Origin of the sequence: Curtobacterium sp. 24E2, assembly GCF_016925595.1 — a bacterium.
Classification (GTDB): Bacteria; Actinomycetota; Actinomycetes; order Actinomycetales; family Microbacteriaceae; genus Curtobacterium.
On the sequence record NZ_CP068987.1, the window covers coordinates 1,588,749 to 1,646,419 of the forward strand.

Sequence of the window (57,671 nt, forward strand, 5' to 3'; positions counted from 1 at the left end):
CCCTGCTCGAGAAGGCACTCGCCCTGGGGTTCGACGCCGTCGCGACGGGGCACTACGCCTCGATCGTCACCGGTCCGGACGGCTCCCGCGAACTCCACCGGTCGGCCGCGTGGGCGAAGGACCAGTCCTACGTGCTCGGGGTCCTGACCGCCGAGCAGCTGCAGCATGCGATGTTCCCGCTCGGGGCGACCCCGTCGAAGGACGAGGTCCGGGCCGAGGCCGCCGAGCGTGGGCTGACGGTCGCGCAGAAGCCCGACTCCTACGACATCTGCTTCATCCCCGACGGTGACACCCGCGGCTGGCTCGCCGACCGCGTCGGCAGCGAGACCGGCGATGTCGTCGAGCGTGACGGCACGGTCGTCGGCTCCCACGACGGCGCGCACGGCTACACGGTCGGGCAGCGCCGCGGACTGTCGCTCGGGCGCCCCGCCGCCGACGGCAAGCCCCGGTTCGTGCTCGAGATCCGCCCGAAGGACAACACCGTCGTGGTCGGCCCGAAGGAGGCCCTGGCCGTGTCGTCGATGTCGGGCTCCCGCTTCACCTGGGCCGGCACGGCACCGGCCGAGCCGCAGACGCCGTTCGCGTGCGACGTGCAGATCCGGGCGCACGCCGACCCGGTGCCGGCGACCGCGCGGGTGCAGGACGACGTGCTCGTGATCGACGTCGACGAGCCACTGCACGGGGTCGCCCCCGGCCAGACGGCCGTGGTCTACGTCGGCACCCGGGTGCTCGGACAGTGCACGATCGACAGCACCGTCAGCGCCGTCCCCGTCGGCGCCTGAGACCGCCGCTCCCGGGCGGTGGGTCCGCTGCACGCGCCGTCGGTGGCACACGGTAGAACTGATGGCATGAGCGAGACCGACGCCACGTTCGAGACCATCGACCCCGACGGGCTCGACGCCGCCCAGGCCGGGCGCGAGGTCGACCGGCTGCGGGCCCGCATCAACGAGCTGCGGCAGGCGTACTACCAGGGCGACAACGGATCACCGGAAGCCGATGCCGACTACGACGTCCTGGTCCGCCGGCTCGATGCGATCGAGCAGCGGTTCCCGGAACTCCTGACCGAGGACAGCCCGACCCAGACCGTCGGCGGGCAGGCGCAGACCACGCAGTTCGCACCGGTCGAGCACGCCGAGCGGATGCTCTCGCTCGACAACGTGTTCAGCCCGGACGAGGCTGACCGAGTGGGCCGTCAAGGTGCAGCGCGACGCCGGTTCCGAGCGCGTCCGGTTCCTGACCGAGCTGAAGATCGACGGCCTCGCGATCAACCTGCGCTACGAGCACGGCCGGTTGGTGTCGGCGGCGACCCGTGGTGACGGTGTCGTGGGCGAGGACGTCACCGGCAACGTCCGGACCATGGGCACGATCCCGGACCGCCTGTCGGGCACCGGCCACCCGCCCCTGGTCGAGGTCCGCGGCGAGATCTTCTTCCCGGTCGCCGAGTTCGACGAGCTCAACGCGAACCAGCGCGAGGCGGGGAGCGCGTGTTCGCCAACCCGCGCAACGCCGCCGCCGGGTCCCTCCGGCAGAAGGAAGAGGGCAAGTCCGAGGCGAAGCGCGCGCTCATGGTGGACCGGCTCCGGCGCTTGCGGATGCTGGTGCACGGCATCGGCGCGTGGCCCGTGCGCGAACTCGAGCAGGAGACCGACGTCCGCTCGCAGTCCGAGGTGTACGAGCTGCTCGAGACCTGGGGCCTGCCGACGAGCAGCCACTACCGGGTCTTCGACACCATCGACGAGGTGAACGCCTTCGTCCGCTCGACGGGTGACCGCCGTGCCTCGGTCGAGCACCAGATCGACGGCGTCGTCGTCAAGGTCGACGACCTCGCCCTGCACGAGGAACTCGGCTCGACGTCACGGGCACCCCGGTGGGCGATCGCGTACAAGTACCCGCCGGAAGAAGTCCACACCAAGCTCGTCGACATCGTCGTCAGCGTCGGGCGGACCGGGCGTGCGACCCCGTTCGCGGTGATGGCCCCTGCCGAGGTCGCCGGGTCGGTCGTCCGCCAGGCCACCCTGCACAACCAACAGGTGGTCAAGGCCAAGGGCGTCCTGATCGGCGACACCGTCGTGCTGCGGAAGGCCGGCGACGTCATCCCCGAGGTCCTGGGGCCGGTCGTCGACCTGCGCGACGGCACGGAGCGCGAGTTCGTGATGCCGACCCACTGCCCGGAGTGCGGCACCGAGCTCGCCCCCGCGAAGGAAGGCGACATCGACCTCCGTTGCCCGAACGCGAAGAGCTGCCCCGCGCAGGTCCGCGGTCGTGTCGAGCACATCGCATCGCGCGGCTCGCTCGACATCGAGGGCCTCGGCGAGGTCGCAGCCGCAGCGCTCACGCAGCCGCTGCACCCGGAGACCCCGCCGCTCGTGACCGAGGCCGGGCTGTTCGACCTGACGATGCAGGACATCGTCCCGATCGAGGTGATCGTCCGCGACGCCGAGACCGGCATGGAGAAGGTCGACGACGCCGGTTCCCCGAAGCGCGTGACCCCGTTCAGTCGCGCGCGCAAGAAGACCGACCCGCCGTTCGACGCCGACGCCCGCGGGGCCGACTACACCGGCGAGCCGAGCCGCTACCCGTCGAAGAACGCGTTCGAGATGCTCGCGAACATCGACGCGGCCAAGACGAAGCCACTCTGGCGCATCATGGTCGGGCTGAGCATCCGCCACGTCGGACCGGTCGCGGCGCGCGCGCTCGCGAACCACTTCGGGTCGCTCGACCGGATCCGCAGCGCCTCGCGCGAGGAACTCGCGGCGGTCGACGGGGTCGGCGGGATCATCGCCGACGCGCTGTTCGCGTGGTTCGAGGTCGACTGGCACCGCGAGATCATCGACCGCTGGACGACGGCGGGCGTGCAGTTCACCACCCCGGACCACCCCGGGCCCGGGGCCGCGGAGGCCGAGGGCGGTGTCCTGACCGGCGTCACGGTCGTGGCGACCGGGTCGCTCGAGGGGTACACGCGCGAGGGTGCGCTCGAGGCCATCATCACCGCCGGCGGCAAGGCTGCGTCGAGCGTGAGCAAGAAGACGGACTTCGTGGCAGCGGGCCCCGGAGCCGGGTCAGAAGCTCACGAAGGCGGAGCAACTGGGGCTCCGGATCATCGACGCCGAGCAGTTCCACCTGCTCGTGACCGAGGGGCCGAGTGCGCTCCCCGAGCCGGAGGTCCCTGCGTCCGAGGGCTGACGCCGGGCGGCAAGCACACCGGCGACGTGGCCGCACACCGCGGCGCGCCGTCCGACGCACCCAGTTCGGGGGACAAGTTGCATCGCGCATGACCGATCCTCGGGCATTCTCCTTACACTCGACAGAGCATCACCCGTCGTCTGCAGGGAGACGGTGGGACGGCCTTCCAGGGGAGACCCGATTGCTGCTCATCGCCGCGGCTCTGCTCACCGCCTCGATGCACTCGCTCGGAGTGGTCGAGGCCCCCGTCGCGCCTCCGACCCATGCCGCCTCGGCCACCGTCACGGTCGCGCTCGTCTCCGAGCGCCACACGGTGCCCCAGCCGGTCATGACCGGGGGACAGATCGACGTCGACACCGTCGCCGACGCACACGGTCGGGCGTTCCTCGACGACCTCGCGGTCCTCGGTGCCGGTGACCTGCGCCGCGCCGCCGCCGACGCGCGGGTCGTGGCGACCGCGCAGGACGACCCGCCCGCGGCGGCCGTCGTCGCGCAGTGGTGGGCGCGACTCGGCGCCGACGAACAGGGCACGCTCCTGGTCCACGCGCCGTCGATCATCGGCAACCTCGAGGGCGTGCCGTACGCCGTGCGCGACCGCGCGAACCGGTCGACCCTGACCACCGGACTCGCCGACCCCGACACCGGTGCCGCGCACGCCGCGATGCTCGGACAGGTGCGGGACTCGCTGCGGCGCGAACCCGGTGACCCGCAGCGGTTCCTCATCACGCTCGACACCCGGGCGGCGGGCCGAGCGGCGATCAGCATCGGTGACCTCGACACCGCGGCTGACGTCACCGTCATCGTTCCCGGGATGTTCTTCACCGTGACCGGGCAGATGGCCGACTTCACGAACACCGCCAACGACCTCGCGAGCGAGCAGGCGACCCTCGCCCCGCTGGCCGCCGGTGGCTCCGGCGACGGGACGGGCGTCGCCGTCGTGGCGTGGATGGGCTACCGCACGCCCGACCTGTCGAACATCATGTCGCTCAGCCTCGCCGACTCCGGGGCGCAGCGACTCGAGCGCACCGTCGACGGCCTGCGGCAGATCCGCGACGGCGACCAGCCCCGGCTGAACATCGTGGCGCACTCCTACGGGTCGACGACGGCGCTCATGGCGCTCGCCTCCGGACGGATGAGCGCCGACACCCTCACCGTGCTCGGGTCTCCGGGCAGTGACGTCCGGTCGGCGGCGGACCTTGACGTCGCCTCGGACGAGGTGTTCGTCGGTGTCGCGCACAGCGATCCGATCGCGGGGTCCGGGTACTACGGCACGGACCCGGGCGGTTCGGCGTTCGGTGCCACCGTGATGAACCTGGCCGGTGGTGCCGACGCACTGGCCGCCGGGGAGCTGTTCCGCCGTCCGGTCGGGCACAACGACTACCTCAAGCCGGGCACCGCATCGTTGCACGACGTCGCCCTGATCGGGATCGGCCGTGGTGACCTCGTGCGCGAGCAGGTCCGACGCGGCAGCACCGGTGACGACGGTGTCGTCGGTGCGTCGGTGGACATGTACCTGGTCCGTCCGCAGGACCTGCAGCCGCGCGACTGACGGGGTGACGCCCTGGGCGTGACCGGATCGTGACCGGCGGCCGACGTGCCGGGGCCGCACCGGGCCTCCCGGCCGGATCCGCGACCCAGCGCGGATCGCGACCAGCGACAGGTGTTGCCTGAACGGCAACCTGAGCGACGGCGCAGCCTCAGTCGGTTCCACGGCAGAACCAGTACAGCCCGCCTCCCTACGGTTCGGGGCATGCGTGTGGTGCGATGGCCTGGTGCTCTCCTGATGTTCGTGGTGATGTCCGTGCTCGCCGGCATGCTCGTCGCCGTCGCGGTGACGCCCGCGGTCGCCGTCGCGGGTGAGGGCACCTCTGGTGCGGTCGCGTTCTTCGAGGACCTGCCGAGCTACCTCGACGTGCAGACGCCGCAGCAGGTGTCGTCGGTGTACGCGACGAAGGGCGGCAAGCAGGTCAAGATCGCGTCGTTCTACGCCGAGAACCGGACGAACGTCACGGCCGACCAGATGGCGGACACGCTCAAGCAGGCCGCCATCGACACCGAGGACCCCGCTACTACGACGAGGGCGGCATCGACGTCCTCGGCACGCTGCGCGGAGTCGCCGCGACCGTCGTCGGCGGCGACGTCCAGGGCGGATCGAGCATCACGCAGCAGTACGTCAAGAACGTCCTCGTGCAGCAGTGCGAGGAGCTCACCGGCAAGGACCAGGCCGCCACGGCGAAGAAGGTGGAGGCCTGCTACGAGGACGCGGCCGGCGTCACCCCGCAGCGGAAGCTGCAGGAGATGCGGTACGCGATCGCCGTGAACAAGAAGTACTCGAAGGACGACGTCCTGACCGGGTACCTGAACATCGTCGGGCTCGGCGGTCGGGTGTACGGCGCCGAGGCCGGTGCCGAGTACTACTTCGGCGTGCACGCGAAGGACCTGTCGCTCGTGCAGTCGGCCACGCTCGTGGCGATCCTCAACAACCCCTCGAACCTGCGCATCGACGTGCCGAGCGACAAGGACAACGGGAAGGCGAACGGCTACGCGCTCACGAAGGAGCGACGTGACTACGTGCTCCGCCGCATGCAGGCGCACGGGTCGATCACCAAGGCCGAGATGACGAAGGCCATCGCGACCCCGGTCACGCCGAAGATCACCGAGACCGCGAACGGCTGCTCGACCGCGGCGACGAACTACGACGCCGGCTACTTCTGCGACTACGTCCGCGACCAGGTGCTGCAGGACCCGGCGTTCGGCAAGACCGCCGCGGCGCGCATCGCGACGCTCGACACCAAGGGCCTGCAGATCCACACCTCGCTCGACCTCGACCTGCAGGGCCAGGCGCAGACCGCACTGTCGACCTACGTGCCGGCCACGATGGCGGGCGTCGACGTCGGCGGCTCCAACGTCACCGTCGAGCCCGGCACCGGGCGCATCATGTCGATGGTGCAGAACACGTCGTACACGCAGGGCGACAACGCCGCAGCCGGGTCGACCGCGGTGGACTACAGCGCGGACTCCGGCTACGGCAACTCCGGAGGGTTCCAGACCGGCTCCACCTACAAGGTGTTCACGCTGGCCGAATGGCTCGCGACCGGCCACACGCTCTCCGAATCGGTGTCGACCACCGAGCACACGTTCCAGAACTCGGAGTTCACGAACTCCTGCCAGAACGTCAGCGGCGGGACGTGGCCGGTCGCGAACGCCGAGTCCGTGCCGGCGTCGATGACCGTGCAGGCCGCCACCGTCGAGTCGATCAACACGGCCTTCGGCGCGATGGGCAAGCAGCTCGACCTCTGCAAGATCGCGCAGCTCGCGCAGTCGATGGGGATCCACCGCGCCGACGGCGGTGCCCTCGGGCAGACCCCTCGTCGATCCTCGGCGTCAACGAGCTGTCGCCGATCGACCTGGCCGAGGCGTACGCGGGCTTCGCGAACGGCGGCGTCGTCTGTACGCCGACCGCGATCGACTCGGTCACCGAGTCGGACGGCACGAAGATCACCCCGACGCCGTCGTCCTGCACGCAGGGTGTCTCGGCGGACGTCGCCGGCACCGTCGACTACGCGTTACAGGGCGTGCTGTCGGGTTCCGGCACGGCGGCCAGCGCGAACCCCGGCGACAGCGTGCCGAAGTTCGCGAAGACCGGCACCACCGACGGCGACGTGCAGAACTGGCTCGTCGCGTCGTCGACGAAGTACACGAACGCCACCTGGATCGGCAACGTGCAGGGGAACGTGAGCCTGGCGAACTGGCCGTTCCTGCAGGGGACCACCGGGTACAGCGCGAAGTTCGGGGTCGGGAAGTCGATGATGGCGTACCTGGACCAGACGGTCGGCGGGGACGCCCTGCCCACGCCGAGCCAGGCGATGATCGGGCAGGCGAGCCACTCGTCGCAGTCGTCGCAGTCGCAGTCCTCGGCGTCGTCGGGATCCGGTGCGTCGCAGGCCGACCAGTCGACGCCGGCCCAGACGGCTGCTCCCTCCGCACCGGCGGCACCGGCGGCTCCCGCCGCCACGGCCGCTCCGGCGGCGGGCGACCAGAACGGGAAGTGACTGCTCGGTCCACGCCGTCCGGAGGCCCGTCACCGGTCCGCCGGACCGGTGACGGGCCTCCGGGCAGCCGTCCACGGCCGCGCCTGCGCGGACGACCGCAGCCAATAGACTGTCGGACGTCCACGAACCGATCGACGGAGCACCATGCCTGACATCACGAGCGAGCAGGTCGCGCACCTGGCGAACCTCGCACGTATCGCACTCACGCCCGACGAGATCGAGAAGCTGACCGGGGAGCTGTCGCACATCGTCGAGAGCGTCGCCAAGGTCGCCGAGGTCGCGACCGACGACGTCCCGCTGACGAGCCACCCCGTGCCGCTCGGCAACGTCACCCGACCCGACGTCGTCGGCCAGACGCTGACGCAGGAGCAGGCGCTCTCCGGAGCGCCGGACTCCGACGGCGAACGGTTCCGAGTGACCGCCATCCTGGGAGAAGAACAGTGACCGACATCACGCGGATGAGCGCCGCGGCGCTCGCCGACGCCCTCGTGGCGCGCGACGTCTCGAGCGTCGAGGCCACGCAGGCCCACCTCGACCGCATCGCCGCCGTCGACGGCGACGTGCACGCCTTCCTGCACGTCAACCAGAACGCCATCGCCGTCGCGAAGTCGATCGACTCGCGTCGCTCGGCAGGCGACGACCTCGGGCCCCTCGCCGGTGTCCCGATCGCGATCAAGGACGTCCTGTGCACGCAGGACATGCCGACCACCTCGGGCTCGAAGATCCTCGAAGGGTGGATGCCGCCGTACGACGCCACCCCGGTCGCGAAGCTCCGCGCCGCTGGTCTCGTGCCGCTCGGCAAGACCAACATGGACGAGTTCGCGATGGGCTCGACCACCGAGTTCTCGGCGTACGGACCGACCCACAACCCGTGGGACCTCGACCGCATCCCCGGCGGGTCCGGCGGTGGCTCGGCCGCTGCCGTCGCCGCGCACGAGGCACCCATCGCCCTCGGCTCCGACACCGGTGGCTCGATCCGTCAGCCCGGCGCCGTCACCGGCACCGTCGGCGTGAAGCCGACCTACGGCGGGGTCAGCCGCTACGGCGCGATCGCCCTGGCGTCCAGCCTCGACCAGATCGGACCGGTCGCCCGCACCGTCCTCGACGCCGCGCTCCTGCACGACGTCATCGGCGGGCACGACCCGCGCGACTCCACCTCGATCCCCGACGCCTGGCCCTCGATGGCCGCCGCCGCCCGCGAAGGACTGCAGGCGGACACGCTGCGCGGCCTGCGCGTCGGCGTGGTCAAGGAACTCGCCGGGGGCGACGGCTTCCAGGCCGGGGTCACCCAGCGCTTCCAGGAGACCGTCGCCCTGCTCGAGTCGGCCGGTGCGGTCGTCGTCGAGATCGACGCCCCGTCCTTCGCCTACGCGATCAGCGCCTACTACCTGATCCTGCCGGCCGAGGCCTCGTCGAACCTGGCGAAGTTCGACTCGGTGCGCTTCGGCCTGCGCGTCACGCCGGAGAACGGTGCGACGGTCGAGGACGTCATGGCCGCCACGCGCGAAGCCGGGTTCGGTCCCGAGGTGAAGCGTCGCGTCATCCTCGGCACCTACGCCCTGAGCGCCGGCTACTACGACGCCTACTACGGCTCGGCGCAGAAGGTCCGCACGCTCGTGCAGCGCGACTTCCAGGCCGCGTTCGACCAGGTCGACCTGCTCATCAGCCCGTCGGCCCCGACGACCGCGTTCCCGATCGGTGAGCGCATCGACGACCCGCTCGCGATGTACCTCAACGACCTCACCACGATCCCGGCGAACCTGGCGGGCGTGCCCGGCATGAGCATCCCGAACGGCCTCGCACCCGAGGACGGCCTGCCCGTCGGCGTCCAGCTGATGGCCCCGCAGCGCGAGGACGCCCGCCTGTACCGCTACGGTGCGGCGCTCGAGCGTCTGCTCGAACAGCAGTGGGGAGCCCCGCTCATCGACCGGATCCCGGACCTCGACCAGAGTCAGCAGTCGGCTGCGCAGGAAGGTGTGATCTGATGGCGCAGAAGGACGCGCTGATGGACTTCGACGAAGCACTGGAGCGCTACGAGCCGGTGCTCGGCTTCGAGGTGCACGTCGAACTCGCGACGAAGACCAAGATGTTCTCGGACGCGCCGAACTTCTTCGGTGGCGAGCCGAACACGAACGTGACGCCGGTCGACCTCGGGCTGCCCGGGTCGCTGCCCGTCGTCAACGCGCAGGCCGTCCGGTACTCGATCCAGCTCGGGCTCGCGCTCGGCTGCTCGATCGCCGAGTCGTCGCGGTTCGCCCGGAAGAACTACTTCTACCCGGACAACCCCAAGAACTACCAGGTCTCGCAGTTCGACGAGCCCATCGCGTTCGAGGGCGAGGTCGAGGTCGAACTGGCCGACGGCACGATCTTCAACGTCCCGATCGAGCGCGCCCACATGGAAGAGGACGCCGGCAAGCTGACGCACGTCGGTGGTGCCACCGGCCGCATCCAGGGTGCCGAGTACTCGCTCGTCGACTACAACCGCGCCGGTGTGCCGCTCGTCGAGATCGTCACGAAGCCGATCTTCGGTGCCGAGCACCGTGCCCCCGAGCTCGGTGCCGCGTACGTGCAGGTCATCCGCGACCTCGTGCGTGCACTCGGTGTCTCCGAAGCCCGCATGGAGCGCGGCAACCTGCGGTGCGACGCCAACATCTCCCTCCGCCCCCGCGGCCAGGAGAAGCTCGGCACCCGCACCGAGACGAAGAACGTCAACTCGTTCCGTGCCGTCGAGCGTGCGATCCGCTACGAGATCCAGCGTCAGGCCGCGATCCTGGCCGACGGCGGCTCGATCACGCAGGAGACCCGTCACTGGCACGAGGACACCGGCCGCACTTCGGCCGGCCGTCCGAAGTCGGACGCCGACGACTACCGCTACTTCCCCGAGCCCGACCTGCTGCCGGTCGTGCCGGACCCCGCGGTCGTCGAGGAGCTCCGTGCGTCCCTGCCCGAGGCCCCGGTGGCTCGCCGCCGTCGCCTCAAGGGCGAGTGGGGCTTCGCCGACCTGGAGTTCCAGGACGTCGTGAACGGCGGGCTGCTCGACCAGGTCGAGGGCACCGTCGCCGCCGGAGCCGCGCCGCAGGCAGCCCGCAAGTGGTGGACCGGCGAGATCAGCCGTGTCGCGAACGCGCAGGACGCCGAGCCCGGGGACCTCGTGTCGCCGCAGCACGTCGCCGAGGTCATCGCCCTCGTCGAGTCCGGGGACCTGACCGATCGCCTGGCCCGCCAGGTGCTCGAGGGCGTCATCGCCGGCGAGGGCTCGCCGGCCCAGGTCGTCGAGGCCCGTGGGCTCAAGGTCGTGTCCGACGACTCGGCGCTCACCGCCGCGGTCGACGAGGCACTCGCGGCGCAGCCGGACGTGCTCGCGAAGATCAAGGACGGCAAGGTCCAGGCCGCCGGCGCCATCATCGGTGCCGTCATGAAGGCCATGAAGGGCCAGGCGGACGCCGCCCGCGTCCGCGAGCTGGTCCTGGAGCGCGCGCAGCAGGCGTAGACGAGTTCCGACGACGGACGGGAGGCGCGGTGCCAGCTGGCACCGCGCCTCCCGTGGTCGCGTTCGAGATCGTCGAATCTGGGGACGCGTCAGCGACCCGGTGACAGGATGAGTCGTGTCCGCAACGATCCGCGCCATCGGAACCGCCGTCCCGGAGACGACGCTCGAGCAGGCTGCCGTGCGAGACCTCTTCGCTGCGCAGCCCGAGCTCGGTCGTCTCGGCCGGCGGCTCGTCCCCGCAGCCTTCGACGCCTCGGCGGTCGAGCACCGGCACACGGTGCTGGCCGAACTCGACCGGAGCCGTCCAGCGGGCGCGTTCCGCGACACGGACGGCGCACTGCACTCGCCCTCGACGGGCACCCGCAACGACCGCTACCGCGAGCTCGCACCGACGCTGTTCGTCGAGGCCGCCCGAGACGCGCTCGTCCGCGCAGAGGTGGACGCGGCCTCGGTCACGCACGTCGTCACGGTGTCGTGCACCGGGTTCACACAGCCCGGGCCGGACCTGGACATCGTGACCGCGCTCGGGTTGCCACGCTCCGTGTTCCGGCACCACATCGGGTTCATGGGGTGCTGCGCGGCGTTCCCGGCGCTCCGGATCGCGGCCGCGTTCGCCGAGGCCGACCCGGACGCCGTCGTGTTGGTCGTCTGCGCTGAGCTCTGCACCCTGCACGTCCGCGCGAGCGACGACCCCGACCAGATCGTCGCGAACAGCGTCTTCGGGGACGGCGCCGCCGCCGTCGTGGTCACCGCCGACGGCCCCGGTCTGCGCCTCGACGCGTTCGCCACCGCCGTCGTGCCCGAGAGCGCCGGCGAGATGGCGTGGAACATCGGCGACGAGGGCTTCGAGATGGTCCTGAGCACCGCGGTCCCCAAGCTCGTCGGCAGCAGCGTCGCCGAGGCCGTCGCGTCGCTGCTCGACGGACCTGCCGCCGACGTGCCGGTGTGGGCCGTGCACCCCGGTGGGCGTGCGATCCTCGACCGCACGCAGCAGGCGCTCGACCTGCCGGACGCGGCGATCGCGGCGAGCCGGACGGTGCTGCGCGACCACGGGAACATGTCGAGCGCGACCGTGCTGTTCGTGCTCCGCGAGGCCCTCGACGCCGGGATCCCGGACGGTGCTGCCGTCATGGCGCTCGCCTTCGGCCCCGGTCTCACGGTCGAGAGTGCGCGACTGACCGTGGTGCGCACGTGAGCCGTCCCGACGGCGGCTCCACGGGCCTCCCGGTCCTCGACCTGCGCACGCGCGCAGTCGACCTGACCGAACTCATGGACGACCCGGACTGCGACCCGCACGCGCTCGCGCGGACCTTCCGGCGCTTCGCGCTCGTCAACGCCCTGGTGAGCGGCTGGCGTTCGGCGTGGCGGACCCACGTCGTGCCGGCCCTGCCGGTGAACGGCCGTGCCCGGGTCCTCGACCTCGGGTGCGGCGGCGGCGACCTGGCCCGGGCCGTCGTGCGGTGGGCGGCGAGCGACGGGTTCGACGTCGAGGTCGTCGGGGTCGACCCGGACCCGCGGGCGATCGACGCGGCGAACCGACGGGCGCCGCGGGGTGTCACCTTCCGGCAGCAGTCGAGCGGTGACCTGGTGACGGCGGGCGAGCGCTTCGACGTCGTGGTGTCGAACCACGTCCTGCACCACCTGGGCGACGACGAGCGGAACGGGTTCCTGGCGGACTCGGAGGCGCTCGCGTCGGGCCGCAGCGTGCACTCGGACATCCGTCGGTCACGCGAGGCCTACCGGGCCTACGCGCTGGCGTCGCCGCTGGTGTCCGCGGGGACCTTCGTCCGAGTCGACGGCCTGCGGTCGATCCGCCGGGCCTTCACCCTGGCGGAGCTGCGGGACACGCTGCCGATCGGGTGGCGAGCGGAACGGGCATCGCCGCACCGGGTGCTCGCCGTCCGCGACGCCTGACGGTCAGGGCACTCCGCGAGCCGGGCGGTCGCGTCCGCTAGCGTCGTCGGCATGGCTGCGTCCCCATTGCACCGCGTCGCAGTCCTGGTGCTCGACGGTGCGAAACCGCTCGACGTCGGGATCCCAGCGCAGGTGTTCTCGAACCGGCCGAGCATGCCCTACGAGGTGCGGGTGTGCGGCCCCCGGGTCGGTCGGATCACCGGCGGCGACGGCTTGGCCTACGCGGTCGACCACGGGCTGGAGGCACTGGACTGGGCGGAGACCGTCTTCGTGCCCGGCTACCGCCGCCCGTCGGACTCGGCGCCGCCCGCCGACGTCGTCGCGGCACTCGCGCGGGCGCACGACCGCGGCGTCCGCATCGCGGCGATCTCCACCGGTGCGTTCGCGCTCGCGGCAGCCGGGCTGCTCGACGGCCGCCGCGCGACGACGCACTGGCACTACACGCGGGTGCTCCGCGAGCGGTACCCCGACGTGGACGTCGACGAGGACGTGCTGTTCGTCGACGCCGGCTCGGTGCTGACCAGCGCCGGTGCTGCGAGCGGGATCGACCTCTGCCTGCACATCGTCCGACAGGACCACGGCGTGGCGCTTTCGAACCACGTCGCCCGACGGCTCGTCAGCGCCCCGTACCGCAGCGGCGGCCAGGCGCAGTACGTGCCGCGGAGCGTGCCGGAACCGCTCGGCGACGTGTTCTCCGACACCCGGGAGTGGGCGCTCCGGCACCTCGCCGAGCCGCTCACACTCGAAGCGCTCGCGCGGAACGCCACGGTGTCGACCCGGACGTTCTCACGCCGGTTCGTGGAGGACACCGGGTACACGCCGATGCAGTGGGTGCTGCGGGCGCGCGTCGACCTCGCCCGGGAGCTCCTGGAGCAGTCGGACCTCGGCGTCGACCAGGTGGCCGAGCGAGCGGGCCTCGGTTCCGACGCGAACCTGCGGACGCACTTCCGGCGGATCCTCGGGACCTCGCCCACCGAGTACCGCCGGACGTTCCAGGACTGACCGCGCCGTCGAGGCGGTGGTGGCGACATCCTTTCGGACGCTGGCTTCCCTGCCACTGGAGCCGTGCCTCCCGGCCCGTGAGCATGGACCACGGAACGAAAGGAACCCCACATGACCCGCATCGCCATCAACGGCTTCGGCCGCATCGGCCGCAACACGCTCCGTGCCCTGCTCGCACGGGGCGGTGACGACCTCGAGGTCGTCGCCGTGAACGACCTGACCGCACCTGACACGCTCGCGCACCTGTTCCGCTACGACTCGGCGCTCGGCCCGTTCGACGGCACCGTCGAGGTCGACGGCGACACGCTCGTGATCGACGGGCGCCGCGTCCGCGTGCTCGCGTCGACGTCGCCGGCGGACCTGCCCTGGGCTGAACTCGGCGTCGAGGTCGTCCTCGAGTCCACCGGACGCTTCACCGCACGCGACGCGGCAGCCGGCCACCTGACCGCAGGCGCCCGACGGGTCCTGATCAGTGCGCCGGCCACCGGAGCGGACGCCACCATCGCGTACGGCGTGAACTCGGACACGTTCGACCCGAACGTGCACACGGTGATCTCGAACGCGTCGTGCACGACCAACGCGCTCGCACCCCTGGCGTCGGTGCTCGACGACCTGGCGGGGATCGAGCACGGGTTCATGACCACCGTGCACGCGTACACGCAGGAGCAGAACCTGCAGGACGGGCCGCACCGCGACCTGCGTCGGGCCCGCGCTGCCGGCGTGAACATCGTGCCGACGACGACCGGGGCGGCCAAGGCCATCGGGCTGGTGCTGCCCCGCCTGGAGGGCAAGCTGTCCGGCGACGCCATCCGCGTGCCGGTGCCCGTCGGGTCGATCGTCGAGCTGAACACCGTCGTCTCGCGGGACGTGACCGTGGACGAGGTGAACGAGGCCTACCGCGCCGCGGCTGCCGGCCGGCTCGCCGGGGTCCTGGCGTTCACGGTGGACCCGCTCGTGTCGACGGACATCACCGGGCGGCCGGAGTCGAGCATCTTCGACTCGCTGCTCACCCGCGTCGACGAGGGCCGGCACGTGAAGGTCGTCGCCTGGTACGACAACGAGTGGGGCTTCTCGAACCGCGTGGTCGACACGCTCGGGATGCTGGCGCGCGCGTAGGGGCGCGGGCGCCGGCGGGGCGGTCGGGCCGCGCGCGGTCCGTGCGCGGTTCGTGCGCGGTTCGTACCGCGAGAGCGACAGTCTGCCGCGAATGTTCGGCGGCAGACTGTCGCTTTCGCGAGGGGGACGCGCGGACGCGCGGGCGCGCGGCGCGCGCGCGGGCGGGCGGGCGGACGTCAGCGGATCAGCGCCGTCGTGCTCGCGAAGGCCCGGGAGCGCACGGCCTCGCGGTACCGCTCGAGCGCCGCATCGTCGGCACCGACCGACTCCAGCGCCGCGAGCCCCGCGCCGAGCACCGGGGGATCGGTGACCCAGGTCGGCACCGCTCCGGGGACCCGGGCAGCGAGCCCGTCGACGACACCGTCCACGAGCAACGGGTGCCGAGCAGCGAGCACCCCGCCGCCGAGCACGACGGGCACCGGCTCGGCCGCCGAACCTCCGAGCCCCAACCGCTCGAGCGCGACCGCGGCGAGCAGGACGATCTCCTCCGCCTGCCGCTCCACGACGCTCCGGGCCACCACGTCGCCGGCTCCGGCCACGTCGAACAGCACGGGGCAGAGCCGGTTGAACACGCGCTGGTCGAGGCGGCCGAAGTGGATGGCCTCGGTGACCTCGCGGACGCTGCGGAGACCGACCGCCGCCGGCACCGCGTCGACCAGCGACGTCGCCGGACCGCGACCGTCGTCGGCCCGCGCCGCGTGCCAGAGCGCCCGGTTGCCGAGCCACGCGCCGCCACCCCAGTCGCCGGAGACGTCCCCGATGGCCGGGAACCGTGCGGTCGTGCCGTCGGCCCGCACCGCGAGGGCGTTGATCCCGGTGCCGCACACCACGGCCGCGGCGTCGGGGACAGGGTGCCGGCCCGCAGCAGCGCGAACAGGTCGTTGTCCAGGACGTGCGGTTCGCCGCCGTCCTCGGCCCAGTGCGCGAGGGCCGCGGTCGCCGCGACGAGCTCGTCGTGCAGGTCGAGCCCGGCCAGGTACACGTGCGTGGTGCGGATGCGGCGGTCGCCCAGCTCGCCCACCACCCGCGCACGGACGTCGTCGAGGATCGGGCCGGCGAGGTCCCAGCCCCGCGTCTGCGGGTTCGACCCCGGACCGCGCGCGTGGCCGACGATGGTCCCGTCGAGCGCGATCGCGACGACGTCGGTCTTGCTCCCGCCCCCGTCGACGGCGAGCACGACGTCGGTCGCGTCCGGTGGGACCGGCGCGGGCGGACGGGAGGCTCGGGCCGGGCCCGCCTCGCCGGTCCGGCTCAGCCCGCCCACGTCACGTGCTCCGATCGCGCCCACGGGATGTGTTCCGCGTTCGCGGCCAGGAGCAGGTCGGTGAGCTGCTCCGCCTTGTCGACCTGCCCCACGAGCGGGTGTGCCCACATCGCACGGAGCACCCGGTCGCGGCCGCCGTGCACCGCGGCGTCGAGCGCGAGCCGCTCGTACCCGGCGACGTGCGACACGAGACCGACCATGTCCGGGTCGAGCGGGGAGACCGGCAACGGCGTGATCGCCTGGCGGGTGACGCGCGACGGCACCTCGATGACGTGGTCGTCCGGCAGGAACGGGAACGTGCCGTCGTTCCGCACGTTGAGGACCTGCACGTCGCCGCGGTCGCCGAGGATCGAGGACAGCACGTCGATCGCCGCCTCGGAGTAGTAGGCGCCGCCGCGCTGCTCGAGTTCGGCGGGCTTCGTCACGACGGACTCGTCGGCGTACTTCGCGAGCAGGGCCCGCTCGGTCTCCATGACGGCCTCGGCACGGGTGGGTTCGTGCAGCTGCTCCTGCAGCACGATGTCGTGCGAGTAGAAGTACCGCAGGTAGTACGAGGGGATCGCGTGCTGCAGACGGAGGAGGTCCGGGTGCATGTGCACGCTCTCCGCCGTCCGGCCGAGGGCACCGTCCGACTCGGCGAGCAGGTCCGCCATCACGTCGCGCTCGACGCCGTCCGCGCCCGTGACGTGCACGCCGCGCTCCCACGTCAGGTGGTTCAGGCCGACGTGGTCGAGCCGGACGTGGTCGGGGGCGACGCCGAACTCCTTCGCGAAGCGGCGCTGGAAACCGATCGCGACGTTGCACAGGCCGACGGCGCGGTGCCCGGCTTCGAGCAGGGCGCGGGTGACGATGCCGACGGGGTTCGTGAAGTCGACGATCCAGGCGTCCGGCTTGGCGTGCTTCCGGACGAGTTCGGCGTACTCCAGGACCACGGGCACGGTGCGGAGCGCCTTCGCGAACCCGCCCGGACCGGTGGTCTCCTGCCCGATGCAGCATGCTTCGTGCGGCCACGTCTCGTCCTGCTGCCGTGCGGCCTGCCCGCCGATGCGGAGCTGGAACATGACGGCATCGGCGTCGGTGACCCCGACGACGACGTCGTCGGTGACGTGGATCGTGCCGGGGTGTCCGGCGTGCGCGAACATCCGCTTGGCGACGCCGCCGACGAGTTCGCGGCGCACCGGGTCGGGGTCGACGAGCCAGAGCTCGTCGATGGGGAGCTGGTCGCGGAGCCGGGCGAAGCCGTCCACGAGTTCGGGGGTGTAGGTGGATCCGCCACCGACGACTGTGAGTTTCACTGGAGCTGCTATCCCTTCACGCCGGTGAGCGCGATGCCCTCGACGAATGCCTTCTGTGCGAAGAAGAAGATGATGACGACGGGGACCATGACGACGACGGTCATCGCCATCGTCATCGACCAGTCGGTGCCGTGCTGTCCGCGGAACGTGGCGAGCCCGTACGCCACCGGCCAGGCGGCCTGGTTCTCGGACGCGTACAGGAGCGGGCCGTAGTAGTCGTTCCACGAGTGGAAGAACATGAAGATCGCCGCCGACGCGATGCCCGGGCGGGCCATCGGGACGACCACCCGCCAGAGCACGCCCCACTCGCTGCAGCCGTCCATGCGGGCGGCGTCGCCGTACTCCTTCGGGATGGTCATGAAGAACTGGCGGAGCAGGAAGATGCTGAAGGCGTCGCCGAGCAGGTTCGGCAGGATGAGCGGCCACAGGGTGCCGGTCAGGTGCAGGTGCGACCACATCACGTAGACCGGCACCGCGGTGACCTGCGGGGGCAGGAGCATCGCGACGATGATCACCGTGAAGATCAGGTTCGCTCCCCGGAACTTGATCTGGGCGAGCGCGTAGGCCGCCGGCACCGAGCTGAGGAGCATGAACGCGGTGGCGAGGACGGCGTACATCGACGAGTTGCCGAACCACTGCGTGAGCGGCAGCTCGGTGAACACCCGCGCGTAGTTCGAGAAGTCGAACGGCCGGGGCACGATCGATGCCGTGAGTGCCTGGTTGCTCGACATCAGCGACGTCAGGACCACGAACACGATCGGGGCGATGGTGAGGACGCCGAGGGCCACCAGGGCGGCGTGCTCGGCGATCCACACGAGCGTGCGCCCGCGCGGCCTGCCGGTGCGGGGAGCGGAACCCCGGGGCGCCCGGGTGAGCGGGGACTGGGACACAGCGGTCATCAGGACTCCTCCGGCCGGAACACACTGATCCGGCGCATCGTGAAGACGAGCACCACCGCGGTGATCACGAACAGGACCACGGCCATGGCGGACGCGTAGCCGAACTGGAAGTTCGCGAACCCGTGCTGGTAGAGCAGCTCGGTGTACGTGAGCAGCGAGGTGCCCGGGTAGCCGAGCTGGGCGGCGGTCCCGCCGCCGATCGTCGCCTTGCCGCTCGCGACGCCCGAGGCGACGGCCGCCTCGGTGAAGTACTGCAGCGCGGCGATCACCCCCGTCACGGCGGCGAACCCGATCACCGGGGCGATCGTCGGCAGGGTGATGTGCCGGACCTGCTGGACGCCGTTCGCACCGTCGAGCGACGCGGCCTCGTACAGGTCGCGCGGCACGTCGAGCAGCGACGCCAGGAAGATGATCATGATGTCGCCCATCACCCAGACGCCCAGGATCACGAGCGACGGTTTCGACCACGCCGGGTCGTTGAACCACAGCGGGCCGTCGATGCCGAAGACCCGGAGGATCTGGTTCACCGGCCCGGTGCCCGGGTTGAAGAGGAACACGAACGCCACGACGCTCGCGACCGGCGGGACGAGGGCGGGCAGGTAGAACAGCGTCCGCCAGAAGCCGGTGGCCGTCTTGGCCCGGCTGAGCAGCCCGGCGACCAGGAGTCCGCACACGATCCGCACCGGCACCAGGATGACGACGAACCACAGCGTGTTCACGACCGCCGGCCCGATCTGCGGGTCCTGGGTGAACAGGAACTTGTAGTTCAGGAGCCCGACGAACTCGGGCTCCTGCAGCTGGTTGTAGCGCGTGAACGAGTAGAAGATCGACGCGACGAGCGGGTAGGCGAAGAAGACCACGAGGCCCGCCAGGGCCGGCGCGAGCATCGTCAGGGCGACGAGGCGGCGCCGGGACTCTGCGGAGCGGGGCCGACGTTGCGGAGCCGTCGGGGGCACCGGACCGGACCCCGTCGGGTCCGTGGGCCGGGCGGCGCGGGCGAGCCGCGCCTCCCGGCCGGTCGTCTTGGTGGTGACGCTCATCACGGACCAGCCAGCTGGTTCGCGTTGTCGATGTCGGAGTCCAGCTTCTTCAGCTTGGCGTCGAGGTCGCCGCCGTTCTGCTGGTAGGCCTGCCAGAACTTCGTGAAGGTGCCGATGTAGGCAGCACCGTCCGCGGTGCCGGGCGAGGTCATCGTGTCCTTGTCGCCCGCGACGTCGACGAAGGTCTTGTAGTTCTCGTCGACCTCGAGGTCGGGGGACTCCAGCGCCGAGGTGAGCGTCGGGATGTTCTTCAGGCCGTTGCCCATCGTGACCTGCGCGTCGGTGTTCGTCGACAGGTACTTCAGCAGCGCCCACGACAGCTCGGGGTTCTTGGACCCCTTCGCGATGCCCGCGACGTTGCCCGCGATGTACGTCGAGCCGTAGTTGCCGAGACCGTCCATCACCGGGGTCGGGGAGGTGCCGTAGTCCAGGTCCGGCTTCTGGTCCTTGAGGAACGCCGTCCGGTACTCGCCGTCGATCTGCATCGCGACCTGACCGGTCTGGAACGCGTTGTCGGCCGCGAACTCCTGCCCGAGGCCGGACGTGAAGGCCTTGAGCTTGTCGTAGCCGATCTCGTCGACGAAGCCCTTCTGCCAGGTGATGAGCTTCTTCCACGCGTCGGACGTGCCGATCACGCTGTTGCCGTCCTTGTCGAGCCATGAACCGTCGACCATCGGCGCCCAGTGCTCGGGGAGTTCTCGTAGAAGTCGATGAGCGGGTTGAAGCCGAGCTGCTTGATGGAGCCGTCGGCGTTGTACGTCGTCAGCTTCAGCGCGTCGGTCTTCAGCTCGTCCAGGGTCTTCGGCGGGGTCGTGATGCCCGCCTTCTCGAGCAGCGGCTTGTTGTACATGAGCGCGCTGACGTCGGCGAGGGCCGGCAGGGTGCAGCGCGTGCCCTTGTACTGCGTGTACGACTGCACGGCCTTCGGGATGTCGGACAGGTCGACCTTGTCGCGCTCGATGTACGGCGACAGGTCGCGGAACGCCCCCGAGGAGCAGAAGCTGCCGACGATCGCGGTCGAGTACGACAGGCCCACGTCGATGTTCTGGCCGGACGAGATCGCCTTCTGCAGCTTCTCGTCGTCCTGACCGGCGTGGATGTCGACGGTGACGTCGGGGTTGGCCTTCTCGAAGCCCTCGACGGCGGTCTTCACGACGCCGGCTTCACGGCCGGTGAAGAAGTGCCACAGGGACACGGTGCCCTTGAGCTCCTTCGGGGCGGTCTTCTCGATCGAGTCGGCGCTGCTGCCGGAGCTGCAGCCGGCGACGACGAGGGCTCCGACGGCGGCGACGGCCGTGGCGGAGGCGATGCGGCGGAACACCCGGCGGCGCGGGGCGTTCGGTTCGGGGAGGGACAAGGCGGTACTCGCTCTCTGGTCTCGCTCCGGCGCGCCGAGGATTCCGGGCGTTGCCCGTTTCCGGGCGTTGCCCGTTTCCGGGCGCGACGAAGAGCCCTGTGACAGGGCTGGGTGATGGTGCCTCGAGTGGTGCGGGTGGAACGTTCAGGGGCGCTCGACGGGGTCCGGCGTCGGGGCATCGTCGCTGATGCGCTCGAGCCGGTCCGCGAGCGCGGTGCGGACGACGTCGATGAGGACGTGCCGCGCACCGTGCAGGACGGGGGTGTCGGGGACGCCGGGCGCGACCACGGCGGTGGACCAGCGTGAGCGGGTCCGGAGCCAGGCGGTCACGGCGGCGGCCAGGGCGGGGCCACCGGCGATCCCGGTCGGGCCGTGCAGGACGACCGTCTCGGGATCGGCCACCGCGAGGGCGGGGAGCACGTTGTGCCCGACGCGCTCGCCGAGGGCGACGGTGAAGGGGTGCTGCTCGGGCAGGCCGGGCAGTTGCGGGAGCACCTGGCGCCAGTCGGCTGCGGTGCCGTCCGGGCCCGTGATCCCGTGCTCGGCGGCCAGGGCGATGATCGCGGGCTCGGAGATGAGGTCCGCGACGATCGTGGCCGTCGGGTCGATGGAGCGTGCGTCGGCGGGCACGCTGAGGTAGCCGATCTCACCCGCGGCACCGGAGGCGCCCGTGTGCAGGTGACCGTGCAGGTCGAGGGCCATGCCGAGGCCCTCGGCCATCCAGAAGAGCGCGAACGATCCGGGTGCTCGACCGGCCCCCATGTTGCGTTCGGCGATGGCGGCGAGGTTGGCGTCGTTCTCGACGACGACGTGGACGCCGAGCTCGGCGGAGAGGGTCGTGCTGACCTGCTCGCGCGGCCAGCCGGGTAGCCCGTCGGTGAAGATGAGGGTGTCGGTGGCGTGGTCGACACTCGCCTGCACGCCCACCGCGACGGCGGTGACGAGCTCGGGGTCCACACCGGCCGCGGCGGCTGCGCGGGAGATCGCTGCGGCCACGATGTCCGACCCGGGTGAGCGCACCTCGGCCTCGGACATCCGGTGCGTGGCGACCGGGAACGTGCGACCGGCGGCGTCCACCACGGTCGACCGGACGTCGACGAGCTGGACGTCCACCGCGACACCGAGGTCGCGGTCGGTGATCGCTTCGTACACGACGGCGCTCGGCCCGCGGCGCCCGGCCTGTGTGTCCGTGCCGGCCTGGCGGATGAGGTCCGCCGACTCGAGCCGGCGGATGATCTCGGCCGCGGTGGGCTTGCTGAGACCGGTGCGCTGCGCGATCTCGTTGCGGGTGAGCGGGCCGTCGTCGAGCAGGAGCTCGAGCGCCGCGCGGTCGTTCAGGACGCGCAGCAGACCGGGCTGGCCGGGGGTGCGTCCTCGTGTGGTCATGTCGAGGACTGTAACGGACAACCTTCTTTACTGAAAGGTTTGTTTACCGATTGGAAACACGCGTTCTGCTGCGCGAAACGCGCCGGCCCGACGGAGGCCCGGCGGACGCGGGTCGGGCGCCGGTGCGCGACCGGCGCCTACGGTCGCAGCAGCACCTTGATCGCACGACGCTCGTCCATCGCCCGGTACGCCTCGGCGGCGTCGTCGAGCGGCAGCTCCAGGTCGAACACGCGCCCCGGGTCGATCGCTCCGGACAGCACGTCGGGCAGCAGCTCCGGGATGTACTTCCGTGCCGGCGCCATGCCGCCCGCGACCGCGATGTTCGTGTCGAAGAGGTAGCGCGTGCCGATCGTCGGCACGCCGTGCGGGACCCCGACGAAGCCGAGGTTGCCGCCTGCGCGCACCGAGTGCAGCGCCTGGTCCATGCTCTCCTCGGTGCCCACGGCCTCCACCGCGCAGTCGGCCAGGTCGCCGCCGAGCAGCCCGCGGATCGCCGCGACACCGTCCGCACCGCGCTCGGACACGATGTCCGTCGCGCCGAACTCGCGCGCCAGCGCCTGGCGATCGGCGTGCCGGCTCATGGCGATGATGCGCTCGGCGCCGAGTCGCTTCGACGCGAGCACGGCGGACAGGCCGACCGCGCCGTCGCCGACCACCACGACCGTCTTGCCCGGACCGACCGCCGCCGACACCGCGGCGTGGTGTCCGGTGGAGAACACGTCGGACAGGGTCAGCAGCGACGGCACGAGTGCCGGGTCGACGGGGCCGGGCACCGCGACGAGGGTCGCCGACGCGTCCGGGATGCGGACGTACTCGGCCTGCGCGCCGCCGACCGGGTCGCCGTACGCGTCCTTCCCGCCGAAGCCGGACAGGTGGTCGCAGCCGCTGGTCATCCCGTGGCGGCAGGCCTGGCAGGTGCCGTCGTTCATGGTGAAGGGGAGATGACGAAGTCGCCCTCGTGCAGGTCGGTGACCGCGTCGCCGACCGCGACGACCTCGCCGACGAGTTCGTGCCCGATCGGCCGGGGCTCCTTCGTCTTCGTGACGCCGCGGTAGGGCCACAGGTCCGAGCCGCACACGCACGCGGCGACGACCTTGACGACGACGTCCTTCGGAGTGAGGACCGAGGGGCGGTCGCGCTCCTCGACGCGGATGTCGTTCGGGGCGTGGATGATCGCTGCGCGCACGGGAGGCCTTCCGTCGAGATGGTGGGTGTCGGCGCGGTCGACGTCGTCCGGGCCGACGTCGACAGTACCCTCGTGCGGGTGGACGACGACCGGTACGGCGGGGACGTGCTCTCGGGAGACTGGCGCTCCCGCGGGGTGAAGAAGGTGCGGCAGGTGCCGCTCGAACGCGACATGGTGCTCGAGGACCCGGACTCCGGGTGGGCCGGCGCCGTCGTCGGGCTCGAGGCGGGCAACATCGCGCTCGAGGACTGGAAGGGCCGCACCCGTTCCTTCCCCTTCACCGGGCAGTTCCTGCTCGAGGGCGAGCTCGTGACGCTGGGGCGGCCGCAGGCGCCGGTCGGGCGGTCTGGTGGTTCGTCGGGTTCCGCTGGGTCGTCGGGTTCCGCTGGTTCGTCGGGTTCCGTCCACGCTGACTGGAGGCCCGGTGCCGGTCCGGCGGTCCGGCATGCTTCCGACGGTGGTCGCCTCCGCACCGCGTCCGGATCGTTCGCGGTGGAGTCGCAGCGTGCTCGGGTGGCCCTGCCCTCGCGCATCATGGTCGAGGGCAAGCACGACGCCGAGCTCGTCGAGAAGGTCTGGGGAACCGACCTGCGCGTCGAGGGCGTCGTCGTCGAGGAGCTCTCCGGCGTCGACAACCTCGCTTCGGTGCTCGATGAGTTCCAGCCCTCGCGAGACCGTCGCGTCGGCGTGCTCGTCGACCACCTGGTGCCCGGGTCGAAGGAGTCCCGTTTCGCCGAGGCTGTGATGCGTGGCAAGTGGGGCGCGCACGTGCTCGTCGTCGGGCACCCGTTCGTCGACGTCTGGCAGTCCGTGAAGCCGGCACGCGTCGGACTGCAGGCCTGGCCGACGATCCCGCGGTCGATCGAGTGGAAGAAGGGGATCTGCCAGGCGCTCGGGTGGCCGAACGCCGAGCAGGCCGACATCGCGCGGGCGTGGCAACGGATTCTCGGGCAGGTGCGCACCTTCGCCGACCTCGAGCCGCAGCTGCTCGGCCGTGTCGAGGAGCTCATCGACTTCGTGACGGAACCCAAGGCCTGAGAACCCGGCCGTTCTGGGGCGGCGAGCGGAATGAGCGGGTGATCCGCGCCTCCGCTCCGTATCGTTGGGGCATGGACGGCATCGACGGACGCGTGCGCAGTGCTGTCGACGTCTGGCTGCGCTGGCTGCCGCGCTGGCAGATCGGGACCGCGCGCCCGCGCACCCGCATCTGCCGGAAGTGCACCGGGTCCCCGATCGCGAGTGCCGCCGGCTTCGGGCAGGACGTCCCGCACGCCGTCCAGCACGCGCTGATCGGCCGGATCTCGACCATCGTCGAGGACGCCGTCGACGACTACACCGCCAAGAACCTGCCGCTGCTGCAGCGCGAGCTCGAGCGGGCCGCGGCGCGCAAGCGGCACGCCGGGTACCAGCCGGCGGAGGGGTTGTCGCCCGAGTTCCAGGGCCTCGACGTCGACCCCGAGCCCTCGCCCGGTTCGCCGTTCCTCTTCACGCTCGGGGAGCTGGCGGGGACGGGCGCGGGGAGCAGACCCCGAGGGAGCCGCTGTCCGACGAGGCCAAGGCGGCGCTCCGGCACGAGATCGAGCTGTCCGACGAGTGTGCTCGTTCGACCGGTACGGCGGTGTGCCTGGCGCTCATCGACCACCGGCCGCGCATCGCCGAGGCGGTGGAGCGCCTGGTCGAACCGCAGATCGAGGCACTCGTGTCCGACATGTTCCGCGGGTTCGATGGTCCGGACGAGGGGCCGCGCTCGGGCTTGTTCTGACGGGCTTCGCTCGGTGCGAGGTTGATCACTCCGTGCGCGCTTGTTGCGCTGCACCGAGTGATCAACCTCGCACCGAGAAGGTCCCGGTCAGCGGGGGAGCAGCGTGCGACCGGGCACGACGGTGCCCCGGAGTGAGCGGTGCTCGACGGCACGGGTCGGGTCGTCGATCCGGCCGATGACGAGGTCGATCGCCTCGCGGCCGATCCGCTCGATCGGCTGCTCGAGTGTCGTGAACCCGATCCAGTCGCTCGCGAGGGGTACACGCCGTCGAACCCGGTGACCGACAGATCGTGCGGGACCCGGACACCACGGCGGGAGAGTGCCTCGCACACGTCGAGCATGAGTCGGTCGGTCGGGCACATCACCGCGGTCACCTCCGACTCGTGCATCGCGTCGACCAGGTCGGCAGCGAGGTCGTCCGGTGGCCGCACGAAGCTGGCGTCGATGTCGATGACCCGGACACCACGCGCTCGGAGCCGTTCGACCATCGCCGTCGAGCGGGCGTGCTGTGTGATCGCGTTGTCGAGCGGGACGGTGAGCACCACGACCGCGCGGTGACCGGCATCGGCGACGGCGTCGGCGATCGTCGCGCCACCGTCCACCTCGTCGCAGTACACGCTGGACAATGCCGGGTGGAGTTCGGGCCGACCTGCGACCACGGTGGCGATGCGCGGGGCGAACTCAGCGATGTCGGCCGACGGCATCAGGCCGCTGCAGACCACGAGGCCGTCCACCCGCATCGACACGAGTGCGGCGAGCGCGGACTTCTCGTCCTCGACACGGCCGACACCCGTGGTGGTGACGACTCGGTAGCCGAGCTCGGACGCGCGGCGCTCCATCACGGCGTGCAGTGCGGTGTAGACCATCGACGACGCGTCGCGCACGAGCATGCCGATGGTGTGCGTCCGACCGCTGACGAGCCCGCGTGCCATGGCGTTGGCGACGTACCCGAGTTCGGCTGCTGCGCGTTCGACGCGCTCCCGGGTCTCGTCCGAGAACCGCCCCGTGCCCGAGAGGACCCGGCTCACCGCCGACTTCGAGACGCCCGCACGTGCGGCGACGTCGAGGATGGTCGGCTGGGACCCGCGGCCACCGCTCACGCGTCGGACGCTGCGGTGTCTCGTCCGGACCGCGACGCGGTGAAGCGCAGCACCCCGCGGGCGATCGCGCGCCAGCCGAGCAGGAACACCCCGAGCACGATCGTGGCGACGATGACGAAGGAGATCGGCAGCGGGTTGCCGTCGACGTCGCCCTGGCCGGTGGCGACCCGGATCGCCAGACCGACGAAGACCGTGAGGATCCAGACCACGACGCCGGTCGGCCAGAAGCGCAGCGGCCGGGCCCAGGCTCCGCTTGTCACGTACCCGATCGCCCAGCCCGCCAGGAACGGGTACGCGGTGATCCAGAGTGCCAGCGCCGTGTTGGCTTCACCGTGCGACGAACGCCCGATAAGTGCGAAGACGACGATGAGCACGACGTCGATGACCGCTGCGAGCCAACCCCAGGTGCGTGTGTTCACCCGGACAGTCTCGCAGCCCGGACGGCTCCGGCCTCTCCACAGGCGGGCGTCGCCCTCGTCTTGTCCACAGGACCGCTGCCGCCCCAACCGCTCTCGTCCCCCGACGATCACCATCGTCGGGGTGAACCGTCAGATCGCCCTCGCGTCGCTCCCCGCCGTCACCGTCCTCCGGACCTCGGCGCACCATCCAGCCGAGTCCGAGGTGATCAGGAGGCGGGCGGACGCGCAGGAGCTCGTCCGCATCGGGCGAGGGAGGTTCGTCGACGCTGCCGCTTGGGCAGCCCTCCGGCCGGCGGAACAGCACCTGGTCCGTATCGGTGCGTCTGCCGATCGCATCGGACCCGACCAGGTCGTCTCACACGTCTCGGCGGCAGTCGTGCTCGGCGTGCCGACGGTGTCGCCGCCGCCCGATCGAGTCCACCTGACCTCGGTCGGGAGTGATCGGCGGACCACGAATGCTTCCTTCGTCGTCCACGCCGACCTCGACCCGGTACCGGACCCGAACAGGATCAGCACGCCGGAAGGCCTGCAGCTGAGCGGACCTGTTCGGATAGCCGCAGACGTGGCCCTCACGGTGCCGTTCATCGACGCCGTCGTGGCGCTCGACGACCTGCTCCGTCGGGGTGTTCCCCGAGCAGCCGTGCGCGACACGATCGCGCGGCGTGGCCCCAAGAGTCGCCGTCGGGCGCTCCGTGCGGTGGACTTCGCCGACTCCGCGTCGGACTCGCCGGGTGAGTCGATCGCGCGCACCCGGTTCGATCAGTTCGGAACGGAGGAGCCCGTGCTGCAGCACCGTTTCAGGTCGTCCGGGCAACCGGACATCGTGGTGGACTTCTGGTTCCCCTCGGCCGGCGTCGTGGTCGAGTTCGACGGCGAGGCGAAGTACCGCGACCCGACGATGCGGAACGGGCGTTCGGCGGAGGACGTGGTCGTCGCTGAGAAGTACCGGGAGGACCGGCTGCGGTCCATGCCAGGCGTTCGGCACGTCGTGCGGTTGCGATGGGCTGATCTCTGGGACGAGGCGACGTTGCGCGCGAAGCTGCGGCGGGCAGGTGTCCGGATGCGACGCTGAGTGCCGAGCCCCCGTGCGAGGTTCGCCACTCGGTGCGAGGTTGTTGCGGCGCACGGGGTGATCAACCTCGCACCAGCGCGGGCGCAGCGAAGCCCGCCCCCGGAGTTCACCCAGCGGCGACGCCCGCGGCACCCGGCGTTCACCCGGTAGCGCCACACTCGACCTCGGCGCGGGAACGTTCCCACACGGCCCACGCCACCCCACCCCGCACGACCCCCGCACCACCCCCACCCCACGGAACAGGGAGAACCCACGTGAAGACCCGAGTCCTCGCCGGCCTCGCCATCGCGGCGGCCGCGACCGTCGCACTGTCCGGCTGCGTCCAGAGCGCCAACGCCTCGAACGCCGCAGACACGAGCGGTGGCACCACGAACCTCACGGTGTTCATCAGCGGCGACACGAACGTCCAGGACCTCTGGGACAAGTCGCTCATCCCCGCCTTCGAGAAGGCGAACCCGAAGATCCACGTGACCACGAGCATCGACTTACACGGCGAGCACGATGCGCAGACCCAGGCGAACCTGGCCACCGCGGTCAAGGCCGGCAAGTCCGTCGCGTACGACCTGGTCGACGCCGGCTTCGTCTCCACCGCCGGCAAGGCCGGCCTGATGGCGAAGGTCAGCGACAGCACGATCCCGAACCTGAAGGACGTCCCCGAGGCCACGAGGCAGCAGGGTGGCGACAGCGCGATCCCGTACCGCGCCTCGAGCGTCCTGCTCGCGTACGACTCGAGCAAGGTGACGGACCCGCCGGAGACCCTCGACGAGCTCCTCGCCTGGATCAAGGCCAACCCCGGTCAGTTCGCGTACAACTCCCCGTCGTCCGGCGGTTCCGGCGGCTCGTTCGTCGCCACGGTGCTCGCGAAGTACCTGACCGCGGATGAGCAGCAGACCATGCAGACGACGTACGACAAGTCGCTCGAGTCCAAGTGGGACAAGGGCTTCGCAGCGCTCGAGGACCTCGGCCCCTCGACGTACCAGAAGGGCGTCTACCCGAACGGCAACGACCAGGTCGTGCAGCTGCTCGGGAGCGGCCAGATCGCGATGGCGCCGGTGTGGAGCGACCAGTTCATCACCTCGCAGAAGACCGGCGTGATCCCGAAGACCGTCAAGGCGATCCAGATCTCCGACCCGTCGTTCACCGGCAGCGCGAGCTTCCTCGGCATTCCGAAGACCGAGCCGAAGGCCAAGAAGGCGGCCGCCGAGCAGCCTCGCCGACTTCGTCCTCAGCTCGAAGGGGCAGCAGCTCGTCGCGAGCGCCGTGTCCGGCTACCCTGTCATCCCGCTCGACAGCCTGCCGGCGTCGGTCGCGGAGCAGTTCGCCGACGCAAACCCCTCGCAGCTGCGCCTCGGGTTCCAGAGCGACTTCGCCGCGGACATGAACGCGGCGTGGGACGCGAAGGTCCCGCAGTGACCCAGACCGTCCAGGACGGCCCGGCGCTCGACCGGGAGGCCCGTGGCGACTCCGCCAAGGGCCTCCCGCCCGTCCCGTCGCCCGCCCACGGCACGGCGGACGCCGCAGGTCGGCTGTCCGTCCAGGAGCGGCTCGACCGCCGTCGGCGGTGGCAGGGCCTCGCCCTCGTCGCGGCGCCCGTCCTCGTCGTGGTCCTGTTCGTCGGTGTCCCCGTCGTCAACGCCGCCCTGTTCAGCCTCGGGTTCACCGGCGGCTTGAACCAGGCACTCGCGGACATCGGCGGCGACACCGTGCGCGGCTTCTCGTTCGCGGTGTACGGCACCCTGCTCGGCAACGCCACGTTCCTGCGCGACCTCGTCGCGACGCTCGGGGTCACCGCACTGTCGACCGGCCTGACCGTGGCGCTCGCCGTGGCGGTGGCCGTGATCCTCCGGCTCCGGGGCGGTTTCCTCGGCAAGAGCCTCAGCGTCCTCGCCGTGGTCCCGCTCTTCGTGCCGGTGGTCATCGCGAGCTGGTCGGTCCTGACGTTCACCGATGCGCAGGGCTTCCTCCGCAGCCTCGGTGCCCAGTTCGGCCTGGACGTCCCGGTGTGGGGCTACACCCTCGTCGCCGTGGTGTTCGGCAGCGTCTGGACGAGCCTGCCGTTCGCCGTGCTGATGATCGCCGGCGCGCTGCAGGGCACCCCGGACGCCCTGGTCGAGGCCGCGAAGGACGCCGGAGCGAGCACGTGGCGGGTGGTCTGGCAGGTGCTCCTGCCGATGGCGGCGACCCCGCTCGTCATCGCGACGACGTTCACCGTGATCGGCGTGCTCGGCTCGTTCACGGTGCCGTACTTCACCGGCCCGAACGCCCCGACGATGCTCGGCGTCGACATCTCGAAGTACTTCCAGGCCTACAACCGTCCGCAGCAGTCGACGGCGATGGCGTTCATCGTGTTCGCGTTCGCCGCGGCCGCGAGCGTGTTCTACCTCCGCTCGACGGTCCGGGCGAACGCCGGCGAGCTGCGGAAGCAGCAGCAGAAGCAGGAGCAGCCGTGACCAAGCGACTCACCGGGAACACCCTCGTCTGGGCCACCGCCGTCGTGCTGGCGGTCTTCGTGCTCGGTCCGCTCCTCTGGCTGGCGGCTCGGGCCTTCGCCACGACGTGGACCTACCCGAACCTGTTGCCCGACGGGTGGACGCTGCAGTGGTGGGGCACCGTGTTCGAGGACCGGAGCCTGGCGGTCGCCGTCCAGAACTCGCTCGTCCTCGCCCCGCTGACGGTCCTCATCGCCGCGGTGGTCTGCCTGCCGGCCGCGTGGGCGATCAGCCGCATCGAGTTCCCCGGGCGCCGGCTCGTCCTGGTCGGGCTGTTCGCCACGAACGCGTTCCCGAAGATGGGCCTCTTCGTCACGATGTCGGCCATGTTCACCGCGCTGAACCTCATGAACACGGTCACCGGCATCCTCATCGTGCACGTCCTCGGGTGCGTGGTGTTCATGACGTGGCTGCCCGCCGCCGCGTTCTCGGCCGTGCCCAGGTCCCTCGAGGAAGCCGCACGCGATGCCGGAGCGAGCCGCTGGCGGACCTTCTGGCGTGTGACCTTCCCGATCGCGTGGCCGGGGATCCTCGTCGCGATGGTGATGTCGTTCCTCGCGTCGTTCGACGAGGCGCAGGGCACGTACCTGGTCGGCGCGCCGACCTACATGACGATGCCGACGGCGATGTACTCGCTCGTCCTCAACTCCCCACGCCAGGTCTCCGCGGTGTTCGCGATCGCGCTCAGCATCCCGTCCGTGGTCCTGCTGCTGCTCGCCCGGAAGCACATCATGGGCGGCCGCCTGGCGGACGGCTTCCAGATCCGATGAAGCGTCGGACACCGATGACCACCACCAGCACGAAAGGCGACCAGATGACGGACACGACCCTCGTCGCGGAACGCACCACGGGCCTCCCGACCGACGGCAGCACGACCGACCGGGCCCGCACCGGCGGACTCACCATCCGCGGACTGCGCAAGACGCTCGGCGGACGCGACGTGGTCGCGGGCATCGACCTCGACGTCGCGAAGGGCGAGCCTCGTCTCGCTGCTCGGCCCGTCCGGGTGCGGCAAGACGACCACGCTCCGGATGGTGGCGGGGTTCCTGCCCGCCGACGGCGGCGTCGTGACGATGGGGGACCGTGACGTCACGTCGATCGGTCCGGAGCGTCGGCCGAGCGCGATGGTGTTCCAGAACTACGCGCTGTGGCCGCACATGACGGTGACGCAGAACGTGGCGTTCCCGCTGCGGACCCGACGCGTGCCGAAGCAGCGGGTGGCGGAGCGGGTGCGCGAGGCGCTCGAACTCGTCGGCCTGAGCCACCACGCCGGATCGAAGCCGACGGCGATCTCGGGCGGTGAGCAGCAGCGGGTCGCCCTGGCGCGGGCGATCGTGCAGGAGCCCGACGTGCTGCTCCTCGACGAGCCGCTCTCGAACCTCGACGCGAAGCTCCGGGTGAGCGTCCGCGACGAGATCCGGCGCATCCAGCAGCGCCTCGGCATCACGACCGTGATCGTCACGCACGACCAGGATGAAGCGCTCAGCATCTCGGACCGGATCGCCGTCATGCACGACGGCCGCATCGAGCAGATCGCGACCCCCACCGAGCTGTACGCCCGCCCCGCCACCGGGTTCGTCGCGTCGTTCATCGGGTCGACGAGCCCCGTCACCGGCCGGTTCCTGGCCGGCACGTCGGTCAGCCCCACCGTGGCGGACACGGTCCTCATCCGACCCGAGCAGGTCGTGCTCACCGACGACTCGCCGATCCGTGCGACCGTCGCCCGCGTGCTGATGCGCGGGCACTTCGCCGAGGTGGTGCTGGCCGCCGACGGCGCCGAGCTCCGCGCGTTCGTCACCGGAGCACCCCCGATGGTCGGCACCGAGACCGGGGTCCGCCTCGGCGAGGTGCTCGTGTACCGCGACGGCGCGCTGCTCGAGGGCACCCGATGAGTGCCCCGGTGTCGGCGCCCGCCGACCAGGTGGTCGCCACCAGCCCGACCGGGAGGCCCGGCGTGCGTCCGCCACGGCTCGTCGCCCACTGCGGTGCGCCGCGCGTCCGGCGCGAGAACACCCTGCCCGCCATCGCGGTCGCCGAGGCGCTCGGCGCCGAGGTGATCGAGGTCGACGTCCGTCGCACGGCCGACGACGTGGCCGTCCTGCTGCACGACGAGACCCTCGGCCGGATGTGGGGCGACGCCCGACGGGTGTCCGACGTCGCCTGGTGCGACGTCGCCCGGCTCGGCAACGGCCTCGACCGGATCCCGCGGCTCGACGCCGCCCTCGAACGGCTCGACGGCTGCCACTCGGTGCTGCTGGTCGACCTGACGGACGCGGCCGACGGACTCGTCGCCGCCCGGACCGTCGCAGGGTCCACCGCGTCCACCACCGTGGCGTGGTGCGGTGCGCCGGACGCCATGGCCGCGGTCCGCTCGGTGCTGCCCGACGCCGACGTCTGGCTCGCGTGGGAGTCGCTCGACCCACCCGCTCCGGCCGACCTCGAGGCGTTGACCCCGTCCACCCTGAACCTCGACATCGCGTTCCTCACCCCGCGCACGATCGAGGTCGCGCACGCCCTGGGGCTGCGGGTCGCCGTCTGGACCGTCGACGAGGCCGAACCGGCGCTCTGGGCGGCACGGCTCGGCGTCGACTCGATCACCACGAACGACGTCGGCGCGATCGGCGCCGCGCTGTCGTCGGCGGACCGGGACGGCTGGCCCGAACGGGACCGCGAACCGACCGAGACCGAGGTCGCCTCGCGCGCCCAGGCCCTGGCGCACCGCATCGCGCACGAGGTCATCGCCTTCACCCGCGAGCACCCCGTCAGCGAGGTGCGGACCAAGGCGAACCCCGCCGACCTCGTCACCGATGTGGACCGTCTGGTCGAACAGCACGTCCGGTCCCGCGTCCGGATGGCGTTCCCGACCCACGGCTTCACCGGCGAGGAGTACGGCGACGCACCCGGCGACCGGCACCGCTGGTACCTGGACCCCGTCGACGGCACCACGAACCTGGCGAACGGCGTGCCCTGGACGTCGATGTCGCTCTGCCTGACCCGCGGTGGCCGTCCGCTCGTCGGGGTCGTCGCCGACCCGTGGCGGGGCGAGGTCCTCGAGGCGCGGCGCGGACGCGGTGCCACCCTGCGCGATCGTCCGCTGCAGCTGGACGACACCCCGCGGCCGCTCGCCGGGGCGGTCGTCGGCACGGAGCTCGACGGGCACCGGCCGTGGCCCGGGTTCGGCGCGTTCCTCGACGCCCTGGCCGACCGGTCGTGCACGCTGCGCGTGCAGGGCTCCGGCACGTTGACCATCGCGCAGGTCGCGGCAGGCCGGGGGATCGGCGGGTGCGTGTCGGCGTTCAACCCGGTCGACCACGGTGCCGCCGTGCTGCTCGTGCACGAGGCCGGCGGGATCGTGCTGACCCGCTCCGGCCCGGTCGAGGGCTTCCCGCCCGCGGGCGAACCGTTCCTGGTGGCGCACCCCGGGGCCGCCGACGAGCTGCACGCGGTGTGGACGGCCGCGCTCGCCGCGGGCGCGGGCGTGCGCTGAGCCGGCGCTGCGCGCTGGCGCTGGCGTGCGCGGTGCGCGGCCGGCGCACGGTGCGGGGCCTGCGCACGGTGCGGGGCTTGCGTTCTGGTGCGGGGTTGGCCGCTGGGTGCTGTGCTGTAGGCGCGCACGGTGCTGCCAACCCGGCACGGGTCGTGCAGGTGCGCACGGTGCGGACTGGAGGCGCGGGTCGGGTCGGGTACGGGCCTCCCGTCGGGTGGGTGGTGCGCACGGTGCGGGGCCTGCGTTCCGGTGCGGGGTTGGCCGCTGGGTGCGGCGCTGCAAGCGCGCACGGTGCTGCCGACCCGGCACGGGTCGTGCAGGTGCGCACGATGCGGACTGGAGGCGAGGCGGTGCACGGCTGACTCTGAGCGGGCGCTCAGTCAGCGGCCGACCCCGCTCCATAGGGTGGCAGACCACGGCCGGTCCGACCGGATCGCCCGTGCACCCGAAGGAGCATCGACCATGGGATTCCTCGACCGCCTGCTCGGACGTCCGGACCGCGACCGCACCGGTGACGCGCAGCAGTACGACGCGCAGCAGAACCAGTGGGGGCAGCCGCAGCAACCGCAGCAGCAGGGCTACCGGTACGGCCAGCAGTCGTACCACCAGCCCGCCCCGACGGGGGTGCCAGCCGGGCAGCAGCAGGGCGGCCAGTACGGCGTGCCGCAGTGGGGCGGTGCACCCGCGCAGCAGCAGGGCGCGACGACCGACGACGAGCGCGCGGTGGAGCGGTACCGCTACCTGCTCCGCACGGCGCCGCCCGAGCGCATCGAAGAGGTGCACGCCGAGGCGTTCGCCAAGCTGACCGACGAGCAGCGCCGGATGGTCTACGACGAGTTCACCCGCACGGCGCCTCCCGGCGAGGCCCCTCGTGGCGACGACCCCCGCTCGCTCGCGCAGTCGGCGACGCGGTCCGAGATCCGCCAGCCGGGCTTCATGGAGCGCTCGCTCGGTGGCGTCGGCGGTGGTGGCCGCCTCGGCGGGCAGCGCGGCGGACCGTCGTTCGGCAGCATGATCGGCGCCTCGATCCTCGGTACCGTGGCCGGCTACGTCATCGGTTCGGCGATCATGAGCGCCTTCCTGCCGGACCCCGGATCGTTCGATGGCGGTACTGACGCTGCGGGCGACGGTGGTTCGGAGGACACTGGAGCCGACTCCGGTGACGGCGGTGCGTCCGACGGTGGCGCATCCGACGGCGGCGGGTTCGAGAGCGCGGGCTGGGACGACGGCGGATCCGACTTCGGCGGTGGCTCCAGTGACTTCGGTGGTGACTTCGGCATCTGAGTGACGTCCGTCGCGCCACCGGACCCCGGTACACACCGTGTCCGACGAAGGAGCGACATGGCCATCATCGAAGCCTCCGGGCTGACCAAGACCTACCGGTCGAAGTCCGGACCGGTGCACGCACTGGCCGGACTCGACCTGTCCGTGCCCCAGGGCACCGTGAAGGCGCTGCTCGGGCCGAACGGTGCGGGCAAGACCACGACCGTGAAGGTGCTCACCACCCTCATCACCCCGGACTCCGGGACGGCCACGATCGACGGCATCGACGTGATCGCCGATCCGCAGGCCACCCGGCGGTCCATCGGGGTGTCCGGGCAGTACGCCGCGGTCGACGAGAACCTGACCGGCTTCGAGAACCTCGAGATGATCGGGCGGCTCTACCACCTGGGCCGGAAGACGTCGCGGGAGCGTGCCCGTGAGCTCATCGACGTGTTCGACCTGGCCGAGGCGGGGGACCGCCCGGTGAAGGGCTTCTCCGGCGGCATGCGGCGACGGATCGACCTCGCCGGTGCCCTCGTGATGAACCCGCGCGTGCTGTTCCTCGACGAGCCGACCACGGGCCTCGACCCCCGCAGCCGGCTCGCGCTCTGGGGCATCATCGAGGACCTGGTGGCCCAGGGCGCCACGGTCCTGCTCACCACGCAGTACCTCGAAGAGGCCGACCGGCTCGCCGACGACATCGCGGTCATCGACGACGGCCGGGTGATCGCCGAGGGCACAGCCGACCACCTCAAGGCGCAGGTCGGCGGCCACCGGGTCGTCGTGACCCTGGTGGACGAGACCGACGGTGACGCCGTGACGACCGTCCTGCGGCGCTACGGCGTCGGCGACGTCGAGGCCTCGGGCGACGGCCGCACCCACGCCATCGCGGTCGAGGCCGGCCCCACCGCGCTGCAACGGGTGCTCGCCGACCTCGGCGACGCCGGCATCGAGCTGCACGACGCAGGCATGCGACGACCGACCCTCGACGACGTGTTCCTGCGGCTCACCGGCCACGCCGCGACGGAGGACGAGGCCGACGGAGCCGCCCCCAAGCAGAAGGAGACGACCCGATGACCGCCACCACCATCGCGCCGGGTCGGCAGCTGCCCGTCGTCGTCACCTCGCCGGTCGCCATCTGGTTCGAGGACGGCTGGACCGTCACCAAACGGAACCTCATCAAGATCAAGCGGTCGCCGGACATGCTCGTGTTCGCGGTGCTGCAGCCCATCATGTTCGTCCTGCTCTTCAGCCAGGTCTACGGCGGCGCGATCGCGGTCGAGGGCACCGACTACACGCAGTTCCTGATGGCGGGGATCTTCGCGCAGACCGTCGTCTTCGGGGCGACCTTCTCGGGGTCGGCGATGGCGCAGGACCTGAAGGAAGGCCTGATCGACCGGTTCCGCACGCTGCCGATGTCGGCGTCCGCGGTGCTCGTCGGCCGGACCAACTCCGACCTCGTGCTCAACTCGATCTCGATGGCGATCATGATGCTCACCGGGCTGGCCGTCGGGTGGCGGGTGAACTCGTCGCCGCTCGAGTTCCTGGCCGGAATCGCCCTGCTGCTGCTGTTCAGCTACGCGTTCAGCTGGGTGATGGCGCTGCTCGGGATGAGCGTCAAGACGCCGGAGGTCATCAACAACGCCTCGTTCATGATCCTGTTCCCGCTGACGTTCATCTCGAACGCGTTCGTGCCGAGCGACACGCTGCCCCTGGTGCTGCGGGTGTTCGCGGAGTGGAACCCGGTGTCGTCGCTCGTGCAGGCGGCCCGCGAGCTGTTCGGCAACGTCGGGTCGGCGCCGGTGCCGGACATCTGGACGATGCAGCACCCGATCGTGACGGTGCTGATCGGGATCGCCGTGATGCTCGTCGTGTTCGTGCCGTGGGCGGTCAACAAGTACACCCGCATCAGCGCGAAGTGAGACCGTCGGGGCGGTGAACAAGACTGCACCATCCACAGCCAGGATCAGCGCGAAGTAGCTTTCGTCCACAGGGGCCGTCCCGGTGCGCACGTGCGTCACCCGGACGGCTTAGCATCGTCCACGTGACCGCGACAGACGCCGAGCGGGCCGCCCAGCGCGACGCCACGGAGCCACCCCTCGACCGCAGCACCCGACTGCGTCGCTGGATGCTGCAGGGCGCCCACCAAGGGGCATCCCACCAGGGTCCGCACCAGGTCGAGGTCGAGAAGACCCACCCGTGGTGGCGGGTCATGTGCCTGACCGGCGTCGACTACTTCTCGACGCTCGGGTACCAGCCGGCGATCGCGGCGCTCGCCGCCGGTCTGCTGTCGCCGATCGCCACGATCGTGCTCGTGCTCGTCACGCTGTTCGGGGCGCTGCCGGTGTACCGCCGGGTCGCGAGCGACAGCTTCCGCGGTGCCGGGTCGATCATGATGCTCGAGAAGCTGCTGCCGTGGTGGGCCGGCAAGCTCCTGGTGCTCGTCCTGCTCGGCTTCGCCGTCACCGACTTCATGATCACGATGACGCTGTCGGCGGCGGACGCCACGGCGCACATCGCCGAGAACCCGTACACGCCGCACTGGTTCACCGAGATCCCCGTCCCGCTCACCCTCGCGCTGCTGCTCTTGCTCGGCGTGGTGTTCCTCCGTGGGTTCAAGGAGGCGATCGGCATCGCGGTCGGACTCGTCGCGGTGTTCCTCGCCCTGAACGCCGTCGTCGTGGTGGTCGCGCTCTGGCACGTCTTCGAGCACCCGATGGTCGCCAGCGACTGGTGGTCGGGGCTCACCGCGCAGCACAGCAACCCCCTCGTCATGGTCGGCATCGCGCTCGTCGTGTTCCCGAAGCTGGCGCTCGGCCTGTCCGGGTTCGAGACCGGCGTCGCGGTGATGCCGCAGGTGCGCGGTGACGCGTCCGACGACACGAGCGCCCGGCCCGAGGGACGGATCCGCGGCACGAAGCGGCTCCTGACCGTCGCGGCCGTGATCATGAGCTCGTTCCTCATCACCTCGTCGATCGCGACGACGTTCCTCATCCCGCAGCACGAGTTCCAGCCCGGCGGCGGTGCGAACGGGCGGGCCCTGGCCTTCCTGGCGCACCAGTACCTCGGCGGGGTGTTCGGGTCGATCTACGACTTCTCGACCGTCGCGATCCTGTGGTTCGCCGGCGCGAGCGCGATGGCCGGCCTGCTCAACCTGGTGCCGCGGTTCCTGCCCCGCTACGGCATGGCGCCGCAGTGGGCGCGGGCGACCCGGCCGCTCGTCATCATCTTCACGCTCATCGCCTTCCTGATCACGATCGTGTTCCGCGCGAACGTCGACGCCCAGGGTGGGGCGTACGCCACCGGCGTGCTCGTCCTGATCACGAGCGCCGCGGTCGCGGTCACCCTGTCGGCCCGTCGCCGACAGCAGAAGAAGCGCACCATAGCGTTCGGCGTCATCTCGGTCGTGTTCGTCTACACCACGGTCGCGAACGTCATCGAGCGGCCCGACGGCGTCCGGATCGCGGCGATCTTCATCGTCGCCATCGTCGTGGTGTCGCTCATCTCGCGGGTGCGCCGGTCGTTCGAGCTCCGCGCGTCGTCGATCGAGCTGGACGCCACGGCCCGGCAGTTCGTCGAGGCCGACGCCGACCAGTTCAGCTCGGTCTGCATCATCGCGAACGAGCCGGGTGCCGGCACCGCCGAGGCGTACCGGGCGAAGGGGCGCGAGGAACGACGCGACTCCGGCATCCCGGCGCGCGTCCCGACGATGTTCCTCGAGGTACTGCCCGCCGACTCGTCCGACTTCGAAGAGGACCTGCTGGTCGAGGGGCACGTCGTGCACGGACACCGTGTGCTCCGGGTCCGGTCCGGCAACGTGCCGAACACCATCGCCTCGACCCTGCTCGCGATCCGTGACACCGCCGGGGTCGTCCCGAGCATCTACTTCGAGTGGAACGAGGGCAGCCCGATCCGGAACGCACTGCGGTTCGTGTTCACCGGCGCCGGTGACGTCGCGCCCGTCACGCGCGAGGTCCTGCGCGAGGCCGAGCCGGACGTCCACCGCCGCCCGTCCATCCACGTCTCGTGACGGGTCCGGCCAGCGCGCGCCGGGTCCCGACGCCCGCCGGCGGGCTCGCTGCGGTGGTCGTCGCCGCCGTGGTCTGGGGGACCACCGGCACCGCGACCCACTTCGCCCCGGGCGTCCCCGCCTTCGTCTTCGGCGCCGTCACGTTCGGGATCGGTGGCCTCGTGCTCGCCGCCGTCGCCGGACGCGGCACCGTCCGCGCCGTCGCCGAGCGCCGAACACGGGGGTGGGCACTGCTCGGCGCGGCGGCGCTCGTCGTCTACGCGGTCGCCTTCTACGCAGCCCTCGCCGACGCGGGCGTCGCCCTCGGCACCACCATCGCCATCGGGTCGTCACCCGTGTTCGCGGGGCTCGTCGAGTGGGTGTCGGACAGGAGGCCCGTCACCGGCAGGTGGATCGTCGCCACCCTGGTGAGCGTGGCCGGCATGGTCGTCGTGACCCTGGCGCGGTCAGAGCATGACGGCGGCGGCGGTGGTGCGCTCGCGCTCGGGATCGCCAGTGCCCTGCTCGCCGGACTCACCTACGCGCTGTACTCGTGGGCGGTGGCGCGGGGGCTGCACGCGGCGGCCGGGGCGGTGTCGGTGCCCGGCGGGCCCGGGGTCGAAGCCGTCGCGGCGGGGCTGCCGAACGGCCGGGGGCTCGTCGGCGCCGTGTTCGGCATCGCTGCCGTGCCGCTCGTCGTCCTCGTGGTCGTCGTCGGCGCACCGTCCCTCGCCGAGGGCGGCAACTGGCCGGTGTTCCTGTACCTGGCCCTGGTGCCCACGGTCCTCGGGCACTCGCTGTACGCCGTGGGGTTGCGGTCCGTCGGTGCCTCGGTCGCGACCCTGGTGTCGTTGCTCGAGCCCGTGGTCGCGGCGGTGCTCGCCGTGCTCGTCGTCGGGGAGCACCTCGGCACGACGGGGTGGGTCGGCATCGCGCTCGTGGTGGCCGGGCTCGCCGTGCTCGCGGTGCCGGGGCGACGCCTGCGCTGACGCGCGTCATCGGCCGCCGCGGGCGCCGACGCGCGTCAGTCGTCGGCGAGGATCTGGTCCCGCACCTTCCGCCGCAGCACCTTGCCGATCATCGAGCGCGGCAGGTCCTCGACCACGACGACCCGACGCGGCACCTTGTACGCCGCCAGCTGGTCACGCGCCCACGCCCGCAGCGCCGCTGCGTCGAACGAGGACGGGTCCTTCGGCACGACGGCGGCGACGACCTGCTCGTTGCCGCCCTGCGTGATGCCGACGACCGCGACCTCCTTGACGCTCGGGTGCTTGAGCAGGGCGTCCTCGACCTCGGAAGGCGACACGTTGAAGCCGCCCGTGATGATGAGCTCCTTGAGCCGGTCGACGATCCGGACGTACCCGTCGGCGCCGATCGCCACGATGTCGCCGGTGCGGAACCAGCCGTCGGGGGTGAAGACCTCGTCCGTGGCCTCGGCCTTGCCCCAGTAGCCGCGGAACACCTGCGGCCCGCGGACCTGCAGCTCGCCGGGTTCGTCGACGCCGAGCACCTTCGTGCTGTCGTCGGGGTCGACCACGCGGGCCTCGGTGGAGGACAACGGCAGACCGATGGAGCCGAGGCGACGCTCCGGGGACACCGGGTTGGCCATCAGCACGGGGAGCACTCGGACAGCCCGTAGCCCTCGACCAGGTACCCGCCGGTCCGTGCCTCCCACGGTTCGACGATGTCCTGCGACAGCGGCATGGCGCCCGAGATGCCGATCTCGATGCCCTCGAGCGAGACCTTCGCCGAGTCGGCGGCGTGCTGCAGTCGGGCGTAGATCGGCGGGACGGCCGGCAGGAACGTCGGCGGGTGCTTCTTGATCGCGGTGAGCACGAGCGCCGGGTCGAACGTCGGGAACAGCACGAGCCGCGAGGCCATGCTCATCGCGAAGGTCAGGCACAGCGTGAGGCCGTAGGCGTGGAACATCGGCAGCACCGCGTACACGACGTTGTCGCCCCGACGGATCTGCGGCACCCAGGCGCGGGCCTGTGCGGCGTTCGCCAGCAGGTTCCGGTGCGTCAGCACGGCACCCTTCGGCGTGCCGGTGGTGCCCGAGGTGTACTGGATCAGGGCGACGTCGTCCGTCGACGGTCGCGGGTGCCGCTTCGACAGCTTGCGGGTGTGGACCAGGTCGTCCCACTTCGTCGTGCCGCGCACCGAGGTGGTGAGCTTCGCGCGGGACTCGCGGGCCTTCGCCACCGGCAGGGCCAGGGCGAGCCGGGTGCTGCGGGGCATCGCTCGGGTCAGGTCGACCGACACGATCGCGTCGAGCGCCACGTCGGCGGGGAAGTCCTGCAGCGTCGCGACGGACTTGTCCCAGGCGATCGCGACCTTGGCGCCGTGGTCCTCGAACTGGTGGCGGAGCTCGCGCGGCGTGTACAGCGGGTTGTGCTCGACCACGATCGCGCCGAGGCGCAGGACCGCGTAGAACGCCACGATGTGCTGCGGGCAGTTCGGTAGCACGATCGCGACCCGGTCGCCGGCGCCGACGCCGAGCTTGCGGAGCCCGTTCGCCGCGCGGAGGATCTGCTCCTGCAGGTCGGCGTAGCTGGTCGTCCGCTTGAAGAACTCGAGCGCGACCCTGCCCGGGAACCGTCGTGCTGATTCCTCGACCAGGTCGATCAGGGAACCGTGCTGTTCCTCGATGTCGTGCGGGACCCCCGGGGCGTACGAGGCAAGCCAGGGACGAGGCGTGTCGATGCTCACGCGTCCCAACCTAGCGGGCCACCCCCGCGCCCGCTGGGAGGCATCGGGGTGCACGAAGCCGAGCGCGCTCCCAGGGGGCGGACGGACGATGACGCCATGCCCTCCGTCTCCGATGCCTTCCGCTCCCGCCTCAACGACACGTTCACCGGTGGGGCGACGAGCAAGCCGGAGTGGATCGACGAACTCGAGGACGGCACCGACGCCGGCTTCTTCGGCCCCGGTTCCGCGACGTGGGCGGTGCACGGCGGCAAGCAGACGATCGTCGCCGGAGTCCGCGCACTCCTCGTCCAGGCCCTGCACCCGGGAGCCCTCGCCGGCGTCGCCGACCACTCCGCTACCGCGAGGACCCGTTCGGCCGACTCGCCGGCACCATCCGGTGGATCTACACGGTCTCGCACGGCGACACCGCGACCGCCCGCGGTGCGAGCGAGTGGGTGCTGCGCCTGCACGAGCGAGTTCGTGGCCAGTACGTCGACGGCCACGGCATCGCACGCGACTACGCGGCGAACGACCCCGACCTGGCCCGCTGGGTGCACCTCGCCTTCACCGACGCGTTCCTCCGGGCCGCGCAGCGCTGGGGTGGCCCGATCCCCGGCGGTGCCGACGCCTACGTCCGCGAGTGGGCGACCGCCGGCCGGCTCATGCGCGTCGAGGACGCCCCGGAGTCCGAGGCCGAGCTCCGCGCCCAGATGGACGGGTACCTCGACCGCGGCGAACTCGCGGTCACGGCCCGCACCCGCGACGTCGTCAAGTTCATCAAGAGCCCGCCGCTCGCGCTGATGCTGCGACCCGGCTACCAGGCGCTGTTCCAGGGGGCCGTCTCCACGCTCGACCCCCGCCACCGCTCGATGCTCGGCCTGCGGGCCCCCGCGATCGGGCCCGTCGAACTGCCCGTCGGCCGGGCGACCGGACTCGTGCTCGACGGGATCGGTGGGGTGCTCGGCAACCAGACGGGCACCGAGCGCGCTGCGCTCGTGCGCATCGCCCGCCTCGAACGCGAGCGCGGCGCTGTCGCCTGACCGACCAGGCCCGTCAGGAGACGGAAGACGCCGTCGTCACGTCGAGACGCCGCCGGATCCGGCGGCGTCTCGACGCCGGAGCGGCGTCGCGCGGGCACGGCGGCGTGTGCTGAGCCGACGGCGTGCGACGTGTCGTGGACGTGACCGGAGACGGACGGGAGGCCCGTGGCCAGCTGGCCACGGGCCTCCCGTCTGCTCGTCGTACGTCAGAAACCGGACGGCACCCGGGGCGTGTACGCGGACTCGAGTCGCGTCACCTCGTCGTCGGTGAGCGTGATCGCGGCGGCCGCGACCGCGTCGTCGATGTGGTGCTCCTTCGTCGCACCGACGATCGGCGCGCTCACCGCGGGCTTGCCCGCGACCCAGGCGAGGGCGATCTGCGCCATGCTCACGCCGCGGTCGTTCGCGATCGCCTCGACGGCTCCCACGATCGCGCGGTTCGCGTCCTCGTCCTGGCGGTAGAGCGTCTTGCCGAACTCGTCGGTGCTCGCGCGCGACCCGGAGCCGTCGGCGTCCCACGGCCGGGTGACCTTGCCGCGGGCGAGGGGCTCCACGGGATCACGCCGACGCCGGTCGCGTGCGCGAAGGGGTGCATCTCGCGTTCTTCCTCGCGTTCGAGCAGGTTGTACTGGTCCTGCATGCTGACGAAGCGGGTCCAACCGTGCAGATCGGCGACGTGCTGCATCTGCGCGAACTGCCACGTCCACATGCTGCTCGCGCCGAGGTAGCGGGCCTTGCCGGCCTTGACGACGTCGTGCAGCGCCTCCATCGTCTCCTCGATCGGCGTCACCGGGTCGAAGCGGTGGATCTGGTACAGGTCGACGTAGTCGGTGCCGAGCCGGGTCAGCGAGGCGTCGATCTCGTGCATGATCGCGGCGCGGGAGAGCCCTGCGCCGTTCCGACCGGGGCGCATCCGGTTGAACACCTTGGTGAGGACCTGGACGTCCTCGCGCGGGGCGAGCTCCTTGAGGAGCGTGCCGGTGATCTCCTCGCTGGAGCCGTCGGAGTACACGTTCGCCGTGTCGAAGGTGGTGATGCCGGCGTCGAACGCGCGACGGACGAAGGGGCGGGCCTCGTCGATGCCGACGCTCCACGCGTGCGAGCCGCGGTCCGGGGCGCCGTAGGACATCATGCCGAGGATCACGGTGCTGATCTCGAGGCCCGAGGCGCCGAGGCGGGTGGTGTCCGTCGTCGCTGCGTTGCTCGGTGCGGCGTTGCTCGGTACTGCGTTGCTCGGTGCGGCGTTCGTCATGCGCTCACCTTGGCATCGCGGCCTGTGACGGCGAGCAGGCGGACCTGGAGTGGGGCGTCCTCGTCGACGTCGACCGGGGCGGCGTACAGACCGGTGGCGGCGAGGTCCTCGATCTGCGGTTCGAAGTACTCCCACACCGCCTGCACGAGCTCGTCCGGCAGGGACTCGTCCGTGCCGGTCGCCCGCGCCAGGTCCCACGTGTGGATGGTGATGTCGCTGGTCTGCTCGGTGAGGTACTGCCCAGCCGGCACGACGTCGGTGCTGAGGTGCACGGGGGTGTCCTGCGGGGCGTTCCGCCAGGCATCGGTCGCCGCGGTCGCGAAGCGCTGCCACTCGGACACGAGGTCGTCGCCGATGGACTCGAGGTCGGCCTCGGCCTGGGCGTAGTCGCACCCGGTGAGGAGCTTCGGGATCCAGCGCTGCTCGTCCACCACGTGGGTGACGAGGTCGCGGGTGGTCCACTCGGAGTCGGGCGTGGCGGCGTCCCAGTCCGTCACGGCGGCGACGCGGCGGCCGAACTCGGCTGCCGCGAGGGCCTGCATCGCGATCCAGTCGGTGGCCATGGTGGTGCTCCTGTTCGTCGGGCTGGCGTGCGGTGCTTCGCGTGTGGTGCGTGTCGTGCGTGTGGTGCGTGTCGTGCGTGTGGTGCGTGTCGTGCGTGTGGTGCGTGTCGTGCGTGTGATGCGTGTCGTTGTAACTCGGAGGCTGATGCGCGGATTCCCGTGCCTTGCGGGCGTGCCCCCGTCCGCTGCCCAACGCTACGCCGAGGAGCCCTGCCGAGCGGGCGAAATGCCGCGGTCGTGCGCGTGCCCACCCGACGTTTCCGCCCGTTCACGCCCGCGCGGGGATCGGTGCGCACTGCGCTCGCTGGGACCGGAGGGGCGTGCCAGCGCGTGGTCCCTGAGCGAGCGGGCGAAATGCCGGGGTCGAGTACGAGATGAGGCCGGTATTTCGCCCGTTCGCCCGGTTGCGCTCGCGATGGAGCACCCGCTCGAGTTACAGCGGCGGGCAGTGGGCACGCGCGCACCACCGAAGCCCGGCGGGGACGACGAACGCCCCGGCTCCGTGGGGAGCCGGGGCGAGTGTCTCGGGTTCGGGTGGTGCTGTTCGGTGCCCTCAGTCAGGCAGCGAGACTGAAGGGACTCAGGCCGCCTGGAGGACGAACTGGACGTCGAGGTTGATCGTCACGTCGTTGCCGAGGGTGAAGCCACCGGCCTCGAGCGCTGCGTTCCAGTTCACGCCGAACTCGGTGCGGTCGATCTTCGTGGACGCCTCGGCGCCGAACTTGACCTGGCCGTAGCCGTCGGTCGTGAAGCCACCGAGCTCGGCCTTGAGGACGACGGGCTTGGTGACGCCGCGCAGGGTCAGGTCGCCAGCGATGTGCAGGTCGTCGCCCTTGGCCTCGATGCTCGTCGAGCGGAAGGTGAGCTGCGGGTGCTCCTCGGTGAGGAAGAAGTCGCTCGTCTTCAGGTGCTGGTCGCGCTGCTCCTGGCCGGTGTTGATCGATGCGACGTCGATGTTCGCCTCGACGGTCGACTCGAGGGGTTCTCGGCGGTGACGACGGTTGCGTCGAACGTCTCGAACTTGCCCTTGACCTTGCTGATGGCGAGGTGGCGGACCGAGAAGGTGACCTCGGAGTGGGTGGGGTCGATCTTCCAGGTGCCGGTCTGGTAGCCGGGGATGGTGGTGGCGGTGAGCGTCATGGTGGTCCTTCTTCCGAACGAGAGTCTGTGGTGCGACGCGATCCATGCGCCTGCATCAACCTGATACTACGCCAGTGTGCACCCTTTTGGTTGAAGCGTCAACCATTGTTCACTGAAGCGTCGCGAAGCGGTGGTCGTGCGGTGCGCGGAACCCGGCATGCAGGAGGCGTCTCACACGCTGTACGAACCGATCGACACCTCGGCCCACGTCGTCCGCAGTGGCCCGGACCAACCACCAGTCCACGTCCTTCAAGTGCTCACCGCGGGTGAGGTCCTTCCGGAAGGTGGCCGGGTCGGTGCGGTGGAGATCACTCTCGTACTCGATCGCCACCCGTGCTGCGGGGTAGGCGAGGTCCACGCATGCGATCCACCTGCCGTCCACGATCACGTCGTGGTTCAGGGTGGGTTCCGGGAGTCCACGGCGGACGAGTGCCAGCCGTGCCCTGGTCTCACCTGGGGAGCGTGAGCCCGGTCTGATCTCCACGAGAGCGTGGCGCAGCTTCACGACGCCCCGGAGCCCGCGCCGCCGGCCGACGGCCTGGATGAGCTCGTCGAGCGTCGCCCATCCGAGCCACCCGACGAGGGCGTCACCCGCGATGATCAGTTCGTCGAGCGTCAACATCGTGCTCAGGGTGACGAACGTGTCCGCCGGGGCCGTCAGACGCACACCTCGGCTGTTGGTCGCACTGACCCTGCCGTGGTGGGCGCGGTGTCCGACGGCGCCGCGGACACGGAGCGCCTGATCCGCCCCGATCGTCGTGACGTGGAGCCGCGGTGTGCCCTCGAACCGGCGGGGGAGCGGGATGCCGAGGATCGCGGCGGCCGTGACGTGGCTGAACACCTGGTCGGGGCGCAGTCGAGGAGCCAGTGACCGGGCGCGTTCTTCGACGGTTCGTGGCGAAACCGCGGATCGGATGCCGTGGAACGGGCGGACGAGGTCACGTGCCTCGAGGCGGCCGCGGGACACCCCTCGATGCAGTGCGTCACGGACGCGGAACGAGGCGTCCCGGAGCGTCAACGGGAGTCGGCGTCTGGCGGTCATCTCCACATCGTGGAGCCGAGCGGGCGCGACGGTGGTGCCTCGCGCCTCCAGTGTGGACGGCCTGCGATCCTGGAGCCATTGTGGAGGAGTCGCGCCGCGGCCGAGCGGGCGAAACACCGGCGTCCTGCTGCGTGGCGACCGCGGCATTTCGCCCGCTCGCGGGGGCGCCCGCCTCCGCGGACGCCCGTCAGCGGGGGCGGGCCCCGCCCGTCAGTGCAGCGGGCGGGACCGCGAGGGCGGCGTCAGCTCGTCGGGCTCCGCGAGTTACCCGCGGTCCCGACATCGACGACGACTCGAGCGGGCGTATTGCCAGGGTGCCGCCGTCGGGCACGCCGGCATTTCGCCCGCTCGCGGGACCCCGGCTCGCGGGACCCACGCTCGCGGGACCCCGGCGCGCGGGACCCGGCGCGCGGGACCCCGGCGCGCGGGACCCGGCGCGCGGGACCCCGGCTCGCGGGACCCCGGCGCGCGGCACCCCTGCCCGCGGCGGCCGACCGCACCGCACACCGCACGCCCACCCCCACCGCGCCACGCGGCGGGCGGCAGGCACTCGGGGGCCCCTCACGTGTCGGCGGGCTCCAGTAGCGTCGGGACCATGGAATTCAGGTACCTGGGCAACTCCGGACTCAAGATCTCCGAGATCACCTACGGCAACTGGCTGACGCACGGCTCGCAGGTCGAGAACGACGTCGCCTCCCAGTGCGTGCGGGCAGCGCTCGACGCCGGCATCACCACGTTCGACACCGCGGACACGTACGCCAACACCGCCGCCGAGACCGTCCTCGGCGAAGCACTCAAGGGCGAGCGGCGTGCTGGGCTCGAGGTCTTCACGAAGGTCTACTGGCCCACCGGCCCCAAGCAGCACAACGACGTCGGCCTCAGCCGCAAGCACATCACGGAGTCGATCAACGGCTCGCTGACCCGCCTGCAGACCGACTACGTCGACCTCTACCAGGCGCACCGCTACGACCACGAGACCCCCTCGAAGAGACCATGCAGGCCTTCGCGGACGTCGTCCGCCAGGGCAAGGCGCTCTACATCGGCGTCAGCGAGTGGAACGCCGAGCAGATCCGCGCCGGCGCAGCGCTCGCGAAGGAGCTCGGCTTCCAGCTCATCTCGAACCAGCCGCAGTACTCGATGCTGTGGCGGGTCATCGAGGGCGAGGTCGTCCCCGCCTCGAAGCAGCTCGGCCTGTCGCAGATCGTCTGGTCGCCCATCGCGCAGGGCGTGCTGACCGGCAAGTACAAGCCGGGTCAGCCGCTGCCCGAGGGCTCGCGTGCCACGGACGAGAAGGGCGGTGCCGACATGATCAAGCGGTTCATGCGCGACGAGGTCCTCGAAGCCGTGCAGCGCCTCCAGCCCGTCGCCGACCAGGCCGGCCTCACCCTCGCGCAGCTCGCGATCGCGTGGACCCTGCAGAACGACAACGTCGCCAGCGCCATCGTCGGTGCCTCGCGTCCGGAGCAGGTCACGGACAACGTCAAGGCAGCGGGCGTCACGCTCGACGCCGACGCGCTCGCCGCCATCGACGAGGCATTGGGTGACCTCCCGGAGCGCGACGCGGCCAAGACCGTGTCCCCGGCGCAGCGTCCCGCCTGAGACGCGACCCACCATCGGACGGGAGGCCCGTGGCGACGCCGCCACGGGCCTCCCGTCCGCTCTGCTGGCTGCCTGCACAGACCGGTCCGGTCTGCACAGACCGGCCGTTGGTACCCCGTATGAACAGCACGTGTCGTGGAACTGGCAGACGCCTGGGTAAGCCCGTACCCCACCCAAACCATAATCCAGTTACCCCCGAATCGGGGGCATGACCCGAACTGATACCCCCGTTCTGGTGTCACCCGACACCGGAACGGTGCCGCCCGTGCGACCCGGCACGGTCGCCCGCCTGCTCGCCACCGCGAGGCAACTCGCGTCGTTCGGCACGATCGGTGCCGTCTGCTTCGTCATCGACTTCGGGCTCTACAACCTGCTGCGCGCCACCGTCATGCCCGACGGTCCCATCGCCGCGAAGATCGTGTCGGCCGTCGTGTCGACCGCCGTGGCTTGGATCGGCAACCGCTTCATCACGTTCCGCGCCGAGCGCCAGACCGGCCGCCGCGAGACCGTGCGCGAGGGGCTGCTCTTCGCTGCCACGAACCTGATCGGGCTCGGCATCGCCGCTGCCTGCCTGTTCGTCTCGCACTACGTCCTCGGGTTCACCTCGACCCTCGCCGACAACGTCGCCGGCAACGGCGTCGGCCTCGTGCTCGGAACCGCCTTCCGGTTCGCCGCGTACAAGGCCCTCGTCTTCCGTTCCACCGATGCTCGTCGCACGAAGGGGTTCGCCGCATGACCATCTCCGCCACGCTGCTGACGGCCGCAGGGCCGCTGCTCCAGCCGAACGAGGGAACGGCTCCGTCGAGCGTCCCGAACCGAGGGACCACCGACGTCCCGACCGGAGGCTCCGGTGCCGTCCAGCAGGCCGCGTGGTCGCTGGGCGAGTGGATCGGCTACTCCGCCCTCATCGCGATCTCCGTACTGCTCACGATCGTCGCGTTGACGACGCTCTGGTGGATGCTGCACGCGTGGCGCTCGCGGGACGCGCTGAAGTCGACGAGCTTCAGCCAGACCCCGCGCCCGGCCGCGCACCGCTTCACCCTGCTGGTGCCCGGACGGCACGAGCAAGAGGTCATGGGCCAGACGCTCGACATGCTCGCGAAGCAGGACCACCCCGACTTCGAGATCATCGCGATCGTCGGCGAGGACGACCCGGAGACGGACGCCGTCGTCCGCGCCGCCGCAGCCCGCCACCCCGAGCTGATCCGGGTGGTCGTCGACGACACCCTGCCGAAGAACAAGCCGAAGGCGATGAACCTGGCGCTGCAGTACGCGACCGGTGACGTCGTCGGCGTGTTCGACGCCGAGGACGAGGTCTACCCGCACCTGCTCACCCTGGTGGACTCGCGGTTCCAGGAGACCGGCGCCGACGTCGTGCAGGGCGGCGTGCAGCTGATGAACTTCAAGTCCAGCTGGTGGTCGCTCCGGAACGTCCTGGAGTACTACTTCTGGTTCCGCTCGCGCCTGCACTTCCACGCCGGTTCGAAGTTCATCCCGCTCGGCGGCAACACCGTCTTCGTGACGAAGGAACGCCTCGACTGGTCGAACGGCTGGGACGCGCACTGCCTCGCCGAGGACTGCGAGCTCGGTGTCCGCTTGTCCGCCGACGGCGCGAAGGTCGTCGTCGCCTACAGCCCCGAGGCCGTCACCCGCGAGGAGACCCCGCCGACCTTCGCCTCGCTGCTCAAGCAGCGGACGCGGTGGAACCAGGGCTTCCTGCAGGTGCTCGGCAAGGGGAGTGGAAGAAGCTGCCGTCGTTCCGTCAGCGCTTCTTCGCCCGGTACATGCTGACCATGCCGTTCATCCAGGCGGCCACCGGTCTGCTCATCCCGCTCAGCGTCCTGATGATCCTGTTCGTCAAGGTGCCGACGGCGATCGCCCTGGTGTCGTTCATCCCGGTGGCACCGACGCTCATGCTGCTGGCCGTCGAGGTCGTCGGCCTCAACGAGTTCGGTCGCATCTACAAGGAGAAGGTGCGCTTCCGCGACTACGTGGAAGCTCGTGCTCGGTCTCGTGCCGTACCAGGTCTTCCTCGCCGCAGCAGCCGTCCGAGCGGTGGTCCGCCACGCCAAGGGGCAGAACGGCTGGGAGAAGACGGAGCACACGGGCCAGCACCGGAACGCCGAGCAGCCCGCCGAGGTCGTCGGCTTCGCGTCGGAGTTGACCGGGTCCGCGGGCGCGACGTCTTCGTCTTCGTCTTCGTCTTCCGAGCGTGAGCTCGCCGGCACGACCACAGGAGGGACCCGATGACCGCCAGCATCACCAACACCACCGGTATCCCCATCCGCGGGGCCGTCGCCGGCGACCGCACCGGCATCGGCGCCTGGTTCCGCCGGCACGCCGCGAGCCTGACGTGGCTGCTGCCCGTCGTCGCCGTCACCGTCATCGTGCAGGCCTGGAACATGTCCGGCACCCCGCAGCGGATCGACGACGAGGGTACGTACACGGCGCAGGCCTGGGCGATCATGCACCTCGGTGAGATCACGCACTACACGTACTGGTACGACCACCCGCCGCTCGGCTGGATCCAGATCGCCGGCTACACCGGTCTGACCGGCGCGTTCGCGCGCTACCCGTTCGCCGTCGAGGCCGGCCGCGAGGCGATGGTCTTCTTCTCCGCCGTCTCGAGCATCCTGCTGTTCGTCCTGGCCCGCCGCCTCGGTGCCGGCCGGATCACCGCTGCCGCAGCCGGACTCGTCTTCGCGCTGTCACCGCTCGCCCTGCAGTACCACCGCACGGTCTACATCGACAACGTCGCGACGCCGTGGCTGCTCGCCGCGTTCGTCCTCGTGCTGAGCCGTCGTCAGCAGCTCGCCGGGTTCGCCGGAGCCGCTGCGTTCCTCGGCATCGCGGTGCTCTCCAAGGAGACGTACCTGCTCGCCCTGCCGTTCCTCATCTGGATGGCGGTCCGTCGAGCCGACAAGAGCACCCGCCGGTACACGCTGAGCGTCGCCGGGGCCGTCCTGGTCATCATCGGCGGCGGGTACCTGCTGCTCGCCGCGGTCAAGGGCGAGCTGCTGCCGAGCAGCGGTCGGGTCAGCCTGTTCGAGGGCATCACCTACCAGCTCGGCTCGCGCTCGGCATCGGGTTCGCTGTTCGACCCGGGCAGCCTCGCCAACGCCGCCGCGTCGCAGTGGTGGGCGCTCGACCCGGTGTTCATCGTGCTCGGCTCGGCCGCTGCGGTCGTCGGGCTCTTCCTGCGCCGGGTCCGTCCGATCGCCGCGATGCTCGTCTTCCTGCTCGCGATGATGTTCCGCCCGAACGGGTACCTGCCGGTGCCGTACGTCATCATGCTCATCCCGTTCGCCGCCCTGCTGGTCGCCTACACGGCCGAGCGTGCCGTCCTGGCGATCGCCGGTCGGGTCCGCACCCGTACCCGCCTCGGCGCCGGGACCCGTCGAGGTCTCGGCATCACCTGGGCCGTCACCACCGCGGTCGCACTCGTCGTGGCGGTGCCGCTCTGGGGAACACAGCTGCGCGGCTTCGTCCTGGGCAACCTCGACCTGCCGATGCAGCAGGCCGAGCAGTGGGTCGGGGACAACGTCTCGAAGTCCTCCCGACTGCTGGTGGACGACGCCATGTGGGTCGACCTCGTCGAGGACGGCTTCGCCCGGAACAACGTGGTCTGGTACTACAAGCTCGACACCGACGGAGCCGTGGAGCGCCAGTCGCCCAACGGGTGGAAGGACTCGGACTACGTCATCACGACGGACTCCATGCGGACCGGCGGCAACTCGTCGTCCGACGTCCGCCAGGCGATCGAGAACTCGACGGCCGTCGCGACCTTCGGGTCCGGTGACCAGCAGGTCGAGGTCCGACGCATCCACGCCGAGGGATCGACGGCCGCACAGGCCGCGATCACCCGGGCCAGCGACCTGCGGAAGACCATGGGCACCGAGCTGGCGTCGAACCCGGCGCTCCGGGCCGACGACGGCACCAAGTCGCAGTTCCGTGCGGGTCAGGTCGACTCGCGAGCGATGATCGCGCTCGGCCAGGTGCTCGCCGACCAGGACGTCCGCGTCGACCGGTTCACTCCGCTCACGGGCGAGACCGGGCAGCCGTTCCGCACCGCCGTCCTGCACACGAGTGACGCTGCCTCGGCGGAGCGCGTGGCCGCCACCCTCGAGGCGATGTCCGATTCGTTCCGGCCGGCGTCGGTCGAGCGTGAGGGCGAACGCCTCACCGTCACCTACACCCCGGCGGACCCGACCACGACCGCGACGAGCGCCTCGTGACCCGCCGCCCCGCCGCCCCGTCCGCCGAGCGGATCGCCGAGCGGGCGAAATGCCCAGGTGCTCCGGGCGCCGACCCCGGCATTTCGCCCGCTCGCGGGGCGGCCCGCACCACCCGCACACGCGGGATCGCCGAGCGGGCGAAATGCCCGGGTGCTCCGGACGCCGACCCCGGCATCTCGCCCGCTCGCGGGGCCGCTCGCGGGGCGGCTCGCGGGAACGCCCGCAGCGACGCCCCCGGGAACGCCCGCAGCACCACCGCACAGGACCCGACCAGCACCACGACCCGAAGGAGCACGACCATGACCGCACACACCCAGCGACGCCGCACCGTCGTCGTCGGCGCACTCGCAGCGACCCTCGTCGCAGCGACCGTCGGACTCGCAGCACCCCAGACCGCCTCCGCTGCCACCTCCGACGAGGGCTGGCTCCGCGTCGGCCACCTCTCGCCCGACACCAAGGGCGTCGACGTCGAACTGTCCAGCCTGTCCGGCGGCAAGACGGTCTTCGAGCTCGACGACGTCACGTACGGCCAGGTCAGCAAGTACCAGGAGCTCCCGGTCGGCACCTACGTGCTGTCGATGCGTGCCTCGGACGCCCCGGACTCCACGCCGGTGATCTCCACCGACGTGACGGTCGACAAGGGCGACGCGAGCACGGTCGTCGCGTACGGCAAGAACACCGACCTCAAGACGACGGCGTTCACCGACGACCTGCAGCAGCCCGGCGACGGCAAGGCGAAGCTCCGGCTGGTCCAGGCCGCCACCACGGCGAAGCAGGTCGACGTGAGCACCTCCGAGGGCACCGCCATCGCCGAGGGAGCGAAGTTCGGCACCGCCACCAAGTACGCCACCGTCGACTCCGGCAAGTGGACGCTCGACGTCTCCGGCAGCGGCCAGCAGGGCACCGCCAGTGTCGATCTCGCGGGCAACACCGTCTCCACCCTGTTCGTCCTCGACGACAGCAAGGGCGACCTGACGGTCGTGCCGGTCACGGACGCCGCGGCCACCGCCGCGACGCCGACCGGCGGCGTGCAGACGGGTGGCGGCGGCGCAGCTGCCGACCGCCCGATGACGGAGGCCGTCCACGCGGCCATCGCAGCGCTCCGCTCGCTGTACCGCTGACGCCCTGGCCGGGAGGCACGGATCACGTGCGCCGACAAGCTCGCTCGATCCGGTCCTCCCGTCCAGTGCCGTCGTCACCATCCACGGAAAGGCAGGCCAGCATGACCCGCAGGACCTGGATACCCGTCACCGCCGCGGCGGCGGTGGTCGTCGCCGTCGGCGTCGCGCTCATCGCCGTGCGCCCGTGGGGGCAGGACACCGAAGCCGGAAGCGGCTCGGTCGCCACCCCGACCTCGACCAGCGCGCCCGAGGCGGCACGCTCCCCGAAGGAGCTCCGCACGGAGTTCCTCGACCGCTACGTGCAGGACGGCCGCGTCGTCCGCACCGACCAGGGTGACGACACCGTCAGCGAAGGACAGGCCTACGGGCTGCTCATCGCCTTCGCGAACGGTGACCGCGACCGGTTCGACGACATCTGGAAGTGGACGAAGACGCACATGCTGACCGACGACGACCTGCTCGCCTGGCGTTGGACGCCCGACGACGGTGTCGCCGACGAGCAGCCCGCGAGCGACGCCGACCTCGACGCCGCGCGGGCCCTGGTGCTCGCCGGTGATGCCTGGGGCGAGGACCGCTACACGGCAGCCGGCAAGCGCATCGCCTCGGCGATCCTGGAGCACGAGACCGCGACTACGGAACTCGGCACGATCCTGCTGCCCGGGCCGTGGGCGGACTCCGAGCCGTACCGGTACAACGCCTCGTACGCGTCGCCGGCAGCCTTCGCGGTGCTGGCGAAGGCCACGGGCGACGACCGCTGGACCGCGCTGAACCGTGGTTCCCGCGCGGCGACGGCGGCGGTGCTCGACGAGTCGCAGCTGCCGAGCGACTGGTCGCAGGTGCACGCCGACGGCACCGTCGACCCGATGCCCGCCACCGGTGGGGACCAGCGCGTGCTGTACGGCTACGACGCGATGCGGACGCCCGTCCGCTACGCCGAGGCGTGCTCCGCCGCCGACCGTGCCCTCGCCGGGTCGCTCGCCCCGACCCTGCGTCGGACGACGCAGCTCGCGGCCCAGCTCGACCTGGGCGGCACCGCCGTGACCGGGGACACGAACGCCCTGGCGTACACCGCCCGTGCCGCCGCCGAGTACGCGGCCGGTTCCTCCGGTGCTGCCGCCGACGACCTGGAGCGGGCCGACCGGACGGCTGCCACTACGCCGACCTACTACGGGGACGCCTGGGCGGCACTCGGTTCGACCATGCTCACGTCGGACGTGCTCGGTGGCTGCGGGACGAAGGCCGGAGGCACGTCATGACCGGCCGACGGTCCGCCGGGCGCGGTCCGGCGTTCCGGCGTCGTGGCGTGGTGATCGGGGCGGTGCTGGCCGCGGTCGTCGTGGGCGGCGGCGTCACCGGCGTGGCACTCGCGTCGACCGTCGGCAGTGACGGGTCGGACGGGCGGGCCGGTTCAGTGCCTTCGGGGTCTGCTTCTGCTGGGTCGGGTTCTGCGGGGTCCGCGTCTGACCGGTCGGGCATCGAGGGGTTCCAGGACCCGGCGGCACCCGCTGCCCGATCCGCGGCGACCCCCGTCAGCGTCTCGATCCCCGCGATCGGCGTGCAGTCGAACCTCGAGGACCTGCACCGCGGCTCCGCCGGTGAACTCGACCCGCCCGTCGACTGGGACAGCGCCGGGTGGTTCAGCGACGGCATCGTCCCCGGTGAGGTCGGCCCCGCCGTCATCGCCGGCCACGTCGACAGCCCGACGAGCGCCGCGGTGTTCTTCCGGCTCGACGAACTGGTCGCCGGCGACGAGATCCACGTCGCGATGTCCGACGGCACCACCCGCACCTTCACCGTCGATCGCTCGGAACGCGCCGCCAAGTCGGCGTTCCCGACGAGCGACGTCTACGGCACCACCCCCACCCCCAACTCCGACTGATCACCTGCGACGGCGTGTTCGACACCGCCACCGGGCACTACACGGACAACCTGATCGTGTTCGCAGACCTCTCGTCGGACTGACCCATGACCGACCGATACATTCGATGTGGAGCACGAGGAGCACCATGAGCGAGACCCTGGTCATCATCCCGACCTACGACGAGGCGGAGAACGTCCGTCCCATCGTCGAGCGCACGCTCGCCGCCACCGACGACAGCGTCCACGTGCTCGTCGTCGACGACAACTCGCCCGACGGCACCGGTGACATCGCCGACGCCATCGCCCGCGAGTCCGACCGGGTGCACGTCATGCACCGCACCGTGAAGGACGGCCTCGGCGGCGCGTACCTGTCCGGGTTCGCCTGGGGCCTCGAGCACGGCTACGACAAGCTCGTCGAGATGGACGCCGACGGCTCGCACCACCCCGAGTACCTGCCGTGGATGCTCGAGCTCGCCGACACGAACGACCTCGTCCTCGGGTCCCGCTGGATCAAGGGCGGCAAGGTCGAGAACTGGCCCTGGTACCGCGAACTGCTCTCCCGCGGCGGCAACCTCTACACGCGCCTGGCCCTCGGCATCGCCGTCCGCGACGCCACCGGCGGGTTCCGGGTCTTCACCTCGCAGGCGTTCGAGCGGATCGACCTGGCCGGCGTCGCCTCGAAGGGCTACTGCTTCCAGGTCGACCTGTGCTGGCGTGCCCTCGAGGCCGGTCTGCGCGTCGTCGAGACCCCGATCACGTTCACGGAGCGGGAGTTCGGCGTCTCGAAGATGAGCGGCAACATCGTGCGCGAGAGCCTGGCCCTCGTGACGAAGTGGGGCATCGACCGCCGCATCCGCGAGACCCGTTCCCTGGTCAAGGACCACCGGAAGCTGCCGTCCGTGCGCACCAACGCACACGCCGTGGCCGATCACGCCTCCTGACCCGCTGGCGCACCGTTCGACGTCGGCGCGCGCCGTCGGCGCCGCAGCGTCGGTGCCGCGGCGTCGGTACCGCGGCGTCGGTACCGCGGCGTCGGTACCGCGGCGTCGGTACCGCGAAAGCGACAGTGTCCCGCGAACCGTTCGCGGGACACTGTCGCTTTCGCGGATCGGGCGCCCATGGGCAGCCCGTGCGATGAGCGCAGCGACTAGCGCAGCACCACCACGCCGCGCCCGCGGAACCGCACGCAGTCCGTCGCGACCTCGGCCGCCCCGAACCGGTACAGCTCCTCGCCGGTGGCACCGGGGACCGGCACCTCGGCTGCGTCGTCGAGGAAGTTCACCACGACGTGCACGGGTGCCACGTCCGGTCCGAGCAGCCCACGCGTGAGCACCAGCCACCGCCGGTCCTCGCTGAACCGCACGGCGTTCGCCTCGTACCGGTGGTCGACGAAGGCCTGGTCGGTGCGGCGCAGGGCGACGAGCACCCGGTAGGCGCGCAGGATCGCCGCACCCCGCTCGGAACTGACGTCGGCCCAGTCGAGCTTCGAGTTCGTGAACGTCGTCGGGTCCTGCGGGTCCGGCACGGCCGACTCGTCCCAGCCGTGCTCCGCGAACTCGCGGATGCGGCCCTCGGCCGTCGCCTTCCCGAGCTCGGGCTCCGGGTGCGACGTGAAGAACTGCCACGGCGTCGTCGCGGCGAACTCCTCACCCATGAACAGCATGGGTGTGAACGGGCCCAGCAGTGTCAGTGCCGCAGCGATGACGAGGCCTTCGTCGTCGAGCGTCGCCGCCAGACGGTCGCCCGCCGCGCGGTTGCCGATCTGGTCGTGGTTCTGGTTCGTGACCACCAGGGCCGTCGCCGGGGAGGTCCCACGGTCGATCGGCTGCCCGTGGCGCCGGCCACGGAACGACGACCACGTGCCGTCGTGGAAGAACCCGTGGTCGAGCACCTTCGCGAGCGCCGACAGCGGTGCGAAGTCGGCGTAGTAGCCGTTCGTCTCGCCCGTCAGCGCCACGTGCACGGCGTGGTGGAAGTCGTCGGACCACTGTCCGGCGAGTCCGTACCCGGCGGCTTCCCGCGGGCGGAACATCACCGGGTCGTTGAGGTCCGACTCGGCGATCAACGACAGCGGACGACCGACGAAGGAACCGTAGGCGTCCGTCTCGTCGGCCATCTCGGCCAGGACGTGCGGCCGCGTGGTGTCGCGGATCGCGTGCACGGCGTCGAGCCGGAGCCCGTCGACGTGGTGGTCGCGGAACCACATGCGCACGTTGTCGAGCACGTACCGACGGACCTCGGGGTGCTCGACGTTCACCGAGTCGCCCCACGTGTTCGCGAGCCCCTGCACCAGGTACGGCCCGTACAGCGGCAGGTAGTTGCCGCTCGGCCCGAGGTGGTTGTAGA

At 71.3% G+C, this 57,671-nt stretch carries 44 protein-coding genes and 8 pseudogenes (2 of these 52 cut by a window edge); 35 read left to right on the plus strand and 17 right to left on the minus strand.

Annotated features, from left to right (window positions below):
• The 13 genes and pseudogenes from mnmA to gap form a co-directional block, all read left to right on the plus strand.
• Positions 1 to 782 carry the 3' portion of a tRNA 2-thiouridine(34) synthase MnmA gene (gene mnmA, locus JN350_RS07945; RefSeq protein WP_205464150.1) on the plus strand. Its footprint begins 325 nt before the window's first position, so the window shows 782 of its 1,107 coding nt (coding positions 326-1,107); its start codon lies beyond the left edge, outside the window; it ends in the stop codon at positions 780 to 782.
• A 66-nt stretch (positions 783 to 848) separates the two neighbouring features.
• Positions 849 to 3,183: pseudogene (gene ligA / locus JN350_RS07950) on the plus strand (NAD-dependent DNA ligase LigA).
• A 181-nt stretch (positions 3,184 to 3,364) separates the two neighbouring features.
• Positions 3,365 to 4,732 carry an alpha/beta hydrolase gene (locus JN350_RS07955; RefSeq protein ID WP_205464151.1) on the plus strand — a complete coding sequence of 456 codons (1,368 nt, stop codon included), beginning with the start codon at positions 3,365 to 3,367 and terminating at the stop codon, positions 4,730 to 4,732.
• Between the two features lie 554 nt (positions 4,733 to 5,286).
• Positions 5,287 to 5,712, plus strand: a pseudogene (locus JN350_RS20715) (transglycosylase domain-containing protein); the annotation flags it as partial.
• Between the two features lie 554 nt (positions 5,713 to 6,266).
• Positions 6,267 to 6,788 (plus strand): annotated as a pseudogene (locus tag JN350_RS20720) (hypothetical protein); the annotation flags it as partial.
• A 57-nt stretch (positions 6,789 to 6,845) separates the two neighbouring features.
• Positions 6,846 to 7,235 (plus strand): hypothetical protein, encoded by a 390-nt coding sequence (locus JN350_RS19195; RefSeq protein ID WP_240347630.1) that lies wholly within the window; start codon positions 6,846 to 6,848, stop codon positions 7,233 to 7,235.
• Positions 7,236 to 7,379: 144 nt separating this feature from the next.
• Positions 7,380 to 7,679 (plus strand): Asp-tRNA(Asn)/Glu-tRNA(Gln) amidotransferase subunit GatC, encoded by a 300-nt coding sequence (gatC, locus tag JN350_RS07970; RefSeq protein ID WP_111085021.1) that lies wholly within the window; start codon positions 7,380 to 7,382, stop codon positions 7,677 to 7,679.
• Positions 7,676 to 9,220, plus strand: coding sequence for an Asp-tRNA(Asn)/Glu-tRNA(Gln) amidotransferase subunit GatA (gene gatA, locus JN350_RS07975; RefSeq protein WP_205464152.1), 1,545 nt, complete (start codon positions 7,676 to 7,678; stop codon positions 9,218 to 9,220). Before gatC ends, gatA begins: the two co-directional genes overlap by 4 nt.
• Positions 9,220 to 10,725: an Asp-tRNA(Asn)/Glu-tRNA(Gln) amidotransferase subunit GatB gene (gatB, locus tag JN350_RS07980; RefSeq protein ID WP_205464153.1), complete on the plus strand. Its 1,506-nt coding sequence runs from the start codon at positions 9,220 to 9,222 to the stop codon at positions 10,723 to 10,725. The genes gatA and gatB overlap by 1 nt, the downstream gene beginning before the upstream one ends.
• Before the next feature lie 115 nt (positions 10,726 to 10,840).
• Entirely contained in the window at positions 10,841 to 11,920 is a 1,080-nt protein-coding gene (locus JN350_RS07985) for a type III polyketide synthase (RefSeq protein ID WP_205464154.1), read from the plus strand.
• Positions 11,917 to 12,639: a methyltransferase domain-containing protein gene (locus tag JN350_RS07990; protein WP_205464155.1), complete on the plus strand. Its 723-nt coding sequence runs from the start codon at positions 11,917 to 11,919 to the stop codon at positions 12,637 to 12,639. The genes JN350_RS07985 and JN350_RS07990 overlap by 4 nt, the downstream gene beginning before the upstream one ends.
• A 51-nt stretch (positions 12,640 to 12,690) precedes the next feature.
• Positions 12,691 to 13,641 (plus strand): GlxA family transcriptional regulator, encoded by a 951-nt coding sequence (locus JN350_RS07995; RefSeq protein ID WP_205464156.1) that lies wholly within the window; start codon positions 12,691 to 12,693, stop codon positions 13,639 to 13,641.
• A gap of 111 nt (positions 13,642 to 13,752) precedes the next feature.
• Complete coding sequence (gene gap / locus JN350_RS08000; protein WP_205464157.1) at positions 13,753 to 14,757, plus strand: type I glyceraldehyde-3-phosphate dehydrogenase; 1,005 nt, start codon at positions 13,753 to 13,755, stop codon at positions 14,755 to 14,757.
• Positions 14,758 to 14,933: 176 nt separating this feature from the next.
• Here gap and JN350_RS19200 read toward each other — a convergent pair whose 3' ends face one another.
• From JN350_RS19200 to JN350_RS08035, 8 genes and pseudogenes are all read right to left on the minus strand, one after another.
• Positions 14,934 to 15,587, minus strand: a complete 654-nt coding sequence (locus JN350_RS19200) for a BadF/BadG/BcrA/BcrD ATPase family protein (RefSeq protein ID WP_240347631.1) — start codon at positions 15,585 to 15,587, stop codon at positions 14,934 to 14,936.
• A gap of 421 nt (positions 15,588 to 16,008) precedes the next feature.
• Positions 16,009 to 17,316, minus strand: coding sequence for a 6-phospho-beta-glucosidase (locus JN350_RS08010; RefSeq protein ID WP_205464158.1), 1,308 nt, complete (start codon positions 17,314 to 17,316; stop codon positions 16,009 to 16,011).
• Positions 17,317 to 17,324: 8 nt separating this feature from the next.
• The gene (locus JN350_RS08015) at positions 17,325 to 18,215 is read right to left on the minus strand and encodes a carbohydrate ABC transporter permease (protein WP_123294058.1); all 891 of its coding nucleotides are present in this window, start codon (positions 18,213 to 18,215) and stop codon (positions 17,325 to 17,327) included.
• A complete protein-coding gene (locus tag JN350_RS08020; RefSeq protein WP_205464159.1) occupies positions 18,215 to 19,255 on the minus strand; it encodes a carbohydrate ABC transporter permease in 1,041 nt (346 codons plus the stop codon). The genes JN350_RS08015 and JN350_RS08020 overlap by 1 nt, the downstream gene beginning before the upstream one ends.
• Complete coding sequence (locus JN350_RS19205) at positions 19,255 to 19,929, minus strand: extracellular solute-binding protein (protein ID WP_240347632.1); 675 nt, start codon at positions 19,927 to 19,929, stop codon at positions 19,255 to 19,257. The genes JN350_RS08020 and JN350_RS19205 overlap by 1 nt, the downstream gene beginning before the upstream one ends.
• Positions 19,887 to 20,612 (minus strand): extracellular solute-binding protein, encoded by a 726-nt coding sequence (locus JN350_RS19210; RefSeq protein WP_240347633.1) that lies wholly within the window; start codon positions 20,610 to 20,612, stop codon positions 19,887 to 19,889. Before JN350_RS19210 ends, JN350_RS19205 begins: the two co-directional genes overlap by 43 nt.
• A gap of 144 nt (positions 20,613 to 20,756) precedes the next feature.
• Positions 20,757 to 21,998 (minus strand): ROK family transcriptional regulator, encoded by a 1,242-nt coding sequence (locus JN350_RS08030; protein ID WP_205464160.1) that lies wholly within the window; start codon positions 21,996 to 21,998, stop codon positions 20,757 to 20,759.
• A gap of 137 nt (positions 21,999 to 22,135) precedes the next feature.
• Positions 22,136 to 23,184, minus strand: a pseudogene (locus tag JN350_RS08035) (alcohol dehydrogenase catalytic domain-containing protein).
• A gap of 78 nt (positions 23,185 to 23,262) precedes the next feature.
• On the opposite strand from JN350_RS08035, the gene JN350_RS08040 reads away from it, so the two are divergent.
• Positions 23,263 to 24,222 (plus strand): DUF3097 domain-containing protein, encoded by a 960-nt coding sequence (locus JN350_RS08040; RefSeq protein WP_205464161.1) that lies wholly within the window; start codon positions 23,263 to 23,265, stop codon positions 24,220 to 24,222.
• Between the two features lie 447 nt (positions 24,223 to 24,669).
• Here JN350_RS08040 and JN350_RS20725 read toward each other — a convergent pair whose 3' ends face one another.
• Positions 24,670 to 26,046: a LacI family DNA-binding transcriptional regulator gene (locus tag JN350_RS20725; protein ID WP_461964225.1), complete on the minus strand. Its 1,377-nt coding sequence runs from the start codon at positions 26,044 to 26,046 to the stop codon at positions 24,670 to 24,672.
• Positions 26,043 to 26,465, minus strand: coding sequence for a DUF3054 domain-containing protein (locus JN350_RS08055; protein WP_240347635.1), 423 nt, complete (start codon positions 26,463 to 26,465; stop codon positions 26,043 to 26,045). The genes JN350_RS20725 and JN350_RS08055 overlap by 4 nt, the downstream gene beginning before the upstream one ends.
• 121 nt (positions 26,466 to 26,586) lie before the next feature.
• Between JN350_RS08055 and JN350_RS08060 the strand changes: the two genes are divergently transcribed.
• From JN350_RS08060 to JN350_RS08110, 11 genes are all read left to right on the plus strand, one after another.
• On the plus strand, positions 26,587 to 27,537 hold the full coding sequence (locus JN350_RS08060) for a hypothetical protein (RefSeq protein ID WP_205464164.1): 951 nt from the start codon (positions 26,587 to 26,589) through the stop codon (positions 27,535 to 27,537).
• 254 nt (positions 27,538 to 27,791) lie between these two features.
• On the plus strand, positions 27,792 to 29,987 hold the full coding sequence (locus JN350_RS19220; RefSeq protein ID WP_240347636.1) for an extracellular solute-binding protein: 2,196 nt from the start codon (positions 27,792 to 27,794) through the stop codon (positions 29,985 to 29,987).
• Positions 29,984 to 30,796, plus strand: a complete 813-nt coding sequence (locus JN350_RS08075) for an ABC transporter permease (protein WP_205464166.1) — start codon at positions 29,984 to 29,986, stop codon at positions 30,794 to 30,796. Before JN350_RS19220 ends, JN350_RS08075 begins: the two co-directional genes overlap by 4 nt.
• Before the next feature lie 14 nt (positions 30,797 to 30,810).
• On the plus strand, positions 30,811 to 31,113 hold the full coding sequence (locus tag JN350_RS20730; protein WP_461964229.1) for a hypothetical protein: 303 nt from the start codon (positions 30,811 to 30,813) through the stop codon (positions 31,111 to 31,113).
• Positions 31,016 to 31,918 (plus strand): ABC transporter ATP-binding protein, encoded by a 903-nt coding sequence (locus tag JN350_RS08080; protein ID WP_461964387.1) that lies wholly within the window; start codon positions 31,016 to 31,018, stop codon positions 31,916 to 31,918. The genes JN350_RS20730 and JN350_RS08080 overlap by 98 nt, the downstream gene beginning before the upstream one ends.
• The gene (locus tag JN350_RS08085; protein WP_205464167.1) at positions 31,915 to 33,513 is read left to right on the plus strand and encodes an inositol monophosphatase family protein; all 1,599 of its coding nucleotides are present in this window, start codon (positions 31,915 to 31,917) and stop codon (positions 33,511 to 33,513) included. The genes JN350_RS08080 and JN350_RS08085 overlap by 4 nt, the downstream gene beginning before the upstream one ends.
• Before the next feature lie 462 nt (positions 33,514 to 33,975).
• A complete protein-coding gene (locus JN350_RS08090) occupies positions 33,976 to 34,797 on the plus strand; it encodes a hypothetical protein (RefSeq protein WP_240347637.1) in 822 nt (273 codons plus the stop codon).
• A gap of 57 nt (positions 34,798 to 34,854) precedes the next feature.
• Positions 34,855 to 35,853 carry an ATP-binding cassette domain-containing protein gene (locus JN350_RS08095; protein ID WP_205464168.1) on the plus strand — a complete coding sequence of 333 codons (999 nt, stop codon included), beginning with the start codon at positions 34,855 to 34,857 and terminating at the stop codon, positions 35,851 to 35,853.
• Positions 35,850 to 36,698: an ABC transporter permease gene (locus JN350_RS08100; protein ID WP_123294045.1), complete on the plus strand. Its 849-nt coding sequence runs from the start codon at positions 35,850 to 35,852 to the stop codon at positions 36,696 to 36,698. The genes JN350_RS08095 and JN350_RS08100 overlap by 4 nt, the downstream gene beginning before the upstream one ends.
• Positions 36,699 to 36,904: 206 nt before the next feature.
• On the plus strand, positions 36,905 to 38,806 hold the full coding sequence (locus tag JN350_RS08105) for an APC family permease (RefSeq protein WP_240347702.1): 1,902 nt from the start codon (positions 36,905 to 36,907) through the stop codon (positions 38,804 to 38,806).
• Entirely contained in the window at positions 38,803 to 39,774 is a 972-nt protein-coding gene (locus JN350_RS08110; RefSeq protein ID WP_205464170.1) for a DMT family transporter, read from the plus strand. The genes JN350_RS08105 and JN350_RS08110 overlap by 4 nt, the downstream gene beginning before the upstream one ends.
• A 35-nt stretch (positions 39,775 to 39,809) precedes the next feature.
• On the opposite strand, the pseudogene JN350_RS08115 reads toward JN350_RS08110, so the two are convergent.
• Positions 39,810 to 41,494, minus strand: a pseudogene (locus JN350_RS08115) (long-chain-fatty-acid--CoA ligase).
• Between the two features lie 96 nt (positions 41,495 to 41,590).
• Here JN350_RS08115 and JN350_RS08120 point away from each other — a divergent pair.
• Positions 41,591 to 42,513, plus strand: a pseudogene (locus JN350_RS08120) (oxygenase MpaB family protein).
• Between the two features lie 206 nt (positions 42,514 to 42,719).
• Here the strand turns inward: JN350_RS08120 and JN350_RS08125 are convergent.
• From JN350_RS08125 to JN350_RS08140, 5 genes and pseudogenes are all read right to left on the minus strand, one after another.
• Positions 42,720 to 43,645, minus strand: a pseudogene (locus JN350_RS08125) (aldo/keto reductase).
• A gap of 116 nt (positions 43,646 to 43,761) precedes the next feature.
• On the minus strand, positions 43,762 to 44,328 hold the full coding sequence (locus tag JN350_RS08130; protein ID WP_111086825.1) for a TIGR03086 family metal-binding protein: 567 nt from the start codon (positions 44,326 to 44,328) through the stop codon (positions 43,762 to 43,764).
• Between the two features lie 580 nt (positions 44,329 to 44,908).
• A complete protein-coding gene (locus JN350_RS08135) occupies positions 44,909 to 45,283 on the minus strand; it encodes a YceI family protein (protein WP_461964389.1) in 375 nt (124 codons plus the stop codon).
• Positions 45,232 to 45,468, minus strand: a complete 237-nt coding sequence (locus tag JN350_RS20735) for a YceI family protein (RefSeq protein ID WP_461964391.1) — start codon at positions 45,466 to 45,468, stop codon at positions 45,232 to 45,234. The genes JN350_RS08135 and JN350_RS20735 overlap by 52 nt, the downstream gene beginning before the upstream one ends.
• 109 nt (positions 45,469 to 45,577) lie before the next feature.
• Positions 45,578 to 46,510, minus strand: a complete 933-nt coding sequence (locus JN350_RS08140) for a hypothetical protein (protein WP_205464171.1) — start codon at positions 46,508 to 46,510, stop codon at positions 45,578 to 45,580.
• A gap of 595 nt (positions 46,511 to 47,105) precedes the next feature.
• Here JN350_RS08140 and JN350_RS08145 point away from each other — a divergent pair.
• The 9 genes and pseudogenes from JN350_RS08145 (at position 47,106) to JN350_RS08185 (ending at position 56,266) form a co-directional block, all read left to right on the plus strand.
• Positions 47,106 to 48,109 (plus strand): annotated as a pseudogene (locus JN350_RS08145) (aldo/keto reductase family protein).
• A 265-nt stretch (positions 48,110 to 48,374) separates the two neighbouring features.
• The gene (locus JN350_RS08150; RefSeq protein WP_240347638.1) at positions 48,375 to 48,845 is read left to right on the plus strand and encodes a GtrA family protein; all 471 of its coding nucleotides are present in this window, start codon (positions 48,375 to 48,377) and stop codon (positions 48,843 to 48,845) included.
• The gene (locus JN350_RS08155) at positions 48,842 to 49,900 is read left to right on the plus strand and encodes a glycosyltransferase (protein WP_205464173.1); all 1,059 of its coding nucleotides are present in this window, start codon (positions 48,842 to 48,844) and stop codon (positions 49,898 to 49,900) included. The genes JN350_RS08150 and JN350_RS08155 overlap by 4 nt, the downstream gene beginning before the upstream one ends.
• Complete coding sequence (locus JN350_RS08160; RefSeq protein WP_205464174.1) at positions 49,894 to 50,325, plus strand: hypothetical protein; 432 nt, start codon at positions 49,894 to 49,896, stop codon at positions 50,323 to 50,325. Before JN350_RS08155 ends, JN350_RS08160 begins: the two co-directional genes overlap by 7 nt.
• A 30-nt stretch (positions 50,326 to 50,355) precedes the next feature.
• Complete coding sequence (locus JN350_RS08165; RefSeq protein WP_205464175.1) at positions 50,356 to 52,344, plus strand: ArnT family glycosyltransferase; 1,989 nt, start codon at positions 50,356 to 50,358, stop codon at positions 52,342 to 52,344.
• 299 nt (positions 52,345 to 52,643) lie between these two features.
• Entirely contained in the window at positions 52,644 to 53,465 is an 822-nt protein-coding gene (locus tag JN350_RS08170) for a DUF4397 domain-containing protein (protein WP_205464176.1), read from the plus strand.
• 101 nt (positions 53,466 to 53,566) lie between these two features.
• On the plus strand, positions 53,567 to 54,721 hold the full coding sequence (locus tag JN350_RS08175; RefSeq protein ID WP_205464177.1) for a glycosyl hydrolase family 8: 1,155 nt from the start codon (positions 53,567 to 53,569) through the stop codon (positions 54,719 to 54,721).
• Positions 54,718 to 55,344: a sortase domain-containing protein gene (locus tag JN350_RS08180; protein WP_205464178.1), complete on the plus strand. Its 627-nt coding sequence runs from the start codon at positions 54,718 to 54,720 to the stop codon at positions 55,342 to 55,344. The genes JN350_RS08175 and JN350_RS08180 overlap by 4 nt, the downstream gene beginning before the upstream one ends.
• Before the next feature lie 127 nt (positions 55,345 to 55,471).
• The gene (locus JN350_RS08185) at positions 55,472 to 56,266 is read left to right on the plus strand and encodes a polyprenol monophosphomannose synthase (protein WP_205464179.1); all 795 of its coding nucleotides are present in this window, start codon (positions 55,472 to 55,474) and stop codon (positions 56,264 to 56,266) included.
• Between the two features lie 206 nt (positions 56,267 to 56,472).
• Here the strand turns inward: JN350_RS08185 and treZ are convergent, their stop codons facing one another.
• A protein-coding gene (gene treZ, locus JN350_RS08190) for a malto-oligosyltrehalose trehalohydrolase (protein ID WP_205464180.1) crosses the window boundary here: on the minus strand, positions 56,473 to 57,671 show its 3' portion. It continues 556 nt past the right edge of the window; only the last 1,199 of its 1,755 coding nucleotides appear in the window; its start codon lies off the right edge, out of view — the gene reads right to left on this strand; its stop codon occupies positions 56,473 to 56,475.

Bases quoted from the DNA above. Each gene is read 5' to 3' on its own strand.
- gatC (WP_111085021.1), top strand. From the start codon at position 7,380: ATGCCTGACATCACGAGCGAGCAGGTCGCGCACCTGGCGAACCTCGCA.
- gatB (WP_205464153.1), top strand. From the start codon at position 9,220: ATGGCGCAGAAGGACGCGCTGATGGACTTCGACGAAGCACTGGAGCGC.
- JN350_RS07995 (WP_205464156.1), top strand. From the start codon at position 12,691: ATGGCTGCGTCCCCATTGCACCGCGTCGCAGTCCTGGTGCTCGACGGT.
- gap (WP_205464157.1), top strand. From the start codon at position 13,753: ATGACCCGCATCGCCATCAACGGCTTCGGCCGCATCGGCCGCAACACG.
- JN350_RS08015 (WP_123294058.1), bottom strand. From the start codon at position 18,215: ATGACCGCTGTGTCCCAGTCCCCGCTCACCCGGGCGCCCCGGGGTTCC.
- JN350_RS08020 (WP_205464159.1), bottom strand. From the start codon at position 19,255: ATGAGCGTCACCACCAAGACGACCGGCCGGGAGGCGCGGCTCGCCCGC.
- JN350_RS19205 (WP_240347632.1), bottom strand. From the start codon at position 19,929: ATGGTCGACGGTTCATGGCTCGACAAGGACGGCAACAGCGTGATCGGC.
- JN350_RS08030 (WP_205464160.1), bottom strand. From the start codon at position 21,998: ATGACCACACGAGGACGCACCCCCGGCCAGCCCGGTCTGCTGCGCGTC.
- JN350_RS20730 (WP_461964229.1), top strand. From the start codon at position 30,811: ATGACCACCACCAGCACGAAAGGCGACCAGATGACGGACACGACCCTC.
- JN350_RS08085 (WP_205464167.1), top strand. From the start codon at position 31,915: ATGAGTGCCCCGGTGTCGGCGCCCGCCGACCAGGTGGTCGCCACCAGC.
- JN350_RS08090 (WP_240347637.1), top strand. From the start codon at position 33,976: ATGGGATTCCTCGACCGCCTGCTCGGACGTCCGGACCGCGACCGCACC.
- JN350_RS08095 (WP_205464168.1), top strand. From the start codon at position 34,855: ATGGCCATCATCGAAGCCTCCGGGCTGACCAAGACCTACCGGTCGAAG.
- JN350_RS08100 (WP_123294045.1), top strand. From the start codon at position 35,850: ATGACCGCCACCACCATCGCGCCGGGTCGGCAGCTGCCCGTCGTCGTC.
- JN350_RS08105 (WP_240347702.1), top strand. From the start codon at position 36,905: ATGCTGCAGGGCGCCCACCAAGGGGCATCCCACCAGGGTCCGCACCAG.
- JN350_RS08130 (WP_111086825.1), bottom strand. From the start codon at position 44,328: ATGGCCACCGACTGGATCGCGATGCAGGCCCTCGCGGCAGCCGAGTTC.
- JN350_RS20735 (WP_461964391.1), bottom strand. From the start codon at position 45,468: ATGACGCTCACCGCCACCACCATCCCCGGCTACCAGACCGGCACCTGG.
- JN350_RS08140 (WP_205464171.1), bottom strand. From the start codon at position 46,510: ATGACCGCCAGACGCCGACTCCCGTTGACGCTCCGGGACGCCTCGTTC.
- JN350_RS08155 (WP_205464173.1), top strand. From the start codon at position 48,842: ATGACCATCTCCGCCACGCTGCTGACGGCCGCAGGGCCGCTGCTCCAG.
- JN350_RS08160 (WP_205464174.1), top strand. From the start codon at position 49,894: ATGCTGACCATGCCGTTCATCCAGGCGGCCACCGGTCTGCTCATCCCG.
- JN350_RS08165 (WP_205464175.1), top strand. From the start codon at position 50,356: ATGACCGCCAGCATCACCAACACCACCGGTATCCCCATCCGCGGGGCC.
- JN350_RS08170 (WP_205464176.1), top strand. From the start codon at position 52,644: ATGACCGCACACACCCAGCGACGCCGCACCGTCGTCGTCGGCGCACTC.
- JN350_RS08175 (WP_205464177.1), top strand. From the start codon at position 53,567: ATGACCCGCAGGACCTGGATACCCGTCACCGCCGCGGCGGCGGTGGTC.
- JN350_RS08180 (WP_205464178.1), top strand. From the start codon at position 54,718: ATGACCGGCCGACGGTCCGCCGGGCGCGGTCCGGCGTTCCGGCGTCGT.
- JN350_RS08185 (WP_205464179.1), top strand. From the start codon at position 55,472: ATGAGCGAGACCCTGGTCATCATCCCGACCTACGACGAGGCGGAGAAC.